This window comes from Thiomonas sp. 13-64-67, assembly GCF_002282795.1.
GTDB lineage: Bacteria > Pseudomonadota > Gammaproteobacteria > Burkholderiales > Burkholderiaceae_C > Thiomonas > Thiomonas arsenitoxydans.
On record NZ_NCKP01000004.1, the window covers coordinates 1 to 55,769 of the forward strand.

Genomic DNA, 55,769 nt, shown 5'->3' on the forward strand with positions numbered 1-55,769 from the left:
TCGAGCAGCAATACATCGTCGGCCCCGGCATTGCCCGCCAGCGCGTTGGCCTGAATGGCTGCGCCCAGCGCCACCACTTCGTCAGGATTGAGATCGGTGAGCGGCGCCTTGCCCATGACGCGCGCAACCGCCTGGCGAATCATGGGCATGCGCGTGGCGCCGCCCACGAGCACCACGCCCTGCACGTCTGAGGCACTGACCTGCGCATCGCTCAAAGCGCGGCGCAACAGCGCAAGGGTGCGTTTCACCAGATCGGCGCTGGCCTGCTCGAAATCGTCGCGCTGCAAAGTGCCGGTGTGAGAGGCCCCATCGGCCAGTGCCACGGTGTATTCCACCGAGCTGGCCGCGCTCAGCGCTTCTTTGGCTTGGCGTGCGGCCATGCGCCACCGCCGTTGCAGGCTGGCTGAAAGCTCGGGATTGCCGGCCTGCTGCCGCATCAGCGCCTCGATGCGCTGGTCGAAATCGTCACCGCCCAGCGCTGTGTCGCCGCTGGTGGCGACCACCTCGAACACTCCTTTGCTCAGCCGCAGCACGGAAAGATCGAAGGTACCTCCGCCCAGGTCGTAAATGACATACAGACCTTCGGCGCCATGATCGAGCCCGTAGGCCAGCGCCGCGGCCGTGGGTTCGTTGATAAGGCGCAGCACATGCAAACCCGCGAGTTGCGCGGCGTCCTTGGTCGCCTGGCGCTGGGCATCGTCGAAGTAGGCGGGCACGGTGATCACCGCACCGACCAGCTCGCCGCCCAGCGTGTCTTCAGCGCGCCAGCGCAGCACGCGCAGGATGTCGGCCGAGACTTGAACCGGCGTCATCTCGCCAGCGGCGGTCTGGAATCGGACCATGCGCGCATCGTGATTGATGCGGTAATGCGCAAGCGCCGTCGGCGGCAGGTCGCTCGGGCTGCGACCCATATAGCGTTTGACCGAAACGAGGGTATTGGCCGGATCGAGCGCCTGCTCTTCACGCGCGCGCAGGCCCACTTCGGCACGGCCATCGGCGTGGTAGTGCACCACGGAGGGCAGCAGCACCTCTCCCTGCGCATCCGGCAGACATTGCGGTGAGCCGCTGAGCACGGCGGCGACGAGCGAATGCGTGGTGCCCAGATCAATGCCCACGGCACGTCGGTGCTGGTGCGGGTCGGGCGATTGTCCGGGTTCGGAGATTTGCAACAGAAGCCGGAGCGAGGAAATGAAATCAATCGAGTATCAAACGGGCATCAAGCGGGCATCAAACGGAAGGCTGCGGCAAAGCATCGGCTGTGCGCCGCAGCTCTTCGACAAAACGGTCGAGAAACAACAGGGCGCGCACCTGCTCGGCGGCCGCTTGAGGGGCGTTCTGTTCATCGAGCGCCTGACGAATGGCTTCGATGCACTGAGCGCGCTGCGCCTGCACCTCTGCCCGCAAGATCTCGAGCCCGCTGGCATCGGCCGCTTCCCGCAACTCATCGAGCGCTTCGCGCCATTGCATCTGCTGCATCAGAAATTCGATGGGCATGGCGGTATTGTTCTCCGCCTGCACCGCCACGCCGCGCCGCTCGCACAGGTAGGACGCGCGCTGAACCGGGTTTTTGAGGGTGAGGTAGGCCGCGTTAGCCTGCGCCGCCATCTGCATGGCCAAGCGCTTATCACGGTCCGACCCGGAGGTGAATCGGTCGGGATGCACTTGCGACTGCACCGTGAGCCGCGCCCGTTCCAACTGCGCTGCGTCGAGGGAAAAGGTTTCGGGAAGGCCGAACAGGGCGAAATAAGACTGAGTGAAATCCATCAGATCAAAGGCGCCGAGCGACGTCCATGAGCAAGGCGCCGAAGCCGCTCAAACCCGGAACGACTCGCCGCAGCCGCAGCGATCTTTTTCGTTGGGGTTGTTGAACTGGAAGCCTTCGTTCAAGCCCTGGCGCACGAAATCAAGCTCGGTGCCGTCCACGTAGGCCAGGCTCTTGGGATCGACCAGAATCTTGACGCCGTGGCTGTCGAACACCTGATCTTCCTCAGACGCTTGATCGACGAATTCGAGCTTGTAAGCCATGCCGGAGCAGCCGGTGGTCTTGATGCCCAGGCGCACTCCCAGCCCCGCACCCCGCTTGGCGAGATGGCGCTGCACCTGCTCGGCCGCGCGCTCGGTCAATGTGACTGACATCTTCAGTTCCCTCGATTCCCTTGGTCTACGTCTAATTGAGCGCGCTCAGGCTGCCTGGGCCTGCTCAGTGGCTAGCGCTTGCCCGGCATTACGACCATGACGCTGCTGATAATCGCTCACTGCGGCCTTGATGGCGTCTTCGGCCAGGATGGAGCAATGAATCTTGACCGGCGGCAGCGCCAGTTCTTCGGCGATCTGGCTGTTGCGAATTTCAAGCGCTTGATCGAGCGTCTTGCCCTTGACCCACTCGGTCACCAGCGAAGACGAGGCTATGGCCGAACCGCAGCCGTAGGTTTTGAAGCGGGCATCTTCGATCACGCCTTGATCGTTGACGCGGATCTGCAGCTTCATCACATCGCCACACGCCGGAGCACCCACCATGCCGGTGCCGACCTGCGGGTCGTCCTTGGCAAAAGAGCCCACGTTACGCGGGTTTTCATAGTGGTCCACCACTTTGTCACTGTAAGCCATGATCTTGTCCTCCTCGAAGCGCTCGCCGGAAGCGGCGAACGACACATCCAATAATTCCGATCTCTATTGTCGGCTATTTGCACAACCCTGATGCAGATAGGCGCTTAGCCGCAAGGAGCTCAGTGCGCCGCCCACTGGATGGTGCTGATGTCGATGCCTTCCTTGTACATGTCCCATAGGGGCGAGAGATCGCGCAGCTTGGCCACGCTCTCGCGCAGCTGACGCACGGCGGAGTCGATTTCCTCTTCGGTGGTGTAGCGACCGATGGTCATGCGCAGCGAGGAATGCGCCAGCTCATCGCTGCGGCCCAGGGCACGCAACACATACGAGGGCTCCAGGCTAGCGGAAGTGCAGGCCGAGCCGCTGGATACTGCAATGCCCTTGATCGCCATGATCAGCGACTCGCCCTCGACGTAGTTGAAACTGATGTTGAGGTTGTGCGGCACGCGGCGCTCCAAGTCGCCGTTCACATAAACCTCTTCGATGTCTTTGAGGCCGTCGAGCAGGCGCTGCTGCAGCATGCGGGCGCGCTCGATGCTCGCGCCGAGTTCGGCCTTGGCGATGCGAAACGCCTCACCCATGCCCACGATCTGATGCGTGGGCAGCGTCCCCGAGCGCAGGCCGCGCTCGTGTCCGCCACCGTGCATTTGCGGAATCAGCCGCACGCGCGGCTTGCGCCGCACATACAACGCGCCGATGCCCTTGGGGCCATAAGTCTTGTGCGAAGCCAGGCTCATCAGATCCACCGGCCAGGTCTGCAGATCGATCACCATCTTGCCGGTGGCCTGCGCCGCGTCGACATGAAAAATGATGCCGCGCTCGCGGCAGATGCGGCCGATTTCCGGAATGTCCTGAATCACGCCGATCTCGTTGTTGACCAGCATGACCGAAACCAGAATGGTGTCAGGTCGCAGCGCCGCCTTGAATACGTCGAGGTCGAGCAGACCGTTGGGCTGCACGTCGAGATAGGTGGCCTCAAAACCCCGGCGCTCCATTTCGCGCACGGTATCGAGCACCGCCTTGTGCTCGGTCTTGACGGTGACGATGTGCTTGCCCTTGCCCTGATAGAACTCCGCAGCGCCCTTGATGGCGAGGTTGTTCGACTCGGTGGCACCGGACGTCCAGATGATCTCCTTGGCGTCGGCGTTGATCAGCGCGGCCACTTGCTCGCGAGCCTTTTCCACCGCAGCCTCCGCCTCCCAGCCCCAGGCATGACTACGAGACGCCGGGTTGCCGAAATGCTCGCGCAGCCAGGGAATCATGGCATCGACCACCCGCGGGTCCACGGGCGTGGTTGCGGCGTAGTCCATGTAAATCGGAAGATGAGGCGTGGTGGACATGGTGGGAATGCTCAGTGGAAATGCTCAGTGGAAATGCTCAGGATGTGTGCTTGTTATCGGCGAAAATTCATCGCGGAATGCACCCGACACGTACCCGGCGCGCAGCGCCGGGCTCAAATCTCTTGAAACCAGGCTTAATTCAAAGTCTGCGCGAGGTTGAACACCGAGTTCGGCGCCTTGACCTTGATCGGCTTGGCCGTCACCGGCAACGGAGACACGGGTTTACGGGTGATGGCCACTTCTTCCACCGTGACCCCCTTGGCGAGGTTCTGCTCGACCAACCCTTTGAGGTTGACCGAATCGAGAAACTCCACCATCTTGGCATTGAGCTGCGCCCAGAGATCGTGCGTCATGCAGGGGCCGTTGTCTTCGCCGTTGCAATTTTCTTTGCCGCCGCACTGAGTGGCGTCGAGAGGCTCGTCCACGGCGATAATGATGTCGGCAATGCTGATTTCTTCCGATTTGCGCGAAAGCGTATAGCCGCCTCCGGGGCCGCGCACGGAATCCACCAGCTCATGACGGCGCAGTTTGCCGAAAAGCTGCTCCAGATAAGAAAGGGAAATATGCTGGCGCTGGCTGATGCCGGCCAGAGTTACGGGGCCGAGATGTTGACGCATGGCCACGTCGATCATCGCGGTTACGGCAAAACGTCCTTTGGTGGTCAGTCGCATGGCGGCTCTCCTCAACATGAATGATGGCCAGTTGCAACGTCAGGGCGACCGCCTTGGGCAGGCTTGCAGCAGACATTACACAGTGCCGGAATGGAAAATACCCGACGAAACTAGTGGGCCAATTCTACAAATCCCGATCTTTTTCGTCAACATCTCAGACTTTTCCTCAGCCCCAAAGTTCCGACACGGAAGGCAATTTTTTCTGTGATGGCCGCGTGGCTATTCAAGCCGTCTGGTTTATGCTTGGCTTGAAATCAATCCAACGGATAGATCAAACTCATGCGACTGACCCTGCGGCAAATGGAAGTGCTGGTGGAGATTGCGCATAGCCGCAGTGCCACCGCCGCAGGCGACACCCTGTCGATGTCGCAGTCCGCCGTCAGTGCGGCGCTGGCGGAACTGGAAGCGCAGCTCGGTGAACGCGTCTTCGACCGGGTCGGCAAACGGCTGGTGCTCAATGACTCCGGCCGCCTGCTGTTGCCCCGCGCCATGGCCATCCTCGATCAGACCCGCGGCATCGAAGCGCTGTTCAGCGCGGGCGCCGCGGCGCTGCGCATCGGCGCGAGCAGCACCGTGGGCAACGCCATTCTGCCGGGCATCATGGCGGAGTTCTGCCGCGAGTTTCCCGCCGCACAGTTCTGTCTGCGTGTGGGCAACACCCAGGCCATCGCCGAGGCCGTGGCGCAGTTCGAGGTCGATCTCGGGCTCGTCGAAGGCGCCTGTCACCGCGACGACCTGGCCATTGCACCGTGGCTGCGTGATGCGCTGGTCGTGGTTTGCGCCCCTGACAGTCCTCTGGCGGGCCGTGAGGTCAGTCTGGAGGAGTTGCGCGCAGCCCGCTGGCTGCTGCGTGAGCCGGGTTCGGGCACCCGCGAAACCGTCGAAACCCTGCTGCTCGAACATTTGCACGGCTTTGAGCGGGCCATGGTGCTGGGTAGTTCGGAGGCCATACGCGGCGCGACCATCGCCGGTCTGGGGCTGACCTGTATTCCCCGCCGATTGGTGCGCGATGCGCTGGATCACGGCCACCTCGTCACCGTGCGCAGCCCGCTGCCGCCCATGCACCGCACGCTCTACATCGTGCATCACCAGAAAAAGACCTTCTCCCAGCCGCTGCAACGCTTTTTGCAGTTCTGCCAGAACTGGCAGGACGATTCTTTTGTTTCTTCTGCTGGCTGATCCACAGACCCCATTCCCATGAACTCAGCTCCCAACACCCCTGCCGCAACCGCCGCCCCCCGCCTCACCTCGCTGTCGCATGGCGGCGGTTGTGGCTGCAAGATTGCGCCGGGCGTCCTGTCCGAAATCCTGAAAAAGCACGCGCCGCTACTGCCCAGGCCTGAGGCCCTGCTGGTCGGCAACGAGTCTGCGGATGATGCGGCGGTGTATCTGCTCAACCCCGAACAGGCGCTGATTGCCACGACCGATTTCTTCATGCCCATCGTGGACGATCCCTTCGACTTCGGACGGATCGCCGCGACCAACGCCATTTCCGACATCTACGCCATGGGCGGCACGCCCATCATGGCACTGGCGCTCGTGGGCATGCCCATCGGCGTCGTGCCGCTGGATATCGTGGGGGACATTTTGCGGGGCGGTGAGACCGTTTGCGCGCAGGCCGGCATTCCCATTGCGGGGGGGCACAGCATCGATTCGGTCGAGGCCATTTACGGACTGGTGGTCATGGGTCTGGCGCACCCCAGCCACATCCGCCGCAACGACAGCGCCCGACCCGGCGACGTGATCGTGCTGGGCAAACCGCTGGGCGTGGGCATTCAGTCGGCTGCGCTCAAAGGCGAAGCGCTCGATGCCGCGGGCTACGCGCGCATGATTGCCAACACCACGCAGCTCAACACCCCCGGCAAGCAACTGGCCCTGCTGCCCGGCGTGCATGCCCTGACCGACGTCACTGGTTTCGGCCTGCTCGGCCATCTGCTGGAAGTCTGCCGCGGCTCGGGACTGCGGGCGGACGTGCGCTTCGCCGATGTACCCCTCATCGAAGGCGTGGTGGAGTTGGCGAACGCCGGCCACATCACGGGCGCATCGCGCCGCAACTGGGCCAGTTATGGCGGCGAAGTCGCGCTTGCCGCCGATCTGCCGCCGCTGGCTCAAACGCTGCTCACCGATCCACAGACCTCCGGCGGCCTGCTCGTGAGCTGCGCGCCGGAGCAGGTTGACGAGGTGCTGCGCGTCTTGCGCGACGAAGGCTTTGCCCAAGCCGCCGTCATCGGCCTATTGAAAGCGGGCACTCCGGGCATTGACGTGCGCGCCTGAGCGCCGCCGCCTCTTATCCCTCTTTGCACGCCGCGGCGATTACCGCCGCCGCGCGCAAGACTGCTTCACCCCCTGCTCTGCGGGCAAACCCGAGCCCGGAAATTTCAGTTCGCGTCTGTTACATCTTTATACTTCGGCCGCGGACTGTTTCAGATCTGTCATGCGATAAAGCCTTGCCATGACACTTCTCTGAACAAACAGCCGTCAACGACTCGTTCACAAAACAATCGGGAGATGTCTTGAACGCCTTACTTGCCCTATCCCGCGGGATTGACTGGCTCAACGAGCGCGTGGGCCGCTTTGCCCTCTGGCTCATTCTTGCTTCGGCCATCATCAGCGCACTCAATGCGGTCGTACGCAAAGTCTTCGACTACAGCTCGAATGCCTTTCTGGAAATTCAGTGGTATCTGTTCGCCGCGGTGTTTCTCCTGGCGGCCGGCTATACGTTTTTGCACAACGAGCATGTGCGCATTGACGTGCTCTCCAGCAAGCTCTCGCCGCGTGGGCGCAACTGGATCGACATCATCGGCATCGTGTTCTTTCTGTTTCCCTTCGTGGTTGAAACCGTGCGGCTTTCGCTGCCCACGGTGATCAACGCCATCGCCTCGGGCGAGATGTCGAGCAATGCCGGCGGGCTGATCCGCTGGCCGGTTTACATCCTCGTGCCCATTGGCTTCTCGCTGCTCGGGCTGCAGGGCGTGTCCGAGTTGATCAAGCGCGTGGCATTTTTGCGCGGGCTGATCGACGACCCGCTGGTGAAGAAAAACGAAAAAACGGCAGAAGAAGAACTGGCTGAATTTGTTCTGGCGCAAAAGACGAAAGAGGCCCAATAAATGACCGCCTTTCTCATTGCGAATATCGCGCCCATCATGTTCGCGGCGCTGGTGCTGTTTTTGCTGGTCGGCTTTCCGGTGGCGTTCAGCCTGGCAGCCTGCGGCCTGCTGTTCGGTTTCATCGGCGTGGAACTCGGGCTGATGCCGCAGGCGCTGCTCGAAGCCATTCCGCTGCGCATCATCGGCATCATGCAGAACGACACCCTGCTGGCCATTCCCTTCTTCACCTTCATGGGCCTGCTGCTCGAGCGCAGCGGCATGGCCGAAGACCTGCTGGAAACCATCGGCCAGTTGTTCGGCCCGATTCGCGGCGGTCTGGCGATCGCGGTGATTTTTGTCGGTGCGCTGCTGGCGGCAACCACGGGCGTGGTGGCGGCTTCGGTGATCTCGATGGGCCTGATCTCGCTGCCCATCATGCTGCGCTACGGCTATGACCGCCGTCTGGCCTCGGGGGTGATCGCCGCTTCAGGCACGCTGGCGCAGATCATCCCGCCGTCGCTGGTGCTCATCGTCATGGCCGATCAGCTCGGCCGCAGCGTGGGCGATATGTACAAGGGCGCGTTCATCCCCGGATTCGCGCTCACGGGTTTATACCTCGCTTACGTCGTGGGCGTGACCTTGATTAAGCCGCAATGGGCCCCGGCGCTGCCCCCCGAGGCCCGCACCATTCGCGAGCCCAACGGTGACAGCGGCCTGCGTTCGCTGGGCATTCTGTTCGGTGTGGTGTTGATTTCCAGCATCGTGCTGGCCCGCAACTACAGCGCGCTGCTGAGCTGGCGCGCGGGGCACGAAGTGATTGCTGCGACGGATGAAACCATCGTCGTGGCCATGACCTTCGGCGTGATTCTTTCGCTGGTGCTGTCTCTGCTCAACCGAGCCTTCCGACTCAATCTGTTGTCGCAGATGGCCGAACGCGTGACATTCGCTCTGGTGCCGCCGCTCACGCTGATCTTCCTCGTGCTGGGCACCATTTTCCTGGGCGTGGCCACGCCCACCGAAGGCGGCGCGATGGGCGCCGTGGGCGCGCTGATCATGGCGTTCAGCCGCAAGCGGCTCAATATGAATCTGCTCAAGCAGGCGCTCAACACCACGACCAAGCTCTCCACCTTCGTGTTGTTCATTCTCATCGGCTCCACGGTGTTCAACCTGGTGTTCCAGGGACTCGATGGCCGCGTCTGGGTGGAGCATCTGCTCACCAGCCTGCCAGGCGGTGTGCTGGGCTTCCTCATCGTCGTGAACATTCTGGTGTTCGTATTGGCCTTCTTCCTCGACTTTTTCGAGCTGTCGTTCATCATCATTCCGCTGCTTGGCCCTGTCGCGGAGAAGCTGGGCATCGACCTGATTTGGTTCGGCGTGCTGCTGGCGGTGAATATGCAGACCTCGTTCATGCACCCGCCCTTCGGGTTTGCGCTGTTCTACCTGCGCAGCGTCGCGGCCAAGGACGACTACACCGACAAGGAGACCGGCAAGCGCATCGCCCGCGTGACCACCGGACAGATCTACTGGGGTGCGGTGCCCTTCGTGCTGATCCAGATCATCATGGTTGGCCTGGTCATTGCCTTCCCGGGTCTGGTCACCAGCGGCCTGGACCATCATGCTGAAGTCGATATCAACAAGGTGCAGATCATTGGGCCGTCTGATGACAACAGCTATGAGTCCATCGCCCCGCCGAGCTTTGGTGCATCAGAGGCCGCCCCGGCCGAAGGTGGCAGTGCACCAGCCGCTGTAGAGGAAGACCCCGCCGCTGCGGTGATGCGCTCGCTGCAGGCCGAGCCATCGGCGAGTGGGGCAGCGAAATAGCGCGGTTGTCGCCCATGAAAAAGGCCCGGAATTCCGGGCCTTTTTCGTTCCTGGCATCAACGCAGGGTTGCGTCAGCCCTCGTCGGCGATCAGTTGCTTGAGGTCGTGCACAAACGCGGCGGGAGGATTGGTGTCAGAACCCAGCAGATGAATGCGTCCACTGCGACCAAAAATGTAAACCCCCGCGCTGTGATCCACCACATAGTTCCCCTGCGCATCGGGCTTGCCATAGCTGAAGGCCACGCGATAGCGCCGAGTCAAATCATCGATCTGTTTGATGGTGCCGGTCAGGCCGACGGCGTTGGGGCTGAATGCCGCGGTGTACGCCTTGAGTATGGTGTTGGAGTCGCGCTTGGGGTCCACGCTGACGAACAGGATACGGACATCCTTGCCCTGCGGGCCAAGCTGCTGCACCACATTCGACATGAGCTGCATGGTGGTCGGACAAACATCGGGGCAATGGGTGTAGCCGAAGTAGAGCAAAACAACCTTGCCCTTGTAGTTCTCCGCCGTGACCTTCTGCCCCAGATCGTTGGTGAGATTGAATTCGAGATTGGGCATCACGCCGGTGATGTTGCTGAGCTGCCAGGTCTGGTTGTTGTGGTGCCCGCAGCCCGCCAGCGGCAAGGCCAGCGCTCCCAGCAAAACGAGGCGGCGCGACAGGAATCGAGATTGAGACAAGATGGGGGGCAACGTCATGGTGAATTTCGCAAAAAACGTTCGTTTTCAAACAGGCTCGCATTGTGCCGTGTCCGGGCTCGGATGAGCGTCACAACTCGCGTCACAACTCTTTACCAGGCAAGGCGCAACCAAACGTCACCCAGCCACTCCAAAGCGCTCTGACTGCATCTGGAGTGTGCCATGTCCAAGCGCGCCCTTCTCAAAGCCCTGCTGGCCGGTGGGCTGACCACCCTGGCCACCGCGGCACTCACGGTTCACGCGGCCAGCGCGCCTCAAGCGCCGCTGATGGCGATCAATGTGCTGCATATCGCCCCGCTCGATCATCACGCATTGCCCCTGACCGCCCTGCCGCCGGGACAAGGTGTGATGGTGGTCAATGACACGCATCGTCCCTTGCAGGTCAAGGGCTTCGCACGCGGCAGCGCCTGATCGCCGTCAGATCAGCGCCGTCAAACCAGCTTTTGCCACCAGCTTTTGTGGGCGTCGGCAAGAAGCTGGTGCACGTCGTGGGCGATGCCTTCGGACGGCGTGAGTTCGGTGCCGATCAAGCGGCCATTGCCGTGGGGGCCGAACACATAGATCGCCGCACTGTGGTTGACCACATAGTTGCCATGCGCATCGGGCTTGCCGTAGGAATAGCTGACGTGATAGCGACCCGCCAGCGTTTTGGTCTGCGCCACGGTGCCGCTCAGACCGATGGCGCTGGACATGAAGGCGTGCACATAGGCATCGAGCACTTTGGGCGTATCGCGCTTGGGATCGACCGTGACGAAGATCACCTGCACGTCCTTGCCCTGCGGTCCCAGCAGTTGCTCGGCCCGGGCGAGGTGCGCCATGGTGGTCGGGCAGACGTCCGGGCAGTGGGTGTAGCCGAAATACAGCACCACCACCTTGCCGAGAAAGTCCTTGGACGACTCCAGCTTGCCGCTGCTCGAAGCCATATCGGTGAATTGCAGCGGCTGCATGATTTTCGGACCGATGTAGTCCATCGCCCATTTCTGTTCATGCGGCTGCTGGGCACAACCTGAGAACGCCAGAACCAGCGCGCTCATCAACATCCATTTGAAAGCAACCATTCCCCCAGGCTCCCGATCTTTGTTTCTGTGCTGTGGTGGAGTCTGCCGACAACGTGCGAGTTCGGCGCAAACACATGCACGCACAGACTTCACATTCTGTCAGCCCCAGGGAAACTCCTGATCGGACAAACTCAGCCCAACTGTAAAGTGAGGCGTCTAATTCAATGTATTACAGCAGCGCACTGACATCGAAGCCGACCCGTTGCGCCACTTCCCGGTGCAATCCACCGCTCACAAGTCGCCTGACTGTCCACGGGGCCCTACCACATCATGTTCTCTTCCCATCTGCACACAGATCCAGGGCAAACGCGCCCCATCCTCTCATTTGCCGTCGTGGGCGTGCTGCTGGTCAGCTTGTTCTGCGGCGGCCTGGCGACCCGCCAGGCCGAGGCCGCGCCGACGCCTGCGGTCGCATCCGCAGCGCCCTTGCTCATGGGCTTTCAGTTTGGACTGGCCGCTGAGAACCAACAAGCCCTGAATGTCATCGGGCAGACACTCAGCGATGTCGTCAGCAACGCGGTCAACCGCAAGGTATTGTGGTTGCCGAACTTCGACCTCAAGACCGCGGAGGCGAGTTCCGACGCGAGCCGCTACAGCTTTGCCTTTGTCAAACCGCCCAACCTGACCGCCGCCCTGCTGGCCAAGGGCTGGCAGCTGGTTGCCGTGGGCAAAGACACGATGCACTTCGGCACCGATCTAATCGCCCGGCAATGTCCCAATCAGGCCGGGAAAATTCTCGTTGGCGGCAGCAGTCTGAGCGTGCTCGGGCTCAGCACCGCTGTGCCGGAGACCTGCATCTCACCCGACGCGGTGTGGAATTCGCCGTCGGCGGTGTTGCTTGCGCCGCAAAAGGGTAGCCTGGTGGACATGATTGCGCAAAAGCTATGGCTGGAGCATGCCAAGCAGCTGCCCAAAGTCGTTCACGTCAAAACGCAGAATGCGGTCACAGGTCTGATGCGCGACATGCATGTCGCGGCCATCGGGGTGGTGACCCCCGTCGTATCCAAGCAGTGGCTGGCCGAAGGCGGCGTGTTGTTGCAGCATCAGCCCATGCCCATGTGGGCCGTGCTGGCCGCCCCAAGCGTGCCGGAGGACTCGGTGGCCAAAGTGCGCGCCGATTTACTCGGCGCCGCTTCGGAGCGGGCCAACAAAGCCCTGGGCATCACTGGATGGGAAGTCGGCAGCCCGAAGGCCTATGCCGACTTCCTCAAGTGGCTGAAAAGCTGAACGCTCCGCCCTTCAGCCGGTCACCCTGGCAGGTGTTCAGCCCCGTTCGAACACGATCTGGCCGTTTTTGAGCTTGACCGGAATCACGTCCTTCGGGCCGAAGCGGCCTTCGAGAATCAGCTTGGCCAGCGGGTTCTCGATGCGCTGCTGAATGGCGCGCTTGAGCGGCCGTGCGCCGAACACCGGATCGAAGCCTTCTCGGGCAATCTCGGCCAGTGCTTCGCTGCTGACATCCAGCCGCATATCGAGCTGCGCCAGTCGCCCTTCCAGACCGCGCAACTGGATGCGCGCGATATCCGCGATCTCTTTCTCACCCAGAGCGTGGAACACCACCACCTCGTCGATGCGGTTGAGAAACTCCGGACGGAAATGCGCTTTCACCTCCTCCCACACCGCATCGCGGATGGCCTGCTGCGGTTGGCCGCTCATCGCCATGATCTGATGCGAGCCCAGATTGCTGGTCATCACGATCACGGTGTTCTTGAAGTCCACGGTGCGGCCCTGACCGTCGGTGAGCCGCCCGTCGTCGAGCACCTGCAGCAGCACGTTGAACACGTCCGGATGCGCTTTCTCTACCTCGTCGAACAGCACCACGCTGTAGGGCTTGCGGCGCACGGCTTCGGTGAGGTAACCGCCTTCGTCATAGCCCACATAACCCGGCGGCGCACCGATGAGACGGGCGACCGAATGCTTCTCCATGAACTCGCTCATATCGAGGCGCACGATGTGCTCGTCGGTGTCGAACAGGAACTCGGCCAGTCCCTTGGTCAGTTCGGTCTTGCCCACGCCCGTCGGGCCGAGGAAGAGGAAAGAACCATACGGCCTGCGCGGATCGGACAGCCCGGCGCGCGAGCGGCGAATGGCGTCGGACACCGCGCGAATCGCCTCGTCCTGCCCCACCACGCGGCGGTGCAGGCGCTCTTCCATATGGACCAGCTTGTCGCGCTCGCCCTGCACCAGCTTGGACACCGGAATGCCGGTCGCGCGCGACACGACCTCGGCGATTTCCTCCGCGCCCACCTGGGTGCGCAGCAGGCGCCGCGCCTGCGGCTGGTCGCCGTCCGCGGTTTCCTTGGCCTGCGCCTCATGCAGCTTGCGCTCCAACTCCGGCAGGCGGCCGTATTGCAGCTCGGCCACCTTGTTGAAATCGCCCTTGCGCTTGAGTTCCTCGATCTCGAAACGGATCTTGTCGATCTCTTCCTTGATCGCGGCCGAACCCTGCACCGCGGCCTTTTCGGCCTTCCAGATTTCGTCCAGATCGGCGTACTCGCGGTCGAGCTTGGCGAGTTCTTCCTCGATCAACGCCAGGCGCTTTTGCGAGGCTTCATCCTTCTCGCGCTTCACCGCTTCGCGCTCGATCTTGAGCTGGATGCGCCGGCGATCGAGCTTGTCCATCGCCTCCGGCTTGGAGTCGATCTCGATCTTGATCTTGGCCGCGGCCTCGTCGATCAAGTCGATGGCCTTGTCGGGCAGAAAGCGGTCGGTGATGTAGCGGTGGCTCAACTCCGCCGCGGCGACGATGGCCGGGTCGGTAATTTCCACCCCGTGGTGCACCTCGTACTTCTCCTGCAGGCCGCGCAGGATGGCGATGGTGTCTTCCACGCTGGGCTCATCGACCATCACCTTCTGGAAGCGGCGCTCCAGCGCGGCGTCCTTCTCGATGTATTTGCGGTATTCGTCGAGCGTGGTCGCGCCGATGCAGTGCAGTTCGCCGCGTGCCAGCGCCGGTTTGAGCATATTGCCCGCATCCATCGCGCCTTCGCCCTTGCCCGCACCGACCATGGTGTGAATCTCGTCGATGAACACAATGGTCTGCCCGGCGTCTTGCGACAACTCCTTGAGCACGTTTTTCAGCCGCTCCTCGAACTCGCCGCGAAACTTGGCCCCGGCCAGCAGCAAGGCGATATCGAGCACCAGCAAGCGTTTGCCGCGCAGGCTGTCGGGTACCTCGTCGTTGACGATGCGCTGCGCCAGCCCTTCGACAATGGCCGTCTTGCCCACGCCCGGCTCGCCGATTAGCACCGGGTTGTTTTTGGTGCGGCGCTGCAGCACCTGGATGGCACGGCGAATTTCGTCGTCGCGGCCGATCACCGGATCGAGCTTGCCCTGGCGCGCGCGCTCGGTGAGGTCGATGGTGTATTTTTTCAGCGATTCGCGCGCACCTTCGGCCTCGGCGCTGTTGACGTTCTGCCCGCCGCGCACCGCCTCGATGGCCGACTCCAGCGACTTGCGGGAGAGGCCGTTTTCACGCGCGATGCGCCCGGCCTCACCCTTGTCGTCGGCCACAGCGAGCAAAAACAATTCGCTGGCGACGAACTGATCGTTGCGCTTGGTGGCTTCTTTCTCGGTGAGGTTGAGCAGGCCATTGAGCTCGCGGCTGACTTGCACATTGCCATCGGTGCCTTCGACTTCGGGCAGACGATCGATGGCCTGCGCGGTGGCTGCCGTCAACCCCGGCACATTCACCCCGGCGCGTGCGAGTAGCGCTTTGGGGCCGTCCTGGCCGAGCAAGGCGTGCAGCAGATGCACCGGCTCGATATAGGCGTTGCCGTGATTGACCGCAAGCGATTGCGCCTCGGCCAATGCCTCCTGAAACTGGGTGGTGAGTTTTTCGATCCGCATGGAATCCTCCGTCTTGAACTGCCCTGTAGATACGGCGTCAGGAGGATATTTTCAAGCGCGACGGTGTCAGGGCAGTTGATCTGACACGGCAAACAGGCGCATCCTCAGCGCTTGAGTTTGGCGAAGGCGGCCGCCATGGCGGTGTTCTGCGGAGACGGTGCAGCGCCCGCGCGATGGCTGCCCGTGCGGCCGCCCTCCTGGCGTTCACGCGGACGGGACTGGCCCTGCCCGCCCTGCGGGCGCGCCGCATCGCGCGCCGGGTCGGCCGGCCGCATCGACAGCGCGATGCGCTTGCGCGCCACATCCACCTCAACCACACGCACCTTGACGATGTCGCCCGTCTTGACCACCTCGCGGGCGTCGTTCACGAAGCGCTGCGCCATTTGCGAGACATGCACCAGCCCGTCCTGATGCACGCCCAGATCGACGAACGCGCCAAACGCGGTGACATTGGTAACCGTGCCTTCGAGCTGCATGCCTGCTTCGAGCTGCTTGATATCGTGCACGCCATCGAGCAGCTTGGCCGTGCGGAATTCGGGGCGCGGATCGCGGCCGGGTTTTTCCAGCTCGGCCAACACATCGCGCACGGTGAACGCGCCGAAGCGGTCGTCCACGAACTGCTCGGGACGCAGGCGCTGCAGCGCATCCCGATTGCCCATCAACAGGCTGATCGGCTGGCCTGCCGCAGCCAGCACCTTTTCCACCAGCGGATAGCTCTCAGGATGCACGCCAGTGCGGTCCAGCGGGTTGTCGCCGCCATTGATGCGCAGAAAGCCCGCGGCCTGCTCGAAGGTTTTGTCGCCCAGGCCGCGCACCGTCCTGAGTGCCTCGCGGTTGGCGAAAGCGCCGGTCTGGTCGCGGTGCAGCACGATTTGCTCGGCAATGCGCGCGCTCAGGCCGGCCACGCGGGCCAGCAGCGGCGCCGAGGCGGTGTTCAGGTCGACGCCGACGGCGTTCACGCAGTCTTCGACGATAGCGTCGAGCTTGCGCGACAGCGCGGTCTGGTTCACATCATGTTGGTACTGGCCGACGCCGATGCTCTTGGGGTCGATCTTCACCAGTTCGGCCAATGGGTCTTGCACCCGGCGGGCGATGGACACCGCGCCGCGCAGGCTCACGTCCAGATCGGGAAACTCGCGGCTGGCCAGACTGCTGGCCGAATACACCGAGGCGCCGGCCTCGCTCACCGTGAGCTTGGTCAAGCCAGGCTGGTTGGCGTTGCGCAGCAGTTCGGCGGCGAGCAGATCGGTTTCGCGGCTGGCGGTGCCGTTGCCGATGGCGATGAGCTGCACGCCGTGGCGTTGCACCAGCGCCGCCAGGGTGGCGAGTGCGCCTTGCACGTCGCGCCGCGGCTCGAAGGGGTAAACCGTGGCGGTATCGAGCAGTTTGCCGGTAGCGTCGACCACGGCGACTTTTACCCCGGTACGAATGCCGGGGTCGAGTCCCATGACCACCTTCGGCCCGGCAGGGGCGGCCAGCAGCAGGTCGCGCAAATTGGCACCGAATACATCGATGGCCACCGCCTCGGATTGTTCGCGCAGGCGCGACAGCAACTCGCGCTCCAGCGTGAGGGAGAGTTTGACCTTCCAGGTCCACTGCATCACGCGACGCAACCAGTCGTCTGCGGCGCGGCCCTGATGGCTCCAGCCCAGCAGCACGGCAAGACGCCCCTCGGCCAGGGCAGCCAGCGTCGGTGCGACCGTGCCTTCGGGCATGGGCGGCAGGTCGATGCGGACATCGAGCATCTCTTGCGCCCGCCCGCGCAACACGGCCAGGGCGCGGTGCGAAGGCACTTTGTCCAGCGGTTCGGCGTAGTCGAAATAGTCGCGGAATTTGGCGCCTTCCTGCTCCTTTCCGGCGCGCAGCTGGCTGATCAGGTGGCCGGTCTGCCACAACCATTCACGCATCGGGGCGACCACCGCCGGGGCTTCGGCCCAGCGTTCACTCAGAATGTCGCGGGCGCCGTCGAGGCAGGCCTGCGGGGTGGAGGTATCTGCCGCCTCGGTGCTGTCCTGCGGGCGGACGAAACCCGCCGCCGCCTGCAGCGGATCGGTCTGCGGCTGCAGCCAGAGCAGATCGGCCAGCGGCTCCAACCCGGCCTCGCGGGCCTTTTGCGCCCGAGTGACGCGGCGCGGCTTGTAGGGCAGATAAAGGTCTTCGAGTTCCTGCTTTTGCCCAGTCGCGCTGATGGAGGCCTGCAGTTCGGGCGTGAGCTTGCCCTGCTCGGCGATGGACTGCAGCACCACGGCGCGGCGGTCTTCGAGTTCGCGCAGATAGAGCAGGCGCTCTTCCAGCGTGCGCAGATGGTCGTCGCTCATACCGCCCGTCACCTCTTTGCGATAGCGGGCAATGAAGGGCACCGTGGCCCCGCCATCCATCAATTCGATGGCCGACTGAATCTGCTGCGCCGGGAGCTGCAGTTCGGCGCTGAGCGCCTGCAGCACCCGCCGAGCAGCGGCCTGCGGGTTGGCATACGGATTCTGGGAAGCGATATCGGCAGCGGTCATGGCGGATCAGAAGACAGGCAAAAGCCCAGCAGTCTAACCAGCCCGGACCCGCTCCGACATGGTTTACAGCGCGTTCACCGGCAGCTTGAGATAGCTGACCCCGTTGGCTTCGGGTTTGGGCATTTCACCGGCGCGCACATTGACCTGCACCGAGGGCAGGATGAGCGCGGGCATGTTCAGCGTGGCGTCGCGCTTTTTGCGGAAAGCGACGAACTCCTCCTCGGTGGTCTGCGCATTGAGCTGAACATTGCCCTCACGCTCGGCCTGCACCGTGGTCTGCCAGATGGGATCGCGTCCGCCGGGCATGTAGTCGTGGCAAAGGTAGAGCTTGGTCTGCGGCGGCAGGCTGTAGAGCTTGTGCACCGATTGGTAAAGCACATGCGCGTCTCCGCCCGGGAAGTCACAGCGCGCCGTGCCGTAGTCGGGCATGAACAGAGTATCGCCGACAAAGGCGCTGTCGCCCACGAGATAAGTAACGCAGGCGGGCGTGTGGCCGGGGGTATGCATCACCCGGGCTTGCAGCTTGCCAATGGCAAAGGTCTCACCGTCCTTGAACAGATGATCGAAGGGCGAACCGTCGGTGGGCATGGTGCTGTCGTTGAACACCTGACTGAACACCTTTTGCACGTCCTGAATGTGTTCGCCAATCGCGATCTGGCCGCCGAACAGCTTTTTGAGATACGGCGCGGCGGAGAGATGGTCGGCATGGGCATGACTTTCCAGCAGCCAGTCCACCGTGAGCCCCTGCTCGCGCACGTAGGCGGCGATCTGGTCGGCGAAGTCGGTTTTGGTGCGACCCGAGGCGTAGTCGAAGTCGAGCACGCTGTCGAGAATTGCGCAGTGGCGAGTTTCGGGGTCGATGATGCAATGGGTCGCCGTAAAGGTGGGCGCGTGAAACCAGCTCTGAACGGTGGGGGTCTGCGTACTCATACGGGTATCTCCTAGGCGAAATGCGTTGCAGAAACACTATAGAAAAGAATATATTGTTTTTCCATTAGGAGTTACCTGATTAAGTGAGCCATGTCAATGTCAAGCACGCAAGATTTTGAGATTCCCAGCGTCGAGCTCATGCGGCGCAACTCGGAACAGGCGGGCGCCTTGTTGAAAACCCTGGGCAATCCTGACCGTTTGCTTATTTTGTGTCAGATCAACCGCGGGGAGATCTGCGTCAGCGACCTGGAGGTGGCCTGCGACGTTGGCCAGCCCACGCTCTCGCAGCAGCTCACCGTGCTGCGTGCGCAAGGCTTGGTGAAAACGCGGCGCGAGGGCAAGCGGGTGTATTACAGCCTGGCCAGCCCGGCAGCCAGCGCGGTGCTGATGACCCTCTATCAGATTTACTGCCACGGCGGCAACGAACCGCCTGGCAAATGAGTTGGTACCGCGACGCTCGCATGTCGGCGCGGTACGGCAAACGGCCTGACCAGAATACTGGCTGGCGTCAATAAAACCAGAGACACACATGCCCATGTCACGAAGGAGAGACAAATGTTCAGCATCGATTGGGCGCATTTCACGCCCGGCACGGCCATTCTCGGCGGGGCGCTGATTGGCGCGGCAGCGGGCGCCATGGCGCTGGGCGGCGGCAAGATCGCCGGGATCAGCGGCATTTTCGGCGGCGCCATCAACGAAGCCCTGCAGGCCAAACGCCCCACGCCATGGCGGCTGTGGTTTCTCGGCGGACTGATCGCCGCTTCGTTCATCTGGGTGATGTTCCGCCCGGTGCCCGGCGCACATTACGGCGAGTCGTGGCCGGTGATTGCGATCGGCGGATTGATTGTGGGCTTCGGCACCCGGCTGGGCTCGGGCTGCGCCAGCGGCCATGGCGTCTGCGGGCTGTCCCGGTTTTCGCCGCGCTCGATGGCGGCAGTGGGCACCTTCATCGGCATGGGCATGGCGACCACGTTCGTCATGCGCCACATCCTCGGAGGGGCCTGAGCCATGAAAACCCTCGCCTTTCTCAGCGGCATCGTGTTCGGTATCGGCCTGCTCGTGTCGGGCATGACCGATCCCGCCAAGGTCATTGCCTTTCTCGACATCGCCGGGCCTTGGGACCCGAGCCTGATTCTCGTCATGGTCACCGCCGTGGTCGTCGCACTTGTGCCCATGCAACTGGCGCAACGACGCGCCCGATCGCTCGTCGGCGAAAAAATCGCCTTTCCATCGACCCGGGGCATCACCGGAAAGCTCATTCTGGGCAGTTCCATTTTCGGCATCGGCTGGGGCATGACCGGGCTGTGCCCGGGGCCATCGCTCGCATCTTTGGCCGCCTCGACCTGGCAGGAGTGGGTGTTTTTCAGCAGCATGGTCGCTGGCATGATCGGCTTCGAGTTGTGGCAGCGCATGGGCCAACGCACGCGCAGTGCGTCGGCCGTGCCGCTGGCCGCGGCGACTTCGCGCAAAACCTGAGCGCGTTGCCACCACTCAACCACCGTTGCCTGCCTGGCGGGCGCGGTGGTTTTTTCATGGCCTCACCCCTGCGATAGCCGGGTTTTGATCTGATGCAGAGCCGACCTGGCCGCGCCAGTTAAAATTTTGACCCTTTGATACATCCGGTTCCGCAAATGACTTTCGTCGTTACTGAAAACTGCATCCGCTGCAAATACACCGACTGCGTTGACGTCTGCCCGGTGGACTGCTTCCGTGAAGGCCCCAACTTCCTCGCCATCGACCCCGACGAATGCATTGATTGCGCCGTGTGCGTGCCCGAGTGTCCGGCCAACGCCATCTACGCCGAAGAAGACGTGCCGGGCGATCAGCAAGCCTTCATCAAGCTCAACGCCGAGTTGTCTCGCCAGTGGCCCAGCATCACCAAACGCAAAGCCGCACCCGATGACGCGGACGAGTGGAAAGACAAGCCCGACAAACTGCAATTCCTGCAGCGCTGATCTGCTCACCGCACGTTCTAACTCCATCGGCGGCCGTGTTGCCGCCTTGATCTATTTCTCAAGACCCTCTCGCATGGACCTATCCAACGCCTCTCCCGTTTCAGTCGCGGCCGACATCATTGAAACGGACGCCGTCATCATCGGCGCGGGCCCGGTCGGCCTGTTCCAGGTGTTCGAGCTCGGCTTGCTGGAGATCAAGGCCCACGTCATCGACACCCTGGCTCACCCGGGCGGGCAATGTGTCGAGCTCTACCCCGACAAACCGATTTACGACATTCCCGCCGTGCCGGTGTGCACCGGGCAGGAGTTGACCGACAACCTGCTCAAGCAGATCGAACCCTTCGGCGCCACCCTCCACCTCGGGCAGGAAGTCACTGTGCTGGAACGCCAGGCCGATGGCCGCTTCCTCGTGGAAACCACTAAATCCACCCGGCTGCTTACCAAAACCGTGTTCATCGCCGCCGGGGTGGGCTCTTTTCAGCCCCGCACCCTCAAGGTGGACGGACTCGATAAATTCGAAGGCAGCCAGTTGTTCTACCGGGTTCGCAACCCGGCGCAGTTCGCCAACAAAAACCTGGTCATCGTGGGCGGCGGCGACTCGGCACTCGACTGGGCGCTGCACTTCGTTCAGTCCAGCGAAAACAAGCCGGAAAGCGTCACGCTCATTCATCGCCGCGACGGATTCCGCGCCGCCCCCGCATCCGTCGCGCAGATGCACGCCCTTTGCGAACAGCACGAAATGCAATTCCTCGTCGGCCAAGTCAGCGGCTACGAAGAAAACGCTGAGGGTCAGCTGCACATGATCAAGGTCACAGGCAACGACGGCATCACTCGCCGCCTGCCGCTCGATATGTTGCTGGTCTTTTTCGGCCTGTCTCCCAAACTGGGCCCCATCGCGGAATGGGGGCTGGAAATCGAGCGCAAGCAACTCGTCGTCGACACCGAAAAATTCCAGACCAGCATCCCCGGTATTTTTGCGGTGGGAGATATCAACACCTATCCCGGCAAAAAGAAACTCATCCTCTCCGGTTTCCATGAAGCCGCCCTCGCCGCATTCGGCGCAGCGCCCTTCATCTTCCCGGAGAAAAAAATCCACCTGCAATACACCACCACCAGCCCGAAACTGCACAAGGTTCTCGGGGTGGAAACGCCAGTGTTCGACTGACCGTCTTCGCGCATCACTGCGAAATCTATTGACGTCAGATTGATTGCGCAGTATAGTTTTGTGCTTTGCTGTTCCTCGATAGCTCAGTCGGTAGAGCGCCGGACTGTTAATCCGTAGGTCCCTGGTTCGAGCCCAGGTCGAGGAGCCAAAACCTCTTTAGTTTCAAGCCCTTGTCGGGCCTTCTGCGAAGTCCGCCGATGAAAATCGGCTTCACCTCCAAGGAACCGACATGAACGCACCGCAAAATCCGGCTGTTGCCGCAGCCGAGCCGACGCTGGCCGACATTGCCAGCCGCTATCTCGCGTCCTACGCTGGCCGCGATACCTCCAGAGCGCACCGTATCGGCGCCTGGGTTCGCCTGCTGGGCGAACGCTCTGTGATCTCGCTTTCCCCCGATGACGTCGACTCTGCCCTGGCCCGCCTGGGCGAGGAGCCAGCGCGCGTCTATGGCGGCCTTGACGCAGACGGAAAACCGATCTTCCGGCGCAAGGCGGCCAAGCGCAGCGGCCCGACCCTCAATCGTTACCTGGTCGCCTTGGCCGCCCTGTACGCCTGGGCGCGGCGTGCGCGCCTGGTGCCGCGCGGTTTTGAGTCGCCCACCCGACACGTCGACAAATTCCCGGAAAACCGCGGCCGGGTGCGTTACCTGACCGACGATGAACGCGCGCGCCTGCTCACGGCCTGCAAAGCAGCCGCCTGGCCCCGCCTACACCTGCTGGTGTCGATGGCACTGACCACTGGCGCCCGCCGTGGTGAGCTGCTGTCGTTGCGCTGGTGCGACATCAATCTGGATCGCGCCGAGGCCATTCTGCACGATACGAAAAACGGAGACCGGCGCGTGTTGGTCTTGCTGCCTTCGGTCTGTGAGGAGCTGCAACGCTTCGCCCCCCGCGACGCGGCCACCAGCTCGGCGCTGGTCTTCCGGTCGCGCCTGCGGCCGTCACAGCCTTACGCGATGGAACAGGCATTCCGCGATGCCCTGGCCGCGGCAGACATCAAGAATTTCCGGTTCCATGACTGCCGACACACAGCGGCCAGCTATATGGCGCAGCACGGGGCAAGCTTGCTGGAAATTGCCGACACGCTCGGACATCGGCAGTTGCGCATGGTGCAGCGCTACGCCCACCTGAACACGGACAGTCGCCGCCGCCTGATGGCACGGGTTTTTGAGGGGAAACTGTGATGAGCCCGCAAGAAAATCGGTCTTCGCTGGAGTATAAGCAGCATCTTTGGGGCGATTCCATTACAGGCACCCGCGAGCAACTGCTCGATCTGGGCATCGGCGTCGGACAGCGCTATCCCGGCGAGCCGGGCGCCGCCAAGTGGATTACGCACGTCAACGACCCGCGGGGTTTCGACGTCAGACTGGTCAGACATGAAGACCTTTCTGGTCGGTTTACCGCTTCGGTTTATTTCCCCGGATGGCCTCAAGATCCCAGCGAATGCGGCCCTGTCGAGCCGTACTCTGATGGCGTTACCCGGCAGGCGCATTATTCGTGGGGCGATGCCTATGTGGGCTCGCAAGAAGCGCTTGTTGCGGCCGGGCTGGTCGCGCCTGACCAGTTTCCCGGCATGCCGGGACGGCTTAAAACCTGCGTCACGATCTACCCCTCAGGCGAAGTGCCCACTTCGCGCATGGGGGCGCACTCAGACCTGGCCCGTTTACCGGGGGCAAAGAGAGTCCAGCGATTTTCGCGCGGACGATATCGCGTGCTCGTCAAAGTGCCGGAGGAGGTCTGCAAAACACGTAATGAGGCCCATCAGAGGGCCAAAACACGGTGGATCGATGCTGTGCTCGCCATGCCACGGCCTGCGCCCTTGTTTGACCTCGACCTGTTGTCGCGACAACGGGGGCGCTGTGTGGCGTTTTCGCCGCCGCGTGACACGTCGTCTGGCAATGTGGTCAGTCTGGCCGCGTGGCGTGCGCGCAGGGCGGGGTGAATGCGCAAGATCGTCCCCGATCTTCACGCTTGCGCGCCCGTGTGGGCGCGCAGCGTGCTGGAGCCTCTGTGCCTCGACGAGCCCTGGTTGAGCCCGCCCTGGCGCGCCATTGCCGCGGCGCGGCTACTGCGCGACGACACCAGCGGGATGCGCGACGCCTGGTGCCACATCGCCAAAGTGAACCCGTCGCAGCGCGAGCGTCAATGGTTGATCGAAAACCTCGTGGTCGCCACCGACACGGCGCCAGAGCTGGTCATGGATGACGCCGCAGACGCCGAGATCGCCGCCGCCATCGGGTTGACCTTGAAAGATGTCGGCGACGATGCGCGCGCCTATGCGCAAGCAATCCGGGATCAGCGGCCGCAAATCGACTTACCGCCTGACCGAAGGCCCGAGCGCCGCGCCCCGCGCGACCCGCAGGCCACCCTGGCGCGGCGCCTGATGAAAAACCTGCGCATCCTCTGGCACGTCGCGCCCCGCGATTGCCGCGCCGGGAGTCAGCCTTACGTACGCAATTACTCGGCCGCCATCGAAAGACTGGCCGCCGCATTCGATGCAGCGCGCGAGGCGGATCGCCTGCCGTGGGCGACCGACGCCGCAGCGGCGCACCTGATTACGCACCGCCGCTGGTCGCACCTGGGCTGGCTTCAACATCGCCGCGCAGTCGACCGCTTGCGACCGCTGATTGTCCGCGACCTGCAGACGCTCGCCAACGTGGCGCCGCAGCATGCCAGTTGGCTGGAAAACGCCCGCGTCATGATCGAGGCGTTGCCGAACGCAGATTGGGAGCATGAAGGCTGGATCGAGCTGGAGCCGAAGGCCAGCGCGCTGCTGTGGGCGCGCAGCGTCGACGTGATGGTGTACGGCAGCCGCGAGCGCCCGGAATGCGATCCCGGATACCTGCGCTGGGCGGACTTCGCGACCATCGCGGAGGTGTTGTTTGGCCCGCTGCGCTCTGGCCCGAATGCAGCGAAATTGATTGGAGCCGCCGTCAACGCACAACGTCGTCGCGGCCCTGGGCAAGACGATTTCCCGGCGCTGCGAGCGTACGGCTAGTGCAAAAAAATTTTGTGAAACTGGGTTTCTGATAACGGCGCCCATCGAAAGAATCCTTCATGCGCCCCGGCAAGGGCTTGAAACTGGAGGATTCACGATGTCTGCAACCAATGAACAGCCGCAACTCCGCGATTTTGTGGACTTGCGCGAAATACTCAGCCGCGACGAAGTGCGCGCGGCGTTTCCCACCGAACAAAGCCTGCGCTGGTTCATCCGCAACCACCGCAGCGAGCTGGTGCAAGCGGGCGCACTGATCGCGCTGACTAACCGCCTGCGTTTTCACCCTGAGAATTTCCAACGGGCCGCCGTGGACATCGGCCGCAGCGTGCTGCTGCAGCGCGATGGGCTATCCAAATGAGCCGCGCTTTACCCCCTACGCCGCCAATGTCGCGTGTCGAGCGTCAACGCCTGCGGCGCGAGCGCGCCGCTCGTGCGCAACGCGCCGAGGCCCTGGCGAAACGAGCGAGCGACCGAGCGCAGCGGGCTGAAGTCCAGCGGCTCTTATGCGTTCTGCGTGAACAAGCCGCCTATCTGACTGCCGACCCGCGCGGCCTTGCGAACTGCCCCGAAATGCGGGATTTGATCGCCACCGCGCGCGACTATGGCCGGGGGCACTTTCAATTCCGCGGGGGGCGGTTTTCGGTAAAGCCCGGGCCTTTGACCTGTCGGATTTATGAGCCGCGCGGTCACCTGGTCAGCTTTTGGGACTTGCCATGACCGCGGCGCCACCCTTCGATATTGCCGAACTGCGCATCGGTGAAAACCGTCTGTCCTGCCCGCAATGCGACCGAGGGCCAAAGGACAAGGCGCTGGCCGTGCGGCGCGAGGGCGACGGCCGCGTGGTCTGGCGTTGCCACCGCTGCGGATGGTCTGGCGCTGCAGGACGCGAAACACAGCCCGCTGCGCCGCGCAGCAAGCCCGCCAAGCCGACCCCGCATCGCGATGGACTTGCGCCCTGGGCAGCCCGCGAATGGGCTGCAGCGCAGCCTCTGCACGGCGCTGCACTCGCCTATCTCCAGGCGCGTGCGTGCCGCATTCCGCCCGAAGGTTCACACCTGCGCTGCAACCCGGCCTTGCAACACCCCAGCGGTTACACAGGCCCCGGCCTGGTGGCGCTGGTCACGGATGCGCGCACCGGCCAGCCGATCAGCTTGCACCGAACCTGGGTGCTCGCCAGTGGCGAGAAGGCGCCGCTAGAAACCCCCCGCCTGCTGGCCGCAGGCCACCGTAAGGCAGGCGGCGTGATCCGGCTCTTCCCGATGGAACGCGGGCAACCGCTGGGCATCTGCGAGGGCATCGAAACCGCGCTGAGCCTGGCGCATGCCGACCTGCCGGTGTGGGCAGCCATCGATGCTGGAAACCTAGCCGCGCTGCCCGTGCTGCGCGGTGTACCCGAACTGGTGATCGGTGTCGATGCCGACCCGGCTGGCGAGGCTGCCGCCAAGGAATGCTCAGCCCGCTGGCTTGCCGCTGGACGCTGTGTGCGGCTGGTGTGGCCCGATGCGGGTTGCGGAGACTTAAACGACGTCGCGAGGATGTATGCAGGCCATGAGTAGTGACCCGATCCCCGAAAAAATCCGCGCGCTGGTGGAGTCCGCGCAAGCGCCCGACAACACCCCCGACATGGCGCGAAACTTTGTCGCAGGCGAGGACAACCTGGCCGAGCTGGTGGACGCCTGCCTGGCCGGGTTCGCCGCGCTGAAACCGCCCGCGCTGTTTCGCCGCAGCACGGAAATTGTGACCGTCGAGCGCGCCGCCGCGGCCAGCCCGCGCTCGCACTACCGAGGCGCTTCCGGCTCGCTTGTGGTGCGGCCGCTCGACGTGCCGCGCATGCAGACCGAGCTGGCGAGGTTGTTCAGCTTTTCTCGGCGGCGCAAGGATGGTGCGCTGGCGCCGTGCAATCCGCCGCCGGGCCTGGCTGCGTCGCTGCTATCGAGCGGGGGCGAGTCGCTGCCCGTGCTCACTGGCGTCATTCCGCACCCGACCTTCAACCCGGCAGACGGGCGCGTCATGGGCCGATCAGGCTATGACGACCGCACGGGCCTGCTGCTCGACTTTGGACGCTTGAAAGTGCCAGCCATCCCCGATCAGCCGACGCGCCAGCAGGGGCTCGACGCGCTGGAACAAGTGGCTGAAGTGGTGAGCGAATTCCCCTTCGTAGGCGGGGTGGACAAAGCCGTGGCGCTGGCCTATGGGTTCACCCTGCTGCAGCGTCGCATGCTGGACATGGCGCCGCTATTCCTGTTCTCGGCGACCACCCCGGCCACCGGCAAGACCCTGCTGGCGACCGCCTGGCCGCGCCTGGTACTGGGGCATGATCCGGCGATACAAGCCTTTCCACCCGATGATGGCGAGCTGCGCAAAACCCTGTTTGCTGCGCTGGCCGATGGGCAATCGGCCCTGCTGCTCGACAACGTAAACGGGCGCTTCAAGTCGGATGGACTGTGCATTGTCTCGACCTCAGCGACGATGCGCGAGCGCGTGCTGGGATTTTCTCGCACCTTGGAAGTGCCGACCACGGCAACGATTGCCATAACCGGCAACAACGCGCAGCCCGTGGGCGATGTGGCGCAGCGTGTGCTGCCCTGTCACCTCGACGCGCGCGTGGAACACCCGGAGAACCGCGCTTTCAGCCGTGATCTGCTGGCTTGGGTGGAGCGTGAACGCCCGCGCCTGCTGGCCGCGATGCTGACCTTCCTGCGCGCCTATGCCGTCGCCTCAGATAAGCCCGCGCTGAAGCCCTGGCGCTTTGTTGAATGGAGTCAGGCCGTGCGCGGCCCGCTGGTCTGGGCAGGTTATCCCGACCCCCTTGACGCCTTGGATGCGACCCGCGAAGACGACCCCGCCCGCGTGGCGCTGATGGGGCTGCTCTCGGCTTGGCATGCCCACTTCAGCAACCGGCCGCAGGCGCTGCGGGATGTGATCGGGCGCGCTATCGACCGCGCGGCCGCTGCCGACTTCGAGCTGCGCGACGCCATCGCCGAAGTGGCTGGCGACCGCAGTGGTGAACTCTCGGCGCTGCGCCTGGGCAAGTATCTGCAGTCTCACGCGGGGCGCATAGTGTCTGGGCTGGCCTTCAAGCGCGGCGCGCTGTATGCGGGATCTGTTCGATGGATGGTTGAACCTCGACATCTTGGTGGGAGAGATGGAGTTGGTGGGGTCATTTCTAACCAAGCGCAGGAGAAACCAGAGTGAAAAACATACAACGGATAGCTGGGAATCATCCCACCAACTCCCCCTCTCCCACCAAAACCGGCCAGATCGCCGAGTTTGTTGCGCGCCGCAAAAGGTACTCCCCGGCCACAGCCCATACGGGTGCGAAACGGCGCGGAAAACCGGGTGTGTGTGCTGACTTTTCATAGGCAACAACTCCACAGGCTGACACTATGACTGATATTGACGCGATAGAGAAAACGAATGGCGCTTTTGCCGGGCTGTTCCCGGATGCGCCCGCGCTTGACGCGGCGCAGGTTCGGCTGCGTCCCGCAGACCTGGCGCGCATGCTCCGTGTGAGCCGTCAGTCTGTCTCGCAATGGGTGCACGGCGGAAAGCTGCACCTCGACCCGGACGGCCGGGTCAGCGCGGCCAGCGCCATGCGACAACTCATTGCCCACCACCCCGAACGCCTGCGCGCCGCCGCCCTGGCGCCCGTGGTGCGCGAAGTCCTCGACCTGCGCGCCCGCGTGGCGCAACTCGAACAGGCGCTCGACCAAGCCCGCGCCGATGTGGAGTTTCACGAAGGCTCGGCCGCTGAGCTGGCCGCGCAGCAGGGCGAGCTGCTGAAACAGCTTGAAGCTTATCGAGCTGCCCTGGTGCGGCTGCCCGCCGTCGATCTGCTCGACGCCGTGGTGCACTGGCTGCGCCTGTTTGCCGACCCCTTTGCGCCCGCCTCCCCCGATCTGGTTCGCCTGCTGGGAATCGTTTCCACGCTGCGCGATACCGGCCGGGAGGGTGCGGGCATTTCCCGGCTGAAAACGGCCATCAACCCTGCGGAGCCCGATGATGAACCCGACGATGAATGAACACCCCCCGGCCATGCCGCCGGTTCCTGTGCCGCAATTCCTGCAATCCGCGCCGTGCCGGGTCTGGTGCAGCCCGGCCGGTCTTTGGTTTCTGCGCAGCGAGGCCCTGCAGACGGGCGGCATTCTCAGGCGGGCAGACGACCCCAGCGAGAGCCGATGGATTCTCTACACCCCGACCGACTTCGATCAATGGGCGGACATCCTGCAGCGCATCGCTGACGATCTGGAAGCGCTTGCGCGCCAGCCACTACAAAACCTCCCTGCAGCCAACCTGCGCCCGGCCTGAAAACTATTGCAGAGTCATATCTTGCGCGCTATGCTTAAACCTGTTTCGAGCTTTTGCATGCGGGCTCGCCCTGGAGATCGACATAGCTTCGCGCTGTCGATTGACCGGCGAACCTTCGCGAAGGTGGGAGCGTCGCAAGGCGACGACTGGCGGAAACGACGAGAGGCCCTTGGGCCTGTTTGCGTTTGCTGCTGGCCGTCGCCTTTTTTGTGGCCGCTGCAGCGCGATACCAACTGGAGCGCCGCCCCATGACCCTGCGAACCCGTGAGCTTGCCCTGGGCAAGCCCGACCTGAAAAGCCGAACCGTCCCTGTGACACTCTCCACTGATACCCCCGTGGATCGGGGCGATTTTTTGGAAGTGCTCGACCACTCCCCTGCATCGATTGACCTGTCACGGGCTCCGCTGCCCCTGATCGAGGCGCACGACGCCAGCGGTCTGCCAATTGGCGTGGTCGATCAATTGCGCACCGATGGCCGCAAGCTGCGCGGTGTCGCACGGTTCGGCAATTCGCAGCGCGCGCAGGCGGTGCTGCAGGACGTGCAAGACGGCATTCTGCGCAGCGTTTCCATCGGCTATGAGTACGCGGGCCCGCCCGTGGCGCAAGGCGATGGCAAGACCCTGCGATTCCCATTCAAACCGCTGGAGGTGAGCGCCGTGGCTGTCCCGGCTGACCCGAACGCGGGCTTTTTTCGGAGCTATTCCACCATGAACACCACTGAAGACACCACTCTTTTGTCCCGCTCCGCGCGCCGCGCTTTGGCCGCCGATGCAGACAATCAGCGCAGCGCCGTCGAGATGGAGCGCGCGCGCATTGCCGAAATCGAGGCGCTGTGCGTTACGCACAAAGTCCCTTCGGAGACCAAGCGCGACATGATCCAGCGCGGCCTGTCCATTGACGAGGTGCGCGGCATCATCCTGGAAAAACTCATCGCGGATGGTGAGCGCCAGCAACGTCGCAGCGCCGAACTTCAACAATTGGCCGAGTTCGGTTCCTCTCTGGACTTCTCGGCCAGCGACCGCAATCGTTACTCGCTGAGTCGCGCCATCCTGGCCGCAGCGAGCCACGATTGGGCGGGCGCAGGACTTGAACGCGAAGCATCCCGCGCCATCGCCAAGCGTATTGGCCGCGATACGGCAGGCGTGTTCATTCCGCTGGAAATGCTGGTGCCGCAGCGCCGCGACTACAACACACTGACCGGCGCAGCTGGCGGTTCATTGGTTGCCACCAACCTGCTCGGCGGCAATTTCATCGATTTGTTGCGCAACAAGTGCCGCGTCATGCAGCTCGGCGCCACCGTGCTCTCTGGCCTGGTGGGCAATGTCGACATTCCCCGCCGCACCGCCGCAGGCGCCGCGCAGTGGATTACCGAGGGCCAAGCGCTGACGGCCAGTACAGGCGGTTTCGACGTGGTGTCGCTGCGCCCGAAAACGGTCGGCAGCATCGGCGTGTTGAGCCGCAATTTGTTGATGCAAGGCACGCCCGATGCTGAAATGCTGGTGCGCGGCGACATGGTGCAGCAAATCGCCATCGCCATCGATTCCGCCGCCATCGCAGGCACGGGTACTGCAGCGCAGCCGCTCGGTCTGCTCAGTCTGGGCGGTGTGGGCAGTGTGGAGGGCGGCGCCAACGGCGCGGCTGTGACCTTCGACCACCTGATCGAGCTTTCCACGGTCGTTGCCGCAGCCAATGCCGACTCTGGCGCGCTGGGCTTCCTGAGTAACCCGGCCGTGCTGGGTGCGCTCTCCCGCCTCAAGTCCACCACGGGCGAATACCTGTGGGCCGGGCGAGGCGGCATGAACGAAAACAGCGCGCCCGCTGCCTCCGTGCCTGGCTCCACCGCATCGGGCGATGCTGGGTTCAGCATCCTGGGCTATCGCGCTGCATTCAGCAACAACGTGCCGTCCAACCTGACCAAAGGCACAGCGACCGGCGTGTGCAGTGCTGTAATCTTCGGCAACTGGTCTGACCTGCTGATCGGCGAATGGGGCGTGCTCGAAATTCTGCCGAACCCCTATGCGTCTGGCGCTTATGAGGCGGGCGCGGTGCAAATCCGCGCCATGCAGACCATCGATGTCGCTGTGCGGCACGCCGAGAGCTTCGCGGTTATGAAGGATGCTCTCACGGCCTGATGTTTTTGCAGTACCTCCGCCGCGTGGCTTTGTGGCTACCAGGCGCAGCGGAGTGGGGAGGCGGTGCGGGCGCACCGGCCTCCCTTTTTTAATCTCTACCCCCCGAAAATGCTTCATCTGCGCGTGTGTTTTGGCGTAGTATCGCGTCTCGCAGAGGGTCAGCAGGGCCTGTTAATCCGTAGGTCCCTGGTTCGAGCCCAGGTCGAGGAGCCACAGAATACAGAGAAGAATCAAGGCCTTACAGCTTTTGCTGTGAGGCCTTTTTATTTTCCAGGCCGAAAACAGGGCATGTCAGCGCTTAGCGGTCGAAAACCTTGCATGAGGCGGCTGGTTCAGCCGCCTCATGCAAGCAGTTGTGCAGACTGTCCCTAATTCACTGGCGTGAGTTTGGCGATGTTCAGCGCGAGCCACTTGGCGCCGTGGCGGTTGAACTTGACTTGGGCTCTGGCGTCTTCACCGTTCCCTTCCAAGCTGAGCACGACGCCCTCACCGAATTTGTTGTGAAACACGGCTTGCCCAATTCGCAGGCCATGCGAACGCGCTCCGGGCTGACTCGACCCCCTAACGCCTGCCGGAGAAAACCCAGTGCTTAAGGGTGATCCTGCGTTGGAAGTCGCGGGCGTGAATGACGGCACCGATACTTTCGGGGTGTAACTCCAACTGCTGTGCTGATCGGCTCCGAAACCGCCGCCGAACCCCGGCTGTTTGGCGCTGAGCCACTTGAGCGATTCGGCCGGAAGTTCGTCAAAGAACCGGCTGCGCAGGTTGTAGCGCGTCTGGCCGTGGAGCATGCGGGTCTGGGCCAGACTGAGGTAGAGACGCTTGCGCGCGCGGGTGATGGCCACATACATCAGCCGACGCTCTTCTTCCACACCATCGGTTTCGCTCAGCGCGTTTTCGTGCGGGAACAGACCCTCCTCCAGCCCGGTAATGAACACGGCGTCGAACTCCAGTCCCTTGGCTGCGTGGACGGTCATCATCTGAATGGCGTCCTGTCCGTTCTGCGCCTGGTTGTCGCCGGCTTCGAGCGCGGCGTGGGTGAGAAAGGCGGTCAGCGGCGAGAGGGTTTCGCCGGTGGCCGGATCGATGCCGTCTGTGGCGGCGAAGCTGCCGGGCGCGGCTCCAAGCGCCTGACGCTGCTGCGCCGTCGCTTGCAGGCCAAAGCCTTCCTGGGTGACGAAGGCGGCAGCGGCGTTGACCAGTTCCTCCAAGTTTTCCAGCCGCTCCTGACCCTCTCGTTCCTCGCGGTAGTGGGCGTTGAGGCCGCTGGCTTCGAGCACATGGCGCACCAGTTCGGGCAGGCTCATCGCGGCGGTCTGAAAGCGCATCTGCGCGACCAGATCGAGAAAGGCCTGCAGGCTGGCTGCACCACGCCCCCCGAGGGCGTCCACGGCTTCGCTCAGCGGCGTGGCGCGCAGACGGGCGGCGTCTTGCAACTGCTCCAGAGTGCGCGCGCCAATGCCGCGCGCCGGGAAGTTGACCACGCGCAGGAAGGCGGTGTCGTCCTGCGGGTTGTCGAGCAGGCGCAGGTAGGCCAGCGCATGCTTGACCTCCGCTCGCTCGAAAAACCGCAGACCGCCATACACGCGGTAAGGCAGGCCGGCATTGAACAGCGCCCCTTCGATGACCCGCGATAGCGCGTTGGCGCGATACAGCACGGCGATCTCGCTGTGCACGAGCCCCTCGCGCAGCAATTGCCGGATTTCCTCGATCAACCACTGGGCTTCGGCATAGTCGCTCGGCGCCTCGAACACGCGTACCCGTTCGCCCGCACCGGCCTCGGTGCGCAGGTTCTTGCCCAGGCGGCGGGCGTTGTTGGCGATCAGGGTGTTGGCGCTGTCGAGAATGTGGCCGTGCGAGCGGTAATTGCGCTCCAGCTTGATGAGGTGACGGACACGAAACTCGCGCTGGTAGTCGTCCATATTGCCGGCATGCGCCCCGCGAAAGGCATAGATGCTCTGATCGTCGTCGCCCACGGCAAAGACGCAAGCGCCCTGCGCGTCCTCCGGTCCGGCGAGCAGTTTGAGCCACTGGTATTGCAGGCGGTTGGTGTCCTGAAACTCGTCCACCAGGATGTGCCGGAAGCGCTGGCGGTAATGCGAACGGATGGCGGCGTTGTCGCGCAGAATCTCGTAGGAGCGCAGCAGCAACTCGGCAAAATCGGCCACGCCGTCGCGCGTGCATTGGGCCTCGTAGGCCAGGTAGATCTCGGCCAGTTGTCGGCTTTGCGGATCGCGCGCTTCCACATCACCCGGACGCAGACCCTGATCTTTGGCGCCGTTGATGAACCATTGCACCTGCTTGGGCGGGTGGCGTTCATCGTCCACATTCAGCGCCTTGAGCAGCCGTTTGATGCTGGCGAGCTGATCCTGGATGTCGAGAATCTGAAAAGTCTGCGGCAACCCGGCCTCGCGCCAGTGCGCCCGCAGAAAGCGGTTGCACAGACCGTGAAAAGTGCCGATCCACATACCCCGCACCGGAATGGGCAGTTGCGCCGACAACCGCGCCATCATTTCCTTCGCCGCCTTGTTGGTGAAGGTCACGGCCAGAATGCCCGCGGGCGTGACTTGCCCGGTGGAAATCAACCAGGCAATGCGCGTGGTGAGCACCCGCGTTTTGCCGCTCCCGGCGCCGGCGAGGATCAGGGCATTTTCAGCAGGCAGGGTGACAGCGGCGTGCTGCTCGGGATTGAGTTGTTGGATGAGGGCAGGCATTGCGGAATTCTAGGGTGCCGAAGCGATGTGCATCGGCCTAGAATGAGTCACCGGGCCGCGAATTTCTTGCCGCCCGGTTTTTTGTGCGCGCTGCCAACGTGCGCCGCTTCTGGAGACTTTGATGGACATCTTCGACTACGACAACATTCTGCTGTTGCCGCGCAAGTGCCGGGTGGAGAGCCGCAGCCAGTGCGACCCGTCGACCGAGTTTGGCGGACGGCGCTTTCGCCTGCCGGTGGTGCCGGCCAATATGAAAACCGTGGTCGATGCCAACGTCTGTCGCTGGCTGGCGGCCAATGGCTACTTTTATGTGATGCACCGCTTCGATGTGGACGTGGCGGCCTTCGCCCGCCAGATGCGCGATGCCGATTTGTTCATCTCGATCTCGCTGGGCGTCAAGGAAGACGACAAGGCGCTCATCGACCAACTCGCCGCCGAGGGCACGGGCGCCGACTACATCACCATCGACATCGCCCACGGTCATGCCGACAGCGTACGGCGCATGATCGCGCACATCAAACACAAGCTGCCGCAAGCTTTCGTCATCGCCGGCAATATCGGCACGCCCGAGGCGGTGATCGATCTCGAAGCCTGGGGCGCCGATGCGACCAAGGTGGGCATCGGCCCGGGCAAGGTGTGCATCACTCGCATGAAAACCGGCTTCGGCACCGGCGGATGGCAGCTCTCGGCGCTGAAGTGGTGTGCGCGAGTGGCGACCAAACCCATCATCGCCGACGGCGGCATCCGCGAACATGGCGACATCGCCAAGAGCGTGCGCTTCGGCGCCAGCATGGTGATGATCGGCTCGATGCTGGCAGGCCACGAAGAGTCGCCAGGCAAGATTGTGGAAGTCGATGGCCAGTTGTTCAAGGAGTATTACGGCAGCGCCTCCGAATACAACAAGGGCGCCTACCGAAACGTCGAGGGCAAACGCATTCTGGAGCCGCTCAAGGGCCGCCTGGCCGACACCCTGCGCGAAATGGAAGAAGACCTGCAAAGCTCCATTTCCTATGCCGGGGGCACGCAACTCGCCGACATCCGCAAGGTCAACTACATCATCCTCGGCCAGAACAATGCCGGCGAACATGTGCTGATGTAAGCCGCTTGCAGGGGGCTGGGGATAGCATCTGCTGCGAGCGCTACGAGCGCTGCAAGCTCTGCGCCCCTTCATGCCAACCCGCCAATCCCCCCTCCCGACCGCCAGCAACGGCGCGCGCCTGCGTGTGCTGTTCGCAGGCATCTGCGCCCTCATCCTCACGGTGGGGCTCGCGCGCTTTGCCTACACCCCCATGCTGCCGGTGATGCACCGCGAGGCCGGTCTCACCACCCTGGCAGCGGGCTGGCTGGCGACCTTCAATTACGCCGGTTACATCACCGGCGCACTCATTGCCGCGGCGGTGGGCAATTTGCGGCAGAAGTTCGTGATGTATCGCATCGGGCTGGTGCTGGCCGTGGTGACGACCGCCGCACTGGGCTTCACCGACAACACCGCTGTCTGGGCGGTGCTGCGGTTTGTCTCCGGGCTGTCGAGTACGGCGGGGCTGCTGCTGGCCTCGGGCCTGGCGTTGAACTGGCTGATCCGCCACGGTCACCGGCCCGAGCTGGGTCTGCATTTCACCGGGCTGGGGCTGGGCGTCGTGGTCTCGGGTCTGGCCGTTGGCGCCATGATGGATCGGCTCGGCTGGGCGCAGCAATGGGTGGGGCTGGGCTTGCTCGGTCTGGTGTTTTTCGTGCCCGCTTGGCTATGGCTGCCCTCGCCCGCAGCATCCGGGCCCTTGGGGGGCGCTGGTGCAAAAACCGCTGTCGTTCCGCCCCCGAGGCGCTGGATGGCTTTGTTCATCGCCGTCTATTTCTGCGCCGGTTTCGGCTATGTGATCAGCGCGACCTTCATCGTCGCCATTCTCGACAAACTGCCGGCGCTGGCGGACAAGGGCGGCTGGGTCTGGGTGATCGTGGGGCTTGCCGCGGCGCCGTCGAGCTTTGTATGGGATCGGCTGGCGCGCAGCATGGGCGACCTCCAGGCCTTGCTGCTGGCGTTCGGGCTGCAGACCGTCTCCATCATCCTGCCCGCGATGACGCTCAATCTGCCGCTGAATCTGCTCAGCGCCGTGCTGTACGGCGGCACGTTCGTGGGCATCGTCAGTCTCACGCTCACGCTGATCGGCCGCAGCTTTCCCGACAACCCCGCCAAGGCCATGGCCCGGCTGACTTTGAGCTACGGCGTGGCACAAATTGTCGCCCCGGCAATGGCCGGTTCGATTGCCGCGCAAACAGGGAGCTACCGCGGCGCGCTGGTCATCACAGCAGTGGTGATGCTCGCGGGCATGGGGCTTTTACTGGTGATGCTGCACGACGCCGCACGACAAGCGCAGCGGAGTTGATCAGGCCGCGGCAAGCAGCGCGCGCATGTATTGCGCGGTGCCTTCTTCCACCGTGGCGAAGTGATGGGTGCAGCCCGCCGCGCGCAAATGGCTAAGGTCGGCCTGGGTGTGGCATTGGTATTTGCCGACCAGCGCATCGGGAAAAGGAATGTAGGCAATCTCGCCGCAATCCACCAATTCCGCCAAGCTCAAGGCCGGTTGCCCCGCCTGCTGCCGCAGGGTGTTGACCACAGTTTGCGCCACATCGTTGAACGGCTGCGCACGACCCGAGCCGAGGTTGAAAATACCGCTCTTGCCCGGGTGATCGAAAAACCAGAGATTGACGGCCACGACATCGTCGACCCAGACGAAATCGCGTTCCTGCAACCCGGGGCCGTAGCCCTGATATTCGCCAAACAGCTTGACCTGGCCGTGTTCGCGGTATTGGTTGAAGTGATGAAACGCCACCGACGCCATGCGTCCCTTGTGCTGTTCGCGCGGGCCGTACACGTTGAAATAGCGAAAGCCCGCGATCTGCGTTGTGGCATGCGGCAGCACGCGCCGCACGACCTGATCGAACAACATCTTGGAGTAGCCATAGACGTTGAGCGGGCGCTCGAACTCGGGCGACTCGCGAAACACGCTGCTGGCGCCGTAGGTGGCGGCGCTGGACGCATAGAGCAGGCGCACGCCCTGCTTCTGACCGGCGTCGAGCAGCATGCGGCTGCTGCGGTAGTTGTTGTCGAGCATGTAGCGGCCATCGTGTTCCATGGTGTCGGAACAGGCGCCCTGGTGAAACACGGCCTCGACCTTGCCGTAGTGGCCGCTGGCGAACTGCTCGAAGAACACCGTCTTGTCGATGTAGTCGCAGATCTGCAAGTCCACCAGATTGTGAAACTTGTCGCCGCGGGTGAGGTTGTCCACCGCGATCACTTCGGTAATGCCGCGGGCATTGAGCCCTTTGACGAGATTGCTGCCGATGAAACCGGCCGCACCGGTGACGATGACTCTCATGTCGTTCCCCAAAGTTCCTTCGGCGTCACGCTGGCGGTACCCAACTTGCCGACCACAATGCCCGCCGCCCGGTTGGCCATGCGCACCGCGTCTTCCATGGAAAGCCCTGCGCCGAGCATCACGGCCACTGTGGCAATTACCGTGTCGCCCGCTCCTGAAACGTCATACACCTCTTTGGCCTCGGTGGGAATATGCAGTTCACCGGTCTCGGTATACAGACTCATGCCTTCTTCCGAGCGCGTCAGCAACAGCGCCTTGAGGCTGAGCTTTTTGCGCAGGCCCTGCGCACGCGCGGTGAGGTCTTGCTCACTGCTCCAGTCGCCCACCACTTGCGCCAGCTCGGCGCGGTTGGGCGTCAGCAGGGTGGCGCCGGCGTAACGGCTGTAGTCGCGGCCCTTGGGATCGACCAGAATGGTCTTGCCCTGGGTGCGCGCCAGATTCATCATCTGGTCGAGGTGTTCGAGGCCGCCTTTGCCATAGTCCGACAGCAGCACCACGTCGTGGAAGGCCAGTTCCTGCTCGTAGCGCTCCATCATCGCGGCGAGCACTTCGTGATCAGGCTTGTGCTCGAAATCCAGACGGATAAGCTGCTGCTGGCGCGACACCACCCTGAGCTTGACCGTGGTCTTGAGCGTGGGGTCTTGCCGCATGGCGTTGCGGATGGGGGTATCGACCAGCAGCGTGACCAGCTTGCGGCCCGGCTCGTCCGCCCCGACCACCGACAGCAGCGTGGCCTGCGCGCCCAGCACGGCGGCGTTGAGCGCCACATTGGCCGCGCCGCCCACGCGGTCTTCGTCGCGCTGCACGCGCACCACGGGCACCGGCGCCTCGGGAGAAATGCGATCGGTCGAACCGAACCAGTAACGGTCGAGCATGACGTCACCGACGATGAGCACACGAGATTGGGCGAGTTGTTCTGCGTTCATGATCCGAGAAGGGAGAGTTCTTCCAGGCGGCGCGGCGGGTAAGTCTCCCACCCCTGACAGCCTGGACAGTGCCAGAAATATTGCCGCGCCTCGAAGCCGCAGGCCGCGCAGCGGTAGCGCTGGCGACTGCGCAAGGCATTGTCCACCGCGCCCTGCATGGCGGCTGCCGCTTCGGGCACGGTGGCGCCGGGCATGGGGTGTTCGAGCACGCGCTTGAGTGCCAGCAGGCTGCGATGCGACTGCAGATAGTCCTGCGCGCACCGGGCCTGCGAGGCGGGATCGGGGTCGAGCAGCAGCACGGCGTCGAGCAGGTCGATGGCCGGGGTCTGCTGCAAACGCTGACGCAGCCACATCAGCCCTTCGGCCACCTGCCCGAGCTGCTGGCGCAGTTGGGCGATCTGCACCGCCGCCAGCGCAATGAATTCAGGCTGCACCAGATCGATGGATTCCAGTATGCGCAAAGCCGATTCCAGTTCACCGTGCTGCTGCGCCCACTGTGCGCGCAGCAAGCGCGGCCGCACGCCCTGAGGCGCCGCCTGCAGCGCGGCGTCGAGCGACTGCTGAGCTTCCTGCGCCCGCCCTGCTGCGTGATGTTGCACGGCCAGCTCGCACCAATACTGCGCAATTTGCCGCTGATAGGCGCCGGTGGCGCGCAGCTCCAGTTCGCCGGCACGCGCAATGGCCTTGTTCCAATCTTGGGTGCGCTCACTGATCTGCAGCAGCGCCGTCAGCGCCTGCGAGGCATAGACGCTGCGGCGCAGATCTTCGTAGGCGGATTCGGCGCGGTCGAGCAGCCCGGCCTTGAAAAAATCCTGCGCCAGGGCAAGTTGCGCGCGTTCACGCGCTTCGCGCGGCAAGTCGGCGCGGGCGAGCAGGTTCTGGTGTACCCGCACCGCGCGCTCATATTCCCCACGGCGGCGAAACAGATTGCCCAGCGCAAAGTGCAGATCGACGGTATCGGGATCGGCGGTCATGGCTTCGATGAAGGCGTCGATGGCCTTGTCCTGCTGCTCGTTGAGCAAGTGGTTGAGACCGCGGTAGTAAGCCTGCGGGGCATCACGCCGCAGGGCGCGCTCCTTGCCCACCTGCCGCAGGTCCACGCGCGCCGCCAGCCACCCCAGCGCGAACATCAGGGGCAGGATCAGCAGCCACCAAAGATCAAACTCCATCGATCGGCCTGTCGATCGGATGCTGCGGGAAATCGGCCGGAGCGACGGCGGTGGCAGCAGACGGTTTGGGCGGCGGCTCACTGTTGCGCGCCAGCCGGACCTGTTTTCGGTGCCGCATCCACGAAGGCAGCAGCGCCAGCGCGCCCAGCACCGCGCCCAGGGCGAACACCACGAGCAGCAGCACGATCATGGGCGTGCGCCACTCGGTGCCGAACAGCAGGTGCAGGGTGACGGTCTCCAGATTGTTCAGCGCCAGACCGAACAAAAGCAGGAAGACCACCAACCGCAAAAACCAGCTCAGGATGCGCATGGAAATAAAACCGAAACAGGGAAGATAGGGGCAACCGAGCAAGCATATTGCATTCTTGGGTGCTTGCCGTGCAGCGTTGTGTGGTGATGTGAAAAACTCCGGGTAGACAATACTGGCCATCGTTCCGCCACCTCTCGCCATCAGCCCGCAACATGTCGCACCGCCCTCACGCCCTGCATTGCCCCGCCCCGACCGCCAGCGCCGTCTTCACCGATGCGCAAACCGCGCTCGATCAGGTGCAGGCCCTCTATACCGCCGCCGTCACCCATCTGCGCGACAAGCTGGCCGAGTTCATCGCGGGCACGCTGCCGCCCGGCCGCGTGCGGGCTTGCTATCCGGTGGTGCGGGTGCGCATCGACAGCGTCGCGCACCCCGACTCTCGTCTGGCTTACGGGTTTGTTGCCGCTCCCGGCGTTTACGAAACCACCCTCACCCGGCCGGATCTGTTCGCCGACTATCTGCTCGCCCAGTTCCAGTTGCTGCTGACCAACCACGGCGTTGCGCTGGAAATCGGGGTGGGTGAACAGCCAGTTCCGCTGCATTTCAGCTTTGCGGGTCAGGCGCATGTCGAAGGCCATCTCAGCGTCGAGCAGCGCCAGCAACTGCGCGATATTTTCGATCTGCCCGATCTGGCCGCGATGGACGACGGCATTGCCAACGGCACCCACGACACGCCAAACGACCAGCCCATGCCGCTGGCCTTGTTTACCGCTCCGCGCATCGACTACTCGCTGCACCGCCTGCAGCACTACACCGGCACCGCGCCCGAACACTTCCAGAACTTCGTGCTGTTCACCAACTACCAGTTCTACGTCGATGAGTTCGTGCGCATGGCGCATGCTCTGATGAACCAGCCCGCCGCGTCTGCGACCGACGACGACGCGCCCTACACCGCCTTCGTCGAACCCGGCAACGTCATCACCCACCGGGCCACCGCCCAGGGCGCGGCGCGAACCGAGGGACAGGCCTCCACCCGACTGCCGCAGATGCCGGCGTATCACCTCATCCTGCCGGGTCACGGCGGCATCACCCTGGTCAATATCGGCGTCGGCCCGGCCAATGCGAAAAACATCACCGACCACATCGCCGTGCTGCGGCCGCACGCCTGGATCATGCTCGGCCACTGCGCCGGACTGCGCAACTCGCAGCGCCTGGGCGACTACGTGCTGGCGCATGGCTATGTGCGCGAAGACCACGTGCTCGACGAGGAACTGCCGCTGTGGGTGCCCATTCCGCCGCTGGCCGAGGTGCAGCAGGCGCTCGAAGGCGCCGTGGCCGACATCACCCAGTTGCACGGCTACGAACTCAAGCGCGTGCTGCGCACCGGGACGGTGGCCAGCACCGACAACCGCAACTGGGAACTACTGCCCTACCCCGGCCCCGATCGGCGCTTCAGCCAGAGCCGGGCGATTGCGCTCGACATGGAAAGCGCCACGGTGGCCGCCAACGGTTTTCGCTTCCGCGTGCCCTACGGCACCTTGCTGTGTGTGAGCGACAAGCCGCTGCATGGCGAGCTCAAGCTTCCGGGTATGGCCGACCAGTTTTATCGCCAGCAAGTCGAGCAGCATCTGCGCATCGGCCTGCGCGCCATCGCGCGACTGCGTCAGCAAACCATGGGGCGTCTGCACAGCCGCAAGCTGCGCAGCTTCGACGAAGTGGCGTTTCAGTAAAACCGGGCTCAGCCGGTGTAGCGCACCTGATGCGCATCGGCATGAGGACGCGGCTGAATCTCCCCGATGATCCAGCCGGTCTCCCCTTCGGCGCGCAGGGTGGCGAGTACGGCCTCGGCCTCGGCCGCGGCCACCACCAGGACGAAGCCCACGCCGCAATTGAAGGTGCGACGCATTTCGGCGTCATCCACGCCACCTTCGCGTTGCAGCCAGGCAAACAACTCGGTCTGGCCCCAAGTGGAAGGGTCGAGCACGCATTGCACATTTTCGGGCAGCACGCGCGGAATGTTTTCGCTCAAACCCCCGCCGGTGATATGGGCCATGCCCTTGATGGTGTGCTGCGGCAGCGCCTTCAGCACCGGTTTGCAGTAAATGCGCGTCGGCGCCATCACCGCGCTGCGGAAATCCTGTCCGTCCAGCGTTGTCGGCAGCTCACCTGGCCCGCTGCGAGCGATGATCTTGCGCACCAGCGAATAGCCGTTGGAATGCGCGCCGCTCGACGCCAGGCCGATGACCCGGTCGCCCGCCGCGATGCTGCGGCCGTCGATGATGCCGCTTTTCTCCACCGCGCCCACGGCAAAACCCGCCAGGTCATATTCGCCCGCCGGATACATTCCAGGCATTTCCGCAGTCTCGCCGCCGATGAGCGCACAACCGGCCTCCTCGCACCCCTGCGCCACACCGCCGATTACTTGCGTGGCGGTCTGCACCGCCAGCTTGCCGCAGGCAAAATAGTCGAGAAAGAACAGCGGCTCGGCCCCTTGAACCAGCACATCGTTGACGCTCATCGCCACCAGATCGATACCCACCGTGTCGTGTCGGTTCCACTCGAACGCGAGTTTGAGCTTGGTGCCCACGCCATCCGTGCCCGACACCAGCACCGGCTCGCGATAGCGCTTGGGCACCTCGAACAGCGCCCCGAAGCCGCCGATACCCGCCAGCACGCCGTCGCGCAGCGTGCGCCGGGCCAGGGGCTTGATCGCATCGACCAGCGCATCTCCAGCGTCGATGTCCACACCGGCGTCGCGATAAGTCAGGGGAGTTTTTTGCATGATGGGCAGCAGAGGAAGAGGAACGGGAGCGCAGCACCCGCCCCGCATAAAATGCCAAGGCGAAGATTTTATCGAGTGCGCGCACGCGCCTGCTGCTTCGCTCCGACGCTGGCGCCGTTGCGCAAGCCTTTCCCCCCGACGCCCCAACCGCCCCCATGCTCCTGGCCCCTCCCGTCAAGAATGCCCTCATCTGGCTGGTCATCGGCCTTGTCGCGCTCTGGCTGATCTGGCTGCTCGGCAGCATCCTGATGCCCTTTCTCGTCGGGCTGACGCTGGCCTACGTGCTGCATCCGCTGGTCGAGCGACTCAAGCGGCGACGCATTCCGCGCGCACTCGGCGCTGCGGTGGCGATCATCGTGGCCATCGGTCTTTTCGTCGGCCTGTTTCTCTTGCTGGTGCCTGTGGTCACGGAAATCGTGCCCTTGATCCGCGAAAAATTCCCGCTGCTGCTCCAGACAATCATCAACTGGGGCACCCCGCTGCTGGCGCGATTCGACATTCATGTGAAGTTCGATACCGCCAGCGTGCAGCAGACCCTGTCCAAATACCTGTCCGCGCACGGAGAAGACTGGGCCGGGCTGCTGCTGCGCTCAGCCAGCACTGGCGGCATAAGTCTGCTGGTCCTGTTGGGCAATCTGACGCTGATTCCGGTCGTGGCCTTTTATCTGCTGCTCGACTGGACGCCAACGCTGGCGCGAATTCGCGGTCTGATCCCCCCCAAACACCGCGACGCCGTGCTGAGTTTTTTTCACGACTGCGACGTCATCCTCGGCCAGTATCTGCGCGGACAGTTGCTGGTCATGCTGATTCTGGCGTTTTATTACTCCCTCGCCTTGGTGATTGCCGGGTTCAATCTGGCCCTGCCCGTGGGCATCTTCACCGGGCTGGCGGTATTCGTCCCTTACGTAGGCTTCGGCCTGGGCCTGCTACTGGCGCTGCTGGCCGGGGCGCTGCAATTTCTGAGCTGGTACGGCGTGATTGCCGTGGCCATCGTGTATGGCATCGGCCAGTTGATCGAAAGCATGTACATCACCCCGAAGTTCGTCGGCGAGAGCATTGGCCTGCATCCCCTGCTGGTCATTTTCATTCTGCTGGCCTTCGGCACCCTGTTCGGCTTCTGGGGCATTTTGCTGGCCCTGCCCGCGGGCGCCGTGCTGCTGGTCGTGGTGCGCCGCCTGCTCGCCTGGTACCGGCAGAGCGCGCTGTTCGTCTGACCCATGCTGCAAACCACGCGCCAGCAGATTCTGCCGCTGGAATGGCAGGATGAACGCAGCTTCGAGAATTTCGATCCCGGCGTTCAGCCCGAAAATGCGCTAGCGCTGCACGCGCTGCATGATCTGCTGCAACAGGTCCGCCACAGTGCGCTCTATCTCTGGGGCGAGACCGGCAGCGGCAAAAGCCACCTGCTGTGGGCCGCCTGCCGCGAACTCCAAAAGCAGGGACGTTGGGCGCTGCTGCTCACCCCGCAAACCCCCGCCTCGGCCTGGCCCGATGTCACCGATCTGCTCGCCCAGCAAGCCGGTGGCCTGCTGGCGGTGGACGACGCGCAGCAGCTTTCCGACTGGCAGCAGGACTGGCTGTTCGGTCTGTACAACGCCGCCCGCTCGGCCGAGCTCGCCTTTCTCACCTGCGGCAACGCCGCCCCAGCCGCGCTGCCCCTGCGCACCGACCTGCGCACCCGCCTGAGCTGGGGGCTGGCGCTGCGCCTGCAAGCGCCCGACGACGCCGTGCGCGCCCGCGTGCTTCAGCGCCTGGCGCACGAACGCGGCTACTCGCTCAGCCCCGAATTACTGCACTACATGCTGACCCACCTCAGCCGCGACCTGTCGCAACTGGGTGTGCTGATGGCCGCGTTTGACCGCTATGCTTTGGCCGCGCAGCGACCGGCCACCGTGCCTCTGCTCAAATCGCTGCTGGCCGCACAGCCGCAATTGCTGCACGCGGCGCTGCCCGAATCCGTTTCAGGCTGATCCCTACAGACCCAGCCTTCACACTCCATGCGCAAGCTCGCCCTCTTCGATCTCGACTACACGCTGATTCCTTTCGACTCCGACCACGCCTTCGGGCAGTACGTTGCCGAGCTGGGCTGGGTCGATGCCGAGCAACACCGCCAGCAAAACGAGGCGTTCTATCGGCAGTACAAGGCCGGCACCCTCGATCTCGCCGCCTATCTGCGTTTCGCCCTGCAGCCGATTGCCGGGCGCGACCTCGACGAACTGCACGCCGCGCATGCCGGTTTCATGCGCGACGTCGTGCAGCCGCAAATGCAACCGGCCGCGCAGCAACTGGTCGACCGTCACAAAGCCGCAGGCGATCTGTGCTGCATCGTGACTGCAACCAATACCTTCGTCACCCGCCCCATCGCCGACGCCTTCGGCGTCGAGCACCTCATCGGCGTCGAACTCGAACGCGACTCGCAGGGCCGCTACACCGGCAACTGGGTGGGCATTCCCTCGTTCCGCGAAGGCAAGATCGTTCGCACCGAACAATGGCTGGCCGCGCAAGGACTGGGCTGGGACGACTTCGACCAGATCTGGTTCTACAGCGACTCCATCAATGATCGCCCCCTGCTCGAACACGCCACCCACCCCGTGGTCGTCCATCCCGACCCCTTGCTGGCCGCCGTCGCCCAGGAAAAAGGCTGGCCCACACTTCAGTTGTTGACATGATCCGCAAATTCATCAGTCGCCTGTTCACCTCGAACAAAACCGAAACCAACCCGCAAAACCGTGGCCAACGCCGCGACCTGCCCCGCTCCCAGCACCAGATCGACGCCAGCCGCCTTTCGCAGAACGCCCGCAACACCGTGCAGACCCTGCAGCAGGCGGGTTTCGAGGCCTACATCGTCGGCGGCGCGGTGCGCGATCTGCTGCTGGGCCTCAAGCCCAAAGACTTCGACGTCGCCACCAATGCCACGCCCGAGCAGGTCAAACCGCTGTTCAAGCGCGCTTTCATCATCGGCCGACGCTTTCGCATCGTGCACGTCATGTATGGCCGCGACATCATCGAGGTCTCCACCTACCGCGCCCTGCACGATGCGCAAGCCGCCGAGTCTGTGGACGGCAACGAGCGCACCTCGCGCCGCGCCCTGGCCGACAAGACCCTGGCGGTGGACAGCAGCGGCCGCGTGCTGCGCGACAACGTCTGGGGCACGCTCGACGACGATGCCGAGCGCCGCGACTTCACCATCAACGCGCTCTATTACGACCCGATCCGCGACGTGGTGGTCGACTACCACCGAGGCATGAAAGACCTCAAAGAGCGGCGCCTGCGCATGATCGGCGACCCCGCCGCCCGCTATCGCGAAGACCCGGTGCGCATGCTGCGCATCGCCCGCTTCGCCGCCAAACTCGGCTTCGATATCGACCCGGCCACGCTCGCGCCCATCGGCCCCAGCGCCGATCTGCTCGCCAATGTGCCGGCCGCTCGCCTGTTCGACGAGACCATCAAGCTGCTGCAGACCGGCCATGCGGTCGCCTCGCTGCAACAGCTCCGCCGCCTGGGCCTGCATCACGGCCTGCTGCCGCTGCTCGATCCCGTGCTGGAAAAACCCGAGGGCGAGCGCTTCATCACGAATGCGCTGCAAGACACCGACGAGCGCATCGCCCAAGGCAAGACCGCCAGCCCCAGCTTCCTCTTCGCCTGCCTGCTTTGGCATGACGTGGAGCAACGCTGGAACGCGTTGCTGGCCGAAGGCATCGCCCCCCTCATGGCGCTCGATCAGGCCGCTGACGAAGTGCTGGCCGCGCAGGCCGAGCGACTGGCCATCCAGCGGCGCATCGCCACCGACATGCGCGAAATCTGGTCGCTGCAATCGCGCTTCGAACGCCGCACCCCGCGCTATGCCAACAGTCTGGTCGAACACCCACGGTTTCGCGCTGCCTACGACTTTCTCAGCCTGCGCGCGCGCAGCGGCCAGGCCGAGCCGGAGTTGGTGCAATGGTGGGAAGCGTTCCAGTTCGCCGACGCCGGGGGCCGTGCCGACATGCTCGCCACCGCGCCGCAGCCCAGCGCAGCCAGCAAACCCCGGCGGAGGCGGCGGCGCAAAAAACCGTCTGAAGCGAACCCTGCCGACGGCGCCAGCAACGACAGTTCCGAGTGAAACGCGATGTCCTGCGCCGATGACGTCGAAGCGTTCGTCGCCCTTGGCGCCAATCTGGGCGACGGCGCAGCCACACTGCGCGCTGCGGTGCAAGCCATCGATACCCTGCCGCTAACGCGCGTCGCCGCCCGCTCCAGCCTCTACCGCACCGCCCCGCAACACGCCAGCGGCCCCGATTACTGGAACGCCGTCATTCTGGTGCGCACCGCCCTATCGCCCGACGCCTTGCTCGACGCCCTGCTGCGCATCGAATCCGACCTCGGCCGTCAGCGCCCTAGCGGCGAAATCAACGCCCCGCGCACCCTCGATCTCGACCTTCTGCTCTACGGCAGTCTGCAACGCCAAAGCGAACGTCTGACCTTGCCCCATCCGCGTATGGCACAGCGCGCCTTCGTACTGGCCCCGCTGGCCGAAATCTGGCTGGAAGGCCGCATCGACGGCACGCGCGTCGCCGAACTGGCCGAACAGCGCGTCGCCGAAGGTCAGGCGATCGAAAAACTCGGGCTGCTGTGACTTGAGCCCCTGATCTCTCGCTCAACTACCGCCAAAAAATCGCTGCAGCACATAGGCGAGCCCACCGGTGAGCGAACCCACGCTCATGAACAGCGCAAAGATCACGATCAGCACCGGGCCCCAGCCGTTCTGACTGCGACGGTCAGCCGCCGCGTTCCAGCGCGCATCCCATTTGGCGTCCGGAGTGAGGCCGATCACCAGGGTCTGCACCACCACAGCGATCACCACGGCAACAAAAACCGCCAGCAAGGCCCAAGTCAGCGGGTCATCTTGACGATGGGCGACAAAGCGCCAAACCCCAAGCAAACCCAACAGAAACAAGGGGCCGTGCAGCCAGGCCCACGGATCTCGCAAGCCGCGCAGGTAAAAGCGGTGACCGCCAAGCACGCCGGTCAGCAGAGCCAGTAAAGCGGCGGTGAATTTATTTTTGAATCCGGTCTGAGCAGTCATGGCGGGCCGTCAAATCGGAGAGGTTTCGGCGCCCGCACCCAGCGCGCGTTGCATGAACACGACATCGAGCCAGCGATCAAATTTCCAGCCGACTGCCGACATGCGCCCCAGTTCCTCGAACCCACGCGCCCGGTGCAGACCGATTGAACCGGCGTTTGCGGAATCTCCGATGACAGCCAGCATCTGCCGCATCCCGCTCCGGGTACATGTGTCGATCAAGGCATCAAGCAACTGGCCGCCAACCCCTTGACGCAAGCCGTTCGGGGCAATGTAGATGGAGTCTTCGACCGTAAACCGGAAAGCCTCGCGCGCCCGGAACCAGTTGGCATAGGCGTAGCCGATGATCTCCTGGCCGCGCACGGCGACCAGCCACGGCAGCGCGCGCGACTGCACTTCCTGCAGACGGCGCAGCATCTCGGCCTCGTCAGGCGCCAGGGTTTCGAAGGTGCCTGTGCCATGCAGAACATGGTGTCCATAAATGGCGGTGACAGCGGGTACATCTGCCGCAGCGGCGGCGCGAATGGTGAATTCAGGCATGAAGTGCAATATGGGAGATGGGCATGTTTATAATGGCGAGTTTATTCGAGCGCCGCGCCCCAAGTTTTTGAAGGCAATACTCGTCCGACGGACGGCTGCCCTACGACACCGGTATTTGCTGCAAGGCACCTACCCAGAAAGCCTGGTTCCACGCGGTTGGTTGCCAGCGCTTGACCCAAGCGATGCCCAAACACATGGCCCACGACCCCCTCGTTGGCTCTCATTTTTTTGACAAGGAAGCAAAATGGTTGTGATCCGTCTGACCCGTGCCGGTGCCAAGGCACACCCCTTCTACCACATCGTCGCCACCGATTCACGTAGCCGTCGTGATGGTCGCTACATCGAGCGCCTGGGTTATTACAACCCGGTTGCCCGTGGCGCCGAAGTGCCCCTGCACATTGCGACCGAGCGTCTGAACCACTGGACCAGCGTGGGCGCACAGGTCTCCCCCACCGTGCAGCGCCTGGTGAAAACCGCGCAGAAGTCTGCTTGATCGGTCAGCCTGACGGGTTTTGCCTGCAGCGGGTCGGCTGAAAAGTCGTCCCGCTTTTTACTTGCCTTTTTCATTCGCGCATCGGCTTGTAACGTGGCCATTCCAGACGATCTTTACCTCGTGGGGCATATCCTCGACGCCTGGGGCGTGCGCGGCTGGGTGAAGGTCGCCCCGGACGCCCCGCAAGCGACCGCCTTGCTCAAATCCAAGACCTGGTGGCTCAGCCGTCCAGGCTTTGAAAACGAGCCCACGCCAATTGCGGTACGTCTGGTTCGGCGTCACGGCAGCGCCCTGGTCGCACTGCTCGAAGGACCGGAAGACCGTAGCGGCGCCGAAGCCCTGCGCGGGCGTCAGATCGCCGTGAGACGTGCCGACTTTCCCCCGCCTGACGAGGGCGAGTTCTATTGGGCCGACCTGATCGGCTGCGAGGTACGCAGCCCGGAAGGGGCCGATCTCGGCCGCGTCATTGGCTTGATGGAAAGCGCCGCGCACGCCGTTTTGCGCGTGCAGATTCCGCAGGCCAGCGCGGACGCCAAACCGCGCGAACGGCTGATTCCCTTCGTCGAGGCTTACATCGTCTCGGTCGATCTGCCCGCGAAGACCATCATCGCCCTGTGGGACGCCAGTTACGACTGACCTGCCCCATGCTGCGCTTTGATGTCATCAGCCTGTTTCCCGCCTATTTCGAGCCGCTGAAGTACCACGGCGTATCGCGCCGCGCCTTCGACTCGGGACAGTTGCAACTGCAATGCTGGAACCCGCGCGATTTCACCACCGATGCGCACCGAACCATCGATGACCGTCCCTACGGCGGCGGCCCCGGCATGGTCATGCTGGCCGAGCCGCTGGAACAAGCGCTAGACGCCATCGCCGACGACCGGCGTCTAGCATCTCATCCGCAAGCCCCGGTTTGGCTGTTTTCGCCAACCGGACGGCGCATCGACCAGCGACTCGTGGAAAACCTGGCCCAATCCGATGGCGTGACCTTGCTTTGCGCCCGCTACGAAGGTGTGGATCAACGCCTGATCGACCGCCGGGTGGACGCGGAGATCAGCCTGGGCGACTTCGTGCTCTCGGGCGGTGAGATTCCGGCCCTGGCGCTGCTCGATGCCGTCTGCCGATTGCTGCCAGGCGTGCTGGGCAGTGCCGATTCAGCCCAGCAGGACAGCTTTTCCAACGGCCTGCTCGACTGCCCGCATTACACGCGACCCGAGCACTATCAGGGCCACGGCGTGCCCGAAGCCCTGCTCAGCGGCGATCATGCCCGCATCGCTCAATGGCGCAGGGAACAGTCTTTGCGCCTGACCTTGCAGCGGCGCCCCGACCTGATCGCGCAGATGCAGGCTGCCAACCAGTTGAGTCAGAAAGATCTGCGATTTCTGGCTGCTCTGGGGTATACTCTTCAGGTTTGATCCTCTGCTTGCCTAGCCGCCAGGCTGACTGCACTTCTTAGTGCATCATCAGGGCTGCGGCAACCACAACTGACCCACACCGGCACGGCAAGATCATTGGAGAGCATGAAATGAATCTGATCGCAACTCTGGAGCAGGAAGAAATCGCCCGCGTCAGCGCTGGCAAAACTTTTCCGCAGTTCAACCCGGGCGACACCGTCATCGTGTCCGTCAAGGTGGTTGAAGGCAACCGCAAACGTAACCAAGCCTACGAGGGCGTGGTGATCGCCAAGCGTAATCGTGGGCTGAATTCCAGCTTCATCGTGCGCAAAATCTCGGCAGGCGAAGGCGTGGAGCGTACGTTCCAGCTGTATTCGCCGCAGATCGCGTCGATCGAAGTCAAACGTCGTGGTGATGTGCGCCGCGCCAAGCTGTACTACCTGCGCAGCCGTTCCGGCAAGTCTGCACGCATCAAGGAAAAACTGGTGCTCAAGTCTGCCGCCGCGGCTCAGGCAAACGCAACTGCAGAGGCCTAATCAGCGTTTGTCCCTGGTCATACCGGCCCTGCCGGATCACCGCCGAAGCCGACTTGCACTGCACGTCGGCTTTTTTGTTTGCTACATCAAACGTGTCCACTCTTCGCCTCACGTCCATCGACCCCGAAAACGCTGATCTGATCGGCCGCGATGACGGTCTGCCCGCCGTCGCCCCGGAGCGGCTTGAGCCGGATTGGCTGCGGCGCCGCTTTGCGTCACCCACCGCGTGGACACCGGAGCTGTTTGAAGATTCACTACGCCTGAGTTCCCAAGCGCTGCGAGGCGCCGCCGTTCTCATTCCATTGGTACCGCGCGCCGAAGGCCTGCAGGTGCTGCTCACCCGCCGCAATCTCCACCTGCACGAACATGCCGGCCAGATAAGTTTCCCCGGTGGGCGCTGCGACCGCCAGGACATTCATCCTGCCGCAACCGCACTGCGCGAGGCCCATGAGGAAATCGGCCTGCGCCCGGCGGGGGCCGAAGTGCTCGGCACGCTGCCGCTGTATTGCACCGCATCGCGTTACGCCGTCACCCCCGTGGTCGCGCTCATTCCCGCCGCTGAAAACCTGCAGCCTCAACCCGATGAGGTCAGCGAGGTCTTCGAAGTACCGCTGGCCTTCCTGATGAACCCCCGGCATCACGAGCTTCGGGAGTGGAGGCCGGGCAACGATGTTGCGCCCAACCCCGTTGCCGTGCGGCGCCGCTTTCTGGTCATGCCCTATGTCGCAAACGGGCAGCGCTACGTCATCTGGGGCGCGACGGCCGCCATGCTGCGCAATTTGTACCGCTTGCTGGTTGCGTAAGGCCAAGCCCAGCCCTTCTCGCACAGCCCAACGACACGGCCCAACGAAGCTGCGAGGCGCAAAAGGCTTGTTCGAGGTTGCCTTAGGATAGATGCATGGCTTTTCTCTCCGTTCTGATCGCCCTGCTTGTCGAGCAACTCAAACCCCTGGGGCGCGGCAGCGCCGTGTACCGGCTGCGCCAGAGTCTGGCTGATATTGCCGCGCGCAACTTCGATGCGGGACGGCCGCATCACGGCGTCGCGGCCTGGTTCATCGCCGTGTTGCTGCCCGCCTTGATCACACTGGTGATTTATCTCGTCGCGCTGCACTACAGCCTGCTGCTGGCCCTGGCGTGGAATGTGGCGGTGCTGTATTTCACCCTCGGTTTTCGCCAGTTCAGCCACTACTTCACGGACATCCAAGACGCGCTCAATCACAACGATGCCGCCACCGCGCGCAGCCTGCTCAAACAGTGGAAAGCGCTCGATACCGTGGACATGAGCGCTAGCGATGTCACCCAGCAAACCATCGAACATGCCTTGGTGTCGGTGCAGCGCTATGTGCTGGGCGTGTTCTTCTGGTTCATTCTGCCCATCGGCCCGGCGGGCGCCGTGCTGTATCGCCTTAGCGACTATGTAGCGGGCAAATGGAATCAGACCGACAGCGAAGCCAGCCCTGCGCTGCAGAGCTTTTCGCAAAAAGCCTTCGACCTGCTCGACTGGGCGCCCGCCCGCCTGACCGCCAGCGGCTATGCCATCGTCGGCAATTTCGAGGATGCCGTCGATGTCTGGCGCGGCTATTCGCAGCTCTGGGCTAACCGCAATACCGGGGTGATGCTGGCCTCTGCCGCGGGCGCGGTAGGCATTCGGCTCGGAGCAACAGCCGCTGCCACGCCCGCCGCCCCGACAGAGCCCGGCTGGACCCAGGAAGGCGAGAACGGCGATCTGGGCATGAGCGGCCTTGCAGCCACGATGCCCGGCGCCATCCCCCAGCCCGCGCATTTACGCAATGTGGTGGGGCTGGTGTGGCGCTCGGTGCTGCTGTGGATGCTGCTGCTGGCCATGCTCAGCGTGGTGAGCTGGGTGAGCTGAAACCAAGCTGAGAGCCCCCGGTCGGGCCACAGCCAGCCCGGGGGAAGTGTTCAGCCCGGGATACCCCGGCTCAGCCCGCCAGCAAAGCGTTGACCCGGCGAACATAAGCCGCCGGATCGTCGAGTTGGCCCCCTTCGGCCAGCAAGGCCTGATCGAACACCACCTGAGCCAGATCGTCGGCATGGGCCTCGTCTGCCGCCACGCGCTTGACCAGCACGTGCGCCGGGTTGATCTCCAGCACCGGTTGGGTCGAGGGTATTTCGTCGCGCCCGGCCTGCTTGAGCAAGCGCGCCAGATGCGCGCTCATGCCATCGTCGGCGGCGACCAGACAGGCCGGAGAATCGACCAGCCGCTTGGAAATGCGCACCTCTTTCACCCGCTCGCCCAAAGCCTGCTTGAAGCGCTCGATCAGGGCCTGATGATCGGCAGACGGCTCTTTGTCGTCCTTGGCCTCGTCGGCCTTGTCCTCTGCGCCCTTGATGTCGCTGAGATCGACGGCCCCACGAGCTACCGATTGCAGCGGCTTGCCGTCGAACTCATTGAGGAAGCCCAACATCCATTCGTCCACCCGGTCGGTGAGCAGCAGCACCTCGATGCCCTTCTTGCGGAAAATTTCGAGCTGCGGGCTGGAGCGGGCGATTTTCGGCGTCTCGGCGGTGATGTAATAAATGGCCTTCTGACCCTCTTTCATCCGCGCGACATAGTCGGCCAGTGACACGCTCGGCGCATCATCCTCGCTGTGCGTGGAGGCCGCGCGCAACAGCTTGGCCAGGCGCTCGCGGTTGCTGAAATCTTCGCCGAAGCCTTCCTTGAGCACCGCGCCGAACTCGGCCCAGAACGCGGCGTATTTATCGCGCTCGGCCTGGTCTTCGCTGCCTGCCAACTCTTCCAGCATGGACAGCACACGCTTGACCGAACCTTCACGGATGGCGCGCACATCGCGGCTTTCCTGCAGCATTTCACGCGACACATTCAGCGGCAGATCGGCGCTGTCGATCACCCCGCGCACGAAGCGCAGATAGGTGGGCATCAGACTTTCGGCGTCATCGGTGATGAATACGCGCTTGACATACAGCTTGACCCCGGCTTTCTGCTGCCGGTCCCACAAGTCCATCGGCGCCTTGGCCGGGATGTAGAGCAACTGGGTGTATTCGCTGCGGCCTTCAACGCGGTTATGCGTCCAGCGCAGCGGCGGCTGACTGTCGCCGCTGAGTTGTTTGTAGAACTCGAGATATTGTTCTTCGGTGATCTCGGACTTGCTGCGCGTCCACAGCGCCGCAGCGCTGTTGATCTGCTCCCACTCGTCAGTGGCGACGTATTTGCTCTGCTCGGCGTCCCAGTTCTCCTTGCGCATTTCGATAGGCAGGGAGATATGGTCGGAGTATTTGCCGATGAGGTCTTTGAGCGTCCACACCCGCAGGTATTTGTCGATCTTGTCCTCGTGCGGTGTGTCCTCCGCATCGGCGCGCAGGTGCAGGATGACATCGGTGCCGCGCTTGGCGCGGGTGATGGTTTCCACCGTGAACTCGCCCGTGCCGTCGGACTCCCAGCGCACGCCCTCGGCCTCCGTCATGCCGGCCCGGCGCGACTCGACGGTGATGCGCTCGGCCACCATGAAGCCGGAGTAGAAGCCCACGCCGAACTGTCCGATCAGCGCCGCATCGGGCTTTTGTTTGTCGCCGAGTTTCTGCATGAACTCGCGCGTGCCCGACTTGGCGATGGTGCCCAGATGCTCGACCGCTTCTTCCAGGCTCAGGCCGATGCCGTTGTCGCTGATGGTGAGGGTGCGCTGCTCGGGGTCCACCGCGATGCGGATGCGCAGGTCGGCATCGCCCTCCATCAACGAGGCATCGTCGATGGCCTGAAAGCGCAGTTTGTCGCAGGCGTCGGAGGCGTTGGAAATCAGTTCACGCAAAAAGATGTCGCGGTTGGAATAGAGCGAATGGGTGACGAGGTGCAGCAGTTGCCGCACTTCAGCCTGAAAGGCGTGGGTATGCGCGGCGGCAGGGGCAGGAGTAGTTTGTTCAGTGCTCATGGTGCGTGCGAAAAAAAGAAAAGAAAAAAACCTGCAGGCAGATACGGTCAAGACTTCAAAAATCAAGCCCCAGATTCGAGCTCGAGGTTCAACGCACCGCCTAAGCGCGGCAAGGCGCGCAGGGCATTGGCCGTGGTCTGCCGGGCCGTTTGTTCCGGCGACCAACCGCGCAGCATGGCCAGGGTTTGCGCGATGCGGGGCAACTGTTCGGGCGAGTTGGGGGTCGGAGGCGCGTCGTCGCGCGCCTCGCGCGGACGGTAAAGCCAGACCGGCGGAATATCGGGCGCATCGGTTTCGAGCACCGGCGCGGTCTCGGGCACCTCGGCCGCCAGACGGCGGATGTTGAGCGCGCGCTCGAAGGTCATGGTGCCGCCAAATCCCAGCGAAAAACCCAGATTGATGAAGCCCTGCGCCTGCTGCAGGCTGCCGTTGAAGGCATGGGCGATGCCTGCGGGCCGTCCTGCCCCGAAGCCCGCGCGGCGCAGTCCGGCGAGCAAGGCGTCTTGCGATTTGCGCACATGCAGAATCACCGGCAAATCAAAGTCGCGGGCGATACGCAACTGCGCCTGATAGAAACGCTGCTGTTTTTCGAGGTCGAGTCCGGGGACGAAAAAATCCAGCCCGATCTCGCCCAGACCGACAAAACGCGGATCGACCAACGCCTCGCCCACGCTGTGCCGCAGCACCTCCAGATCGGCCTCTTGCGCCCGGTCGACGTAGAGCGGGTGGATGCCGAGGGCATAGGCCCACCCACAGGTCTGCGCAAGCTCGCGCACCGTGTCGAAATTGCTGCGCTCGACGGCCGGAATCACCCCGCCCACCACCCCCGCCTGCCGGGCATGAGCAGCCACCTCCCGCGCCCGTCCGCCAAACTCGGCGGCATCGAGATGGGCGTGGGTATCGATCCAGCCCATCGTCTGCATGGGGAACGCCGCCATCAAAACTCCTCCAAACTATGCCGTAAGCGTAAAAAATCACAGTTCCAGCCCAAATCCCCAGGCAAACCCTATAAGCGCTCCCAAAACTCATGGAAAATTGCGGACATAGTCCGTGTAGATCACAGAACGGTTCACTTCAAGGCGCGCTTTGAAAGTGTGTCGTCCACCCTGAAATTCCTCATGCAACGCCGCCAATTTCTCCAATCTCTTGCGCAGAGCCGCCTGCTTGCCAACCCTTTGGGCCGCAGAGGCCTGTTGGGCTTGGGCTTGCTCGGCGCCACTGCCGGCCATGCCCTGGCCCAGAACGCCGTCTGCACTTGCGGAAATTGCCCCGACTGCCTGCAGGGCGGCAACACTACGCCGCCCGCAGTCGCTTTTTACTACGGCGCCCGCATTCCGGTGGACGATCTGCGCGCCTTCGATTGGGTGGTGCTCGAACCGCAGCATGCCCTGGCGCAAGATACAAAAATGGTCTCCACGCTGGGGCCGGACACCCTGGCGCTGGCCTATGTCTCGGTGGGCGAAGTCACTGCGGATCGGCCCTACTACGCCGACATGCCC

Annotated in this window: 56 protein-coding genes and 1 tRNA gene (1 of these 57 running past the window's edge); 36 read left to right on the plus strand and 21 right to left on the minus strand. The window is 63.6% G+C overall.

Going from position 1 to position 55,769, the window contains the following annotated elements:
• The 6 genes from B7X30_RS01675 to iscR all read right to left on the minus strand — a co-directional run.
• Positions 1–1,172: Hsp70 family protein (locus B7X30_RS01675; RefSeq protein WP_286728782.1), on the minus strand; the 1,172-nt coding region annotated here is incomplete at its 3' end.
• 55 nt (positions 1,173–1,227) lie between these two features.
• Positions 1,228–1,764 (minus strand): Fe-S protein assembly co-chaperone HscB, encoded by a 537-nt coding sequence (gene hscB / locus B7X30_RS01680; protein ID WP_286728726.1) that lies wholly within the window; start codon positions 1,762–1,764, stop codon positions 1,228–1,230.
• 48 nt (positions 1,765–1,812) lie between these two features.
• Complete coding sequence (gene iscA / locus B7X30_RS01685) at positions 1,813–2,136, minus strand: iron-sulfur cluster assembly protein IscA (protein ID WP_013105371.1); 324 nt, start codon at positions 2,134–2,136, stop codon at positions 1,813–1,815.
• Between the two features lie 45 nt (positions 2,137–2,181).
• The gene (gene iscU / locus B7X30_RS01690; RefSeq protein WP_013122753.1) at positions 2,182–2,607 is read right to left on the minus strand and encodes a Fe-S cluster assembly scaffold IscU; all 426 of its coding nucleotides are present in this window, start codon (positions 2,605–2,607) and stop codon (positions 2,182–2,184) included.
• 119 nt (positions 2,608–2,726) lie between these two features.
• Positions 2,727–3,947 (minus strand): IscS subfamily cysteine desulfurase, encoded by a 1,221-nt coding sequence (locus tag B7X30_RS01695; protein ID WP_013105369.1) that lies wholly within the window; start codon positions 3,945–3,947, stop codon positions 2,727–2,729.
• 134 nt (positions 3,948–4,081) lie between these two features.
• A complete protein-coding gene (gene iscR, locus B7X30_RS01700) occupies positions 4,082–4,618 on the minus strand; it encodes a Fe-S cluster assembly transcriptional regulator IscR (protein ID WP_013105368.1) in 537 nt (178 codons plus the stop codon).
• Positions 4,619–4,897: 279 nt separating this feature from the next.
• Here iscR and B7X30_RS01705 point away from each other — a divergent pair, with 279 nt between their 5' ends.
• The 4 genes from B7X30_RS01705 to B7X30_RS01720 all read left to right on the plus strand — a co-directional run bounded on the left by B7X30_RS01705 (position 4,898) and on the right by B7X30_RS01720 (position 9,525).
• A complete protein-coding gene (locus B7X30_RS01705) occupies positions 4,898–5,797 on the plus strand; it encodes a LysR family transcriptional regulator (RefSeq protein ID WP_286728729.1) in 900 nt (299 codons plus the stop codon).
• 18 nt (positions 5,798–5,815) lie between these two features.
• A complete protein-coding gene (gene selD, locus B7X30_RS01710) occupies positions 5,816–6,892 on the plus strand; it encodes a selenide, water dikinase SelD (protein ID WP_286728731.1) in 1,077 nt (358 codons plus the stop codon).
• 239 nt (positions 6,893–7,131) lie between these two features.
• The gene (locus B7X30_RS01715) at positions 7,132–7,725 is read left to right on the plus strand and encodes a TRAP transporter small permease subunit (RefSeq protein WP_013122750.1); all 594 of its coding nucleotides are present in this window, start codon (positions 7,132–7,134) and stop codon (positions 7,723–7,725) included.
• The gene (locus B7X30_RS01720; protein ID WP_286728732.1) at positions 7,726–9,525 is read left to right on the plus strand and encodes a TRAP transporter large permease; all 1,800 of its coding nucleotides are present in this window, start codon (positions 7,726–7,728) and stop codon (positions 9,523–9,525) included. It begins immediately after the preceding gene.
• Between the two features lie 72 nt (positions 9,526–9,597).
• Here the strand turns inward: B7X30_RS01720 and B7X30_RS01725 are convergent, their stop codons facing one another.
• On the minus strand, positions 9,598–10,224 hold the full coding sequence (locus B7X30_RS01725) for an SCO family protein (protein ID WP_013122748.1): 627 nt from the start codon (positions 10,222–10,224) through the stop codon (positions 9,598–9,600).
• A 162-nt stretch (positions 10,225–10,386) separates the two neighbouring features.
• On the opposite strand from B7X30_RS01725, the gene B7X30_RS01730 reads away from it, so the two are divergent.
• Positions 10,387–10,635, plus strand: coding sequence for a hypothetical protein (locus B7X30_RS01730; RefSeq protein WP_286728734.1), 249 nt, complete (start codon positions 10,387–10,389; stop codon positions 10,633–10,635).
• Positions 10,636–10,655: 20 nt separating this feature from the next.
• Here B7X30_RS01730 and B7X30_RS01735 read toward each other — a convergent pair whose 3' ends face one another.
• Positions 10,656–11,258: an SCO family protein gene (locus B7X30_RS01735; protein ID WP_286728735.1), complete on the minus strand. Its 603-nt coding sequence runs from the start codon at positions 11,256–11,258 to the stop codon at positions 10,656–10,658.
• A gap of 294 nt (positions 11,259–11,552) precedes the next feature.
• Between B7X30_RS01735 and B7X30_RS01740 the strand changes: the two genes are divergently transcribed.
• Positions 11,553–12,509 (plus strand): substrate-binding domain-containing protein, encoded by a 957-nt coding sequence (locus tag B7X30_RS01740; RefSeq protein ID WP_286728736.1) that lies wholly within the window; start codon positions 11,553–11,555, stop codon positions 12,507–12,509.
• A 36-nt stretch (positions 12,510–12,545) separates the two neighbouring features.
• Here B7X30_RS01740 and clpB read toward each other — a convergent pair whose 3' ends face one another.
• The 3 genes from clpB to B7X30_RS01755 form a co-directional block, all read right to left on the minus strand.
• Positions 12,546–15,131 (minus strand): ATP-dependent chaperone ClpB, encoded by a 2,586-nt coding sequence (gene clpB, locus B7X30_RS01745; RefSeq protein WP_286728737.1) that lies wholly within the window; start codon positions 15,129–15,131, stop codon positions 12,546–12,548.
• Positions 15,132–15,235: 104 nt separating this feature from the next.
• Positions 15,236–17,638, minus strand: a complete 2,403-nt coding sequence (locus B7X30_RS01750) for a Tex family protein (RefSeq protein ID WP_286728738.1) — start codon at positions 17,636–17,638, stop codon at positions 15,236–15,238.
• 63 nt (positions 17,639–17,701) lie between these two features.
• Entirely contained in the window at positions 17,702–18,568 is an 867-nt protein-coding gene (locus B7X30_RS01755; protein ID WP_013105357.1) for an MBL fold metallo-hydrolase, read from the minus strand.
• A gap of 90 nt (positions 18,569–18,658) precedes the next feature.
• On the opposite strand from B7X30_RS01755, the gene B7X30_RS01760 reads away from it, so the two are divergent.
• The 15 genes from B7X30_RS01760 (at position 18,659) to B7X30_RS01830 (ending at position 31,125) form a co-directional block, all read left to right on the plus strand.
• Positions 18,659–19,009: an ArsR/SmtB family transcription factor gene (locus B7X30_RS01760; RefSeq protein ID WP_465020124.1), complete on the plus strand. Its 351-nt coding sequence runs from the start codon at positions 18,659–18,661 to the stop codon at positions 19,007–19,009.
• Between the two features lie 114 nt (positions 19,010–19,123).
• The gene (locus B7X30_RS01765) at positions 19,124–19,573 is read left to right on the plus strand and encodes a YeeE/YedE family protein (protein ID WP_013105355.1); all 450 of its coding nucleotides are present in this window, start codon (positions 19,124–19,126) and stop codon (positions 19,571–19,573) included.
• 3 nt (positions 19,574–19,576) lie between these two features.
• Positions 19,577–20,044, plus strand: coding sequence for a DUF6691 family protein (locus B7X30_RS01770; RefSeq protein ID WP_286728740.1), 468 nt, complete (start codon positions 19,577–19,579; stop codon positions 20,042–20,044).
• 155 nt (positions 20,045–20,199) lie between these two features.
• Positions 20,200–20,523 carry a ferredoxin FdxA gene (fdxA, locus tag B7X30_RS01775; protein WP_013122740.1) on the plus strand — a complete coding sequence of 108 codons (324 nt, stop codon included), beginning with the start codon at positions 20,200–20,202 and terminating at the stop codon, positions 20,521–20,523.
• 73 nt (positions 20,524–20,596) lie between these two features.
• Positions 20,597–21,688: an NAD(P)/FAD-dependent oxidoreductase gene (locus tag B7X30_RS01780; RefSeq protein WP_156053075.1), complete on the plus strand. Its 1,092-nt coding sequence runs from the start codon at positions 20,597–20,599 to the stop codon at positions 21,686–21,688.
• Between the two features lie 72 nt (positions 21,689–21,760).
• A tRNA-Asn gene (locus B7X30_RS01785) sits at positions 21,761–21,836 on the plus strand.
• Between the two features lie 81 nt (positions 21,837–21,917).
• Entirely contained in the window at positions 21,918–22,871 is a 954-nt protein-coding gene (locus B7X30_RS01790) for a tyrosine-type recombinase/integrase (protein ID WP_286728743.1), read from the plus strand.
• Positions 22,871–23,629, plus strand: coding sequence for a hypothetical protein (locus B7X30_RS01795; RefSeq protein WP_286728744.1), 759 nt, complete (start codon positions 22,871–22,873; stop codon positions 23,627–23,629). Before B7X30_RS01790 ends, B7X30_RS01795 begins: the two co-directional genes overlap by 1 nt.
• Complete coding sequence (locus B7X30_RS01800; protein WP_286728745.1) at positions 23,630–24,685, plus strand: hypothetical protein; 1,056 nt, start codon at positions 23,630–23,632, stop codon at positions 24,683–24,685. It abuts the gene before it with no gap.
• A 97-nt stretch (positions 24,686–24,782) separates the two neighbouring features.
• Positions 24,783–25,043: a hypothetical protein gene (locus B7X30_RS01805; RefSeq protein WP_286728746.1), complete on the plus strand. Its 261-nt coding sequence runs from the start codon at positions 24,783–24,785 to the stop codon at positions 25,041–25,043.
• Positions 25,044–25,398: 355 nt separating this feature from the next.
• Entirely contained in the window at positions 25,399–26,241 is an 843-nt protein-coding gene (locus B7X30_RS01810; RefSeq protein ID WP_286728747.1) for a toprim domain-containing protein, read from the plus strand.
• Entirely contained in the window at positions 26,234–27,880 is a 1,647-nt protein-coding gene (locus B7X30_RS01815; RefSeq protein WP_286728748.1) for a hypothetical protein, read from the plus strand. The genes B7X30_RS01810 and B7X30_RS01815 overlap by 8 nt, the downstream gene beginning before the upstream one ends.
• Positions 27,881–28,071: 191 nt before the next feature.
• On the plus strand, positions 28,072–28,707 hold the full coding sequence (locus B7X30_RS01820; protein WP_286728749.1) for a hypothetical protein: 636 nt from the start codon (positions 28,072–28,074) through the stop codon (positions 28,705–28,707).
• The gene (locus B7X30_RS01825) at positions 28,700–28,993 is read left to right on the plus strand and encodes a hypothetical protein (protein ID WP_286728750.1); all 294 of its coding nucleotides are present in this window, start codon (positions 28,700–28,702) and stop codon (positions 28,991–28,993) included. The genes B7X30_RS01820 and B7X30_RS01825 overlap by 8 nt, the downstream gene beginning before the upstream one ends.
• Before the next feature lie 248 nt (positions 28,994–29,241).
• Positions 29,242–31,125 carry a phage major capsid protein gene (locus tag B7X30_RS01830; protein ID WP_286728751.1) on the plus strand — a complete coding sequence of 628 codons (1,884 nt, stop codon included), beginning with the start codon at positions 29,242–29,244 and terminating at the stop codon, positions 31,123–31,125.
• A gap of 368 nt (positions 31,126–31,493) precedes the next feature.
• Here the strand turns inward: B7X30_RS01830 and B7X30_RS01835 are convergent, their stop codons facing one another.
• On the minus strand, positions 31,494–33,839 hold the full coding sequence (locus B7X30_RS01835) for a UvrD-helicase domain-containing protein (protein WP_286728752.1): 2,346 nt from the start codon (positions 33,837–33,839) through the stop codon (positions 31,494–31,496).
• Positions 33,840–33,960: 121 nt separating this feature from the next.
• Here B7X30_RS01835 and B7X30_RS01840 point away from each other — a divergent pair, with 121 nt between their 5' ends.
• Both B7X30_RS01840 and B7X30_RS01845 read left to right on the plus strand, forming a co-directional pair.
• The gene (locus B7X30_RS01840; RefSeq protein WP_013105331.1) at positions 33,961–34,938 is read left to right on the plus strand and encodes a GMP reductase; all 978 of its coding nucleotides are present in this window, start codon (positions 33,961–33,963) and stop codon (positions 34,936–34,938) included.
• 70 nt (positions 34,939–35,008) lie between these two features.
• Positions 35,009–36,220, plus strand: coding sequence for a YbfB/YjiJ family MFS transporter (locus tag B7X30_RS01845; RefSeq protein WP_286728753.1), 1,212 nt, complete (start codon positions 35,009–35,011; stop codon positions 36,218–36,220).
• On the opposite strand, the gene rfaD is transcribed toward B7X30_RS01845, so the two are convergent.
• From rfaD to B7X30_RS01865, 4 genes are read right to left on the minus strand one after another with little or no spacing between them, the layout of a single operon-like run.
• Positions 36,221–37,213: an ADP-glyceromanno-heptose 6-epimerase gene (gene rfaD, locus B7X30_RS01850; protein WP_286728754.1), complete on the minus strand. Its 993-nt coding sequence runs from the start codon at positions 37,211–37,213 to the stop codon at positions 36,221–36,223.
• On the minus strand, positions 37,210–38,139 hold the full coding sequence (gene rfaE1, locus B7X30_RS01855) for a D-glycero-beta-D-manno-heptose-7-phosphate kinase (RefSeq protein ID WP_286728755.1): 930 nt from the start codon (positions 38,137–38,139) through the stop codon (positions 37,210–37,212). Before rfaE1 ends, rfaD begins: the two co-directional genes overlap by 4 nt.
• Positions 38,136–39,308: a lipopolysaccharide assembly protein LapB gene (gene lapB / locus B7X30_RS01860; RefSeq protein ID WP_013105327.1), complete on the minus strand. Its 1,173-nt coding sequence runs from the start codon at positions 39,306–39,308 to the stop codon at positions 38,136–38,138. Before lapB ends, rfaE1 begins: the two co-directional genes overlap by 4 nt.
• Positions 39,298–39,618 (minus strand): LapA family protein, encoded by a 321-nt coding sequence (locus B7X30_RS01865; RefSeq protein ID WP_013105326.1) that lies wholly within the window; start codon positions 39,616–39,618, stop codon positions 39,298–39,300. Before B7X30_RS01865 ends, lapB begins: the two co-directional genes overlap by 11 nt.
• A 152-nt stretch (positions 39,619–39,770) precedes the next feature.
• On the opposite strand from B7X30_RS01865, the gene B7X30_RS01870 reads away from it, so the two are divergent.
• Positions 39,771–41,288, plus strand: coding sequence for an AMP nucleosidase (locus tag B7X30_RS01870; RefSeq protein WP_286728756.1), 1,518 nt, complete (start codon positions 39,771–39,773; stop codon positions 41,286–41,288).
• Between the two features lie 8 nt (positions 41,289–41,296).
• On the opposite strand, the gene purM is transcribed toward B7X30_RS01870, so the two are convergent.
• Positions 41,297–42,340, minus strand: a complete 1,044-nt coding sequence (gene purM, locus B7X30_RS01875) for a phosphoribosylformylglycinamidine cyclo-ligase (protein ID WP_286728757.1) — start codon at positions 42,338–42,340, stop codon at positions 41,297–41,299.
• A 155-nt stretch (positions 42,341–42,495) separates the two neighbouring features.
• Here purM and B7X30_RS01880 point away from each other — a divergent pair, with 155 nt between their 5' ends.
• Genes B7X30_RS01880 through folK form a run of 5 tightly spaced genes read left to right on the plus strand, consistent with a single transcriptional unit; the run spans position 42,496 to position 46,955 of the window.
• Positions 42,496–43,554, plus strand: coding sequence for an AI-2E family transporter (locus tag B7X30_RS01880; protein ID WP_286728758.1), 1,059 nt, complete (start codon positions 42,496–42,498; stop codon positions 43,552–43,554).
• 3 nt (positions 43,555–43,557) lie between these two features.
• Entirely contained in the window at positions 43,558–44,310 is a 753-nt protein-coding gene (gene hda, locus B7X30_RS01885) for a DnaA regulatory inactivator Hda (protein WP_286728759.1), read from the plus strand.
• Between the two features lie 27 nt (positions 44,311–44,337).
• Complete coding sequence (locus B7X30_RS01890; protein ID WP_286728760.1) at positions 44,338–45,009, plus strand: histidinol-phosphatase; 672 nt, start codon at positions 44,338–44,340, stop codon at positions 45,007–45,009.
• On the plus strand, positions 45,006–46,442 hold the full coding sequence (gene pcnB / locus B7X30_RS01895; RefSeq protein WP_286728761.1) for a polynucleotide adenylyltransferase PcnB: 1,437 nt from the start codon (positions 45,006–45,008) through the stop codon (positions 46,440–46,442). Before B7X30_RS01890 ends, pcnB begins: the two co-directional genes overlap by 4 nt.
• Before the next feature lie 6 nt (positions 46,443–46,448).
• Positions 46,449–46,955: a 2-amino-4-hydroxy-6-hydroxymethyldihydropteridine diphosphokinase gene (gene folK, locus B7X30_RS01900; protein ID WP_286728762.1), complete on the plus strand. Its 507-nt coding sequence runs from the start codon at positions 46,449–46,451 to the stop codon at positions 46,953–46,955.
• Positions 46,956–46,976: 21 nt separating this feature from the next.
• Here the strand turns inward: folK and B7X30_RS01905 are convergent, their stop codons facing one another.
• Entirely contained in the window at positions 46,977–47,405 is a 429-nt protein-coding gene (locus tag B7X30_RS01905; protein WP_276727304.1) for a TM2 domain-containing protein, read from the minus strand.
• Between the two features lie 9 nt (positions 47,406–47,414).
• Complete coding sequence (locus B7X30_RS01910) at positions 47,415–47,942, minus strand: GNAT family N-acetyltransferase (RefSeq protein WP_286728763.1); 528 nt, start codon at positions 47,940–47,942, stop codon at positions 47,415–47,417.
• A 244-nt stretch (positions 47,943–48,186) separates the two neighbouring features.
• Here B7X30_RS01910 and rpsP point away from each other — a divergent pair, with 244 nt between their 5' ends.
• The 6 genes from rpsP (at position 48,187) to B7X30_RS01940 (ending at position 52,235) form a co-directional block, all read left to right on the plus strand.
• On the plus strand, positions 48,187–48,435 hold the full coding sequence (rpsP, locus tag B7X30_RS01915) for a 30S ribosomal protein S16 (RefSeq protein WP_013105316.1): 249 nt from the start codon (positions 48,187–48,189) through the stop codon (positions 48,433–48,435).
• A gap of 93 nt (positions 48,436–48,528) precedes the next feature.
• Positions 48,529–49,071, plus strand: a complete 543-nt coding sequence (rimM, locus tag B7X30_RS01920; RefSeq protein WP_013122724.1) for a ribosome maturation factor RimM — start codon at positions 48,529–48,531, stop codon at positions 49,069–49,071.
• An 8-nt stretch (positions 49,072–49,079) separates the two neighbouring features.
• Positions 49,080–49,847 carry a tRNA (guanosine(37)-N1)-methyltransferase TrmD gene (gene trmD, locus B7X30_RS01925; RefSeq protein WP_286728764.1) on the plus strand — a complete coding sequence of 256 codons (768 nt, stop codon included), beginning with the start codon at positions 49,080–49,082 and terminating at the stop codon, positions 49,845–49,847.
• 110 nt (positions 49,848–49,957) lie between these two features.
• Positions 49,958–50,362: a 50S ribosomal protein L19 gene (gene rplS, locus B7X30_RS01930; RefSeq protein ID WP_013105313.1), complete on the plus strand. Its 405-nt coding sequence runs from the start codon at positions 49,958–49,960 to the stop codon at positions 50,360–50,362.
• Positions 50,363–50,454: 92 nt separating this feature from the next.
• Positions 50,455–51,165, plus strand: a complete 711-nt coding sequence (locus tag B7X30_RS01935; protein ID WP_286728765.1) for a CoA pyrophosphatase — start codon at positions 50,455–50,457, stop codon at positions 51,163–51,165.
• A gap of 95 nt (positions 51,166–51,260) precedes the next feature.
• The gene (locus B7X30_RS01940; protein WP_286728766.1) at positions 51,261–52,235 is read left to right on the plus strand and encodes a CobD/CbiB family protein; all 975 of its coding nucleotides are present in this window, start codon (positions 51,261–51,263) and stop codon (positions 52,233–52,235) included.
• Positions 52,236–52,305: 70 nt separating this feature from the next.
• Here B7X30_RS01940 and htpG read toward each other — a convergent pair whose 3' ends face one another.
• Complete coding sequence (htpG, locus tag B7X30_RS01945; RefSeq protein ID WP_286728767.1) at positions 52,306–54,270, minus strand: molecular chaperone HtpG; 1,965 nt, start codon at positions 54,268–54,270, stop codon at positions 52,306–52,308.
• A 62-nt stretch (positions 54,271–54,332) separates the two neighbouring features.
• Complete coding sequence (locus tag B7X30_RS01950) at positions 54,333–55,208, minus strand: TatD family hydrolase (RefSeq protein WP_013122718.1); 876 nt, start codon at positions 55,206–55,208, stop codon at positions 54,333–54,335.
• A 180-nt stretch (positions 55,209–55,388) separates the two neighbouring features.
• On the opposite strand from B7X30_RS01950, the gene B7X30_RS01955 reads away from it, so the two are divergent.
• Positions 55,389–55,769, plus strand: the 5' portion of a protein-coding gene (locus B7X30_RS01955) for an endo alpha-1,4 polygalactosaminidase (RefSeq protein ID WP_286728768.1). The gene runs 1,488 nt beyond the window's last position; only the first 381 of its 1,869 coding nucleotides appear in the window; the start codon lies at positions 55,389–55,391; its stop codon lies off the right edge, out of view.

Bases quoted from the DNA above. Each gene is read 5' to 3' on its own strand.
- B7X30_RS01815 (WP_286728748.1), top strand. From the start codon at position 26,234: ATGAGTAGTGACCCGATCCCCGAAAAAATCCGCGCGCTGGTGGAGTCC.
- B7X30_RS01820 (WP_286728749.1), top strand. From the start codon at position 28,072: ATGACTGATATTGACGCGATAGAGAAAACGAATGGCGCTTTTGCCGGG.
- B7X30_RS01725 (WP_013122748.1), bottom strand. From the start codon at position 10,224: ATGACGTTGCCCCCCATCTTGTCTCAATCTCGATTCCTGTCGCGCCGC.
- B7X30_RS01865 (WP_013105326.1), bottom strand. From the start codon at position 39,618: ATGCGCATCCTGAGCTGGTTTTTGCGGTTGGTGGTCTTCCTGCTTTTG.
- fdxA (WP_013122740.1), top strand. From the start codon at position 20,200: ATGACTTTCGTCGTTACTGAAAACTGCATCCGCTGCAAATACACCGAC.
- B7X30_RS01835 (WP_286728752.1), bottom strand. From the start codon at position 33,839: ATGCCTGCCCTCATCCAACAACTCAATCCCGAGCAGCACGCCGCTGTC.
- iscA (WP_013105371.1), bottom strand. From the start codon at position 2,136: ATGTCAGTCACATTGACCGAGCGCGCGGCCGAGCAGGTGCAGCGCCAT.
- B7X30_RS01800 (WP_286728745.1), top strand. From the start codon at position 23,630: ATGCGCAAGATCGTCCCCGATCTTCACGCTTGCGCGCCCGTGTGGGCG.
- B7X30_RS01810 (WP_286728747.1), top strand. From the start codon at position 25,399: ATGACCGCGGCGCCACCCTTCGATATTGCCGAACTGCGCATCGGTGAA.
- folK (WP_286728762.1), top strand. From the start codon at position 46,449: ATGTCCTGCGCCGATGACGTCGAAGCGTTCGTCGCCCTTGGCGCCAAT.
- rfaE1 (WP_286728755.1), bottom strand. From the start codon at position 38,139: ATGAACGCAGAACAACTCGCCCAATCTCGTGTGCTCATCGTCGGTGAC.
- B7X30_RS01740 (WP_286728736.1), top strand. From the start codon at position 11,553: ATGTTCTCTTCCCATCTGCACACAGATCCAGGGCAAACGCGCCCCATC.
- rfaD (WP_286728754.1), bottom strand. From the start codon at position 37,213: ATGAGAGTCATCGTCACCGGTGCGGCCGGTTTCATCGGCAGCAATCTC.
- clpB (WP_286728737.1), bottom strand. From the start codon at position 15,131: ATGCGGATCGAAAAACTCACCACCCAGTTTCAGGAGGCATTGGCCGAG.
- B7X30_RS01840 (WP_013105331.1), top strand. From the start codon at position 33,961: ATGGACATCTTCGACTACGACAACATTCTGCTGTTGCCGCGCAAGTGC.
- B7X30_RS01705 (WP_286728729.1), top strand. From the start codon at position 4,898: ATGCGACTGACCCTGCGGCAAATGGAAGTGCTGGTGGAGATTGCGCAT.
- B7X30_RS01825 (WP_286728750.1), top strand. From the start codon at position 28,700: ATGAATGAACACCCCCCGGCCATGCCGCCGGTTCCTGTGCCGCAATTC.
- B7X30_RS01805 (WP_286728746.1), top strand. From the start codon at position 24,783: ATGTCTGCAACCAATGAACAGCCGCAACTCCGCGATTTTGTGGACTTG.
- B7X30_RS01770 (WP_286728740.1), top strand. From the start codon at position 19,577: ATGAAAACCCTCGCCTTTCTCAGCGGCATCGTGTTCGGTATCGGCCTG.
- B7X30_RS01720 (WP_286728732.1), top strand. From the start codon at position 7,726: ATGACCGCCTTTCTCATTGCGAATATCGCGCCCATCATGTTCGCGGCG.
- B7X30_RS01905 (WP_276727304.1), bottom strand. From the start codon at position 47,405: ATGACTGCTCAGACCGGATTCAAAAATAAATTCACCGCCGCTTTACTG.
- B7X30_RS01765 (WP_013105355.1), top strand. From the start codon at position 19,124: ATGTTCAGCATCGATTGGGCGCATTTCACGCCCGGCACGGCCATTCTC.
- pcnB (WP_286728761.1), top strand. From the start codon at position 45,006: ATGATCCGCAAATTCATCAGTCGCCTGTTCACCTCGAACAAAACCGAA.
- iscU (WP_013122753.1), bottom strand. From the start codon at position 2,607: ATGGCTTACAGTGACAAAGTGGTGGACCACTATGAAAACCCGCGTAAC.
- B7X30_RS01940 (WP_286728766.1), top strand. From the start codon at position 51,261: ATGGCTTTTCTCTCCGTTCTGATCGCCCTGCTTGTCGAGCAACTCAAA.
- iscR (WP_013105368.1), bottom strand. From the start codon at position 4,618: ATGCGACTGACCACCAAAGGACGTTTTGCCGTAACCGCGATGATCGAC.
- B7X30_RS01880 (WP_286728758.1), top strand. From the start codon at position 42,496: ATGCTCCTGGCCCCTCCCGTCAAGAATGCCCTCATCTGGCTGGTCATC.
- B7X30_RS01870 (WP_286728756.1), top strand. From the start codon at position 39,771: ATGTCGCACCGCCCTCACGCCCTGCATTGCCCCGCCCCGACCGCCAGC.
- purM (WP_286728757.1), bottom strand. From the start codon at position 42,340: ATGCAAAAAACTCCCCTGACTTATCGCGACGCCGGTGTGGACATCGAC.
- rpsP (WP_013105316.1), top strand. From the start codon at position 48,187: ATGGTTGTGATCCGTCTGACCCGTGCCGGTGCCAAGGCACACCCCTTC.
- B7X30_RS01795 (WP_286728744.1), top strand. From the start codon at position 22,871: ATGAGCCCGCAAGAAAATCGGTCTTCGCTGGAGTATAAGCAGCATCTT.
- rplS (WP_013105313.1), top strand. From the start codon at position 49,958: ATGAATCTGATCGCAACTCTGGAGCAGGAAGAAATCGCCCGCGTCAGC.
- hscB (WP_286728726.1), bottom strand. From the start codon at position 1,764: ATGGATTTCACTCAGTCTTATTTCGCCCTGTTCGGCCTTCCCGAAACC.
- B7X30_RS01910 (WP_286728763.1), bottom strand. From the start codon at position 47,942: ATGCCTGAATTCACCATTCGCGCCGCCGCTGCGGCAGATGTACCCGCT.
- B7X30_RS01950 (WP_013122718.1), bottom strand. From the start codon at position 55,208: ATGGCGGCGTTCCCCATGCAGACGATGGGCTGGATCGATACCCACGCC.
- lapB (WP_013105327.1), bottom strand. From the start codon at position 39,308: ATGGAGTTTGATCTTTGGTGGCTGCTGATCCTGCCCCTGATGTTCGCG.
- B7X30_RS01755 (WP_013105357.1), bottom strand. From the start codon at position 18,568: ATGAGTACGCAGACCCCCACCGTTCAGAGCTGGTTTCACGCGCCCACC.
- B7X30_RS01830 (WP_286728751.1), top strand. From the start codon at position 29,242: ATGACCCTGCGAACCCGTGAGCTTGCCCTGGGCAAGCCCGACCTGAAA.
- B7X30_RS01730 (WP_286728734.1), top strand. From the start codon at position 10,387: ATGTCCAAGCGCGCCCTTCTCAAAGCCCTGCTGGCCGGTGGGCTGACC.
- trmD (WP_286728764.1), top strand. From the start codon at position 49,080: ATGCTGCGCTTTGATGTCATCAGCCTGTTTCCCGCCTATTTCGAGCCG.
- B7X30_RS01760 (WP_465020124.1), top strand. From the start codon at position 18,659: ATGTCAATGTCAAGCACGCAAGATTTTGAGATTCCCAGCGTCGAGCTC.
- B7X30_RS01750 (WP_286728738.1), bottom strand. From the start codon at position 17,638: ATGACCGCTGCCGATATCGCTTCCCAGAATCCGTATGCCAACCCGCAG.
- hda (WP_286728759.1), top strand. From the start codon at position 43,558: ATGCTGCAAACCACGCGCCAGCAGATTCTGCCGCTGGAATGGCAGGAT.
- B7X30_RS01845 (WP_286728753.1), top strand. From the start codon at position 35,009: ATGCCAACCCGCCAATCCCCCCTCCCGACCGCCAGCAACGGCGCGCGC.
- B7X30_RS01890 (WP_286728760.1), top strand. From the start codon at position 44,338: ATGCGCAAGCTCGCCCTCTTCGATCTCGACTACACGCTGATTCCTTTC.
- B7X30_RS01735 (WP_286728735.1), bottom strand. From the start codon at position 11,258: ATGAGCGCGCTGGTTCTGGCGTTCTCAGGTTGTGCCCAGCAGCCGCAT.
- B7X30_RS01780 (WP_156053075.1), top strand. From the start codon at position 20,597: ATGGACCTATCCAACGCCTCTCCCGTTTCAGTCGCGGCCGACATCATT.
- B7X30_RS01695 (WP_013105369.1), bottom strand. From the start codon at position 3,947: ATGTCCACCACGCCTCATCTTCCGATTTACATGGACTACGCCGCAACC.
- selD (WP_286728731.1), top strand. From the start codon at position 5,816: ATGAACTCAGCTCCCAACACCCCTGCCGCAACCGCCGCCCCCCGCCTC.
- htpG (WP_286728767.1), bottom strand. From the start codon at position 54,270: ATGAGCACTGAACAAACTACTCCTGCCCCTGCCGCCGCGCATACCCAC.
- B7X30_RS01790 (WP_286728743.1), top strand. From the start codon at position 21,918: ATGAACGCACCGCAAAATCCGGCTGTTGCCGCAGCCGAGCCGACGCTG.